General features: G+C 69.1%; 48 protein-coding genes and 1 pseudogene (2 of these 49 only partly in view). 32 read left to right on the forward strand and 17 right to left on the reverse strand.

Annotation, left to right across the window (positions count from 1 at the left end; genetic code table 11):
* The 3 genes and pseudogenes from AB0333_RS02735 to AB0333_RS02745 all read right to left on the reverse strand — a co-directional run.
* A protein-coding gene (locus AB0333_RS02735) for a hypothetical protein (protein ID WP_366217237.1) crosses the window boundary here: on the reverse strand, positions 1-112 show its 5' end (the start). It extends 377 nt beyond the left edge of the window; the window shows 112 of its 489 coding nt (coding positions 1-112); its start codon is at positions 110-112; the stop codon falls past the left edge of the window.
* A complete protein-coding gene (locus AB0333_RS02740; RefSeq protein WP_366217238.1) occupies positions 109-897 on the reverse strand; it encodes an alpha/beta fold hydrolase in 789 nt (262 codons plus the stop codon). Before AB0333_RS02740 ends, AB0333_RS02735 begins: the two co-directional genes overlap by 4 nt.
* A 41-nt stretch (positions 898-938) precedes the next feature.
* Positions 939-2,260, reverse strand: a pseudogene (locus AB0333_RS02745) (IS701 family transposase).
* 123 nt (positions 2,261-2,383) lie between these two features.
* Between AB0333_RS02745 and AB0333_RS02750 the strand changes: the two are divergent.
* Positions 2,384-3,082 carry a lysophospholipid acyltransferase family protein gene (locus AB0333_RS02750; RefSeq protein WP_366217239.1) on the forward strand — a complete coding sequence of 233 codons (699 nt, stop codon included), beginning with the start codon at positions 2,384-2,386 and terminating at the stop codon, positions 3,080-3,082.
* 44 nt (positions 3,083-3,126) lie between these two features.
* Entirely contained in the window at positions 3,127-4,530 is a 1,404-nt protein-coding gene (locus tag AB0333_RS02755) for a class II 3-deoxy-7-phosphoheptulonate synthase (RefSeq protein ID WP_366217240.1), read from the forward strand.
* Between the two features lie 351 nt (positions 4,531-4,881).
* On the opposite strand, the gene AB0333_RS02760 is transcribed toward AB0333_RS02755, so the two are convergent.
* The 3 genes from AB0333_RS02760 to AB0333_RS02770 form a co-directional block, all read right to left on the reverse strand.
* Positions 4,882-6,024 (reverse strand): IS110 family transposase, encoded by a 1,143-nt coding sequence (locus AB0333_RS02760; protein WP_366217241.1) that lies wholly within the window; start codon positions 6,022-6,024, stop codon positions 4,882-4,884.
* 136 nt (positions 6,025-6,160) lie between these two features.
* Positions 6,161-8,455 carry a PASTA domain-containing protein gene (locus AB0333_RS02765; RefSeq protein WP_366217242.1) on the reverse strand — a complete coding sequence of 765 codons (2,295 nt, stop codon included), beginning with the start codon at positions 8,453-8,455 and terminating at the stop codon, positions 6,161-6,163.
* Positions 8,456-8,501: 46 nt separating this feature from the next.
* Positions 8,502-10,217 carry a LysM peptidoglycan-binding domain-containing protein gene (locus AB0333_RS02770; RefSeq protein ID WP_366217243.1) on the reverse strand — a complete coding sequence of 572 codons (1,716 nt, stop codon included), beginning with the start codon at positions 10,215-10,217 and terminating at the stop codon, positions 8,502-8,504.
* A gap of 250 nt (positions 10,218-10,467) precedes the next feature.
* On the opposite strand from AB0333_RS02770, the gene AB0333_RS02775 reads away from it, so the two are divergent.
* A complete protein-coding gene (locus tag AB0333_RS02775; protein ID WP_229672587.1) occupies positions 10,468-10,857 on the forward strand; it encodes an Rv2175c family DNA-binding protein in 390 nt (129 codons plus the stop codon).
* 22 nt (positions 10,858-10,879) lie between these two features.
* Here the strand turns inward: AB0333_RS02775 and AB0333_RS02780 are convergent, their stop codons facing one another.
* On the reverse strand, positions 10,880-11,989 hold the full coding sequence (locus tag AB0333_RS02780; protein WP_366217244.1) for a polyprenyl synthetase family protein: 1,110 nt from the start codon (positions 11,987-11,989) through the stop codon (positions 10,880-10,882).
* A 76-nt stretch (positions 11,990-12,065) separates the two neighbouring features.
* Between AB0333_RS02780 and dinB the strand changes: the two genes are divergently transcribed.
* The 24 genes from dinB to nrdR all read left to right on the forward strand — a co-directional run bounded on the left by dinB (position 12,066) and on the right by nrdR (position 40,598).
* The gene (dinB, locus tag AB0333_RS02785) at positions 12,066-13,334 is read left to right on the forward strand and encodes a DNA polymerase IV (protein ID WP_366217245.1); all 1,269 of its coding nucleotides are present in this window, start codon (positions 12,066-12,068) and stop codon (positions 13,332-13,334) included.
* A 114-nt stretch (positions 13,335-13,448) separates the two neighbouring features.
* Positions 13,449-13,817 carry a DUF3040 domain-containing protein gene (locus AB0333_RS02790; protein ID WP_366217246.1) on the forward strand — a complete coding sequence of 123 codons (369 nt, stop codon included), beginning with the start codon at positions 13,449-13,451 and terminating at the stop codon, positions 13,815-13,817.
* 550 nt (positions 13,818-14,367) lie between these two features.
* Positions 14,368-14,799 carry a division/cell wall cluster transcriptional repressor MraZ gene (gene mraZ / locus AB0333_RS02795; protein WP_115931494.1) on the forward strand — a complete coding sequence of 144 codons (432 nt, stop codon included), beginning with the start codon at positions 14,368-14,370 and terminating at the stop codon, positions 14,797-14,799.
* Positions 14,800-14,986: 187 nt separating this feature from the next.
* Entirely contained in the window at positions 14,987-15,982 is a 996-nt protein-coding gene (gene rsmH / locus AB0333_RS02800) for a 16S rRNA (cytosine(1402)-N(4))-methyltransferase RsmH (protein WP_366217247.1), read from the forward strand.
* Positions 15,979-16,764, forward strand: a complete 786-nt coding sequence (locus AB0333_RS02805) for a hypothetical protein (protein ID WP_366217248.1) — start codon at positions 15,979-15,981, stop codon at positions 16,762-16,764. Before rsmH ends, AB0333_RS02805 begins: the two co-directional genes overlap by 4 nt.
* A 76-nt stretch (positions 16,765-16,840) precedes the next feature.
* Positions 16,841-18,640, forward strand: a complete 1,800-nt coding sequence (locus tag AB0333_RS02810) for a penicillin-binding protein 2 (protein ID WP_366217249.1) — start codon at positions 16,841-16,843, stop codon at positions 18,638-18,640.
* Positions 18,641-18,657: 17 nt separating this feature from the next.
* Entirely contained in the window at positions 18,658-20,400 is a 1,743-nt protein-coding gene (locus AB0333_RS02815; RefSeq protein ID WP_366217250.1) for a UDP-N-acetylmuramoyl-L-alanyl-D-glutamate--2,6-diaminopimelate ligase, read from the forward strand.
* A complete protein-coding gene (gene murF / locus AB0333_RS02820; protein WP_366217251.1) occupies positions 20,397-21,923 on the forward strand; it encodes a UDP-N-acetylmuramoyl-tripeptide--D-alanyl-D-alanine ligase in 1,527 nt (508 codons plus the stop codon). Before AB0333_RS02815 ends, murF begins: the two co-directional genes overlap by 4 nt.
* Positions 21,920-23,023, forward strand: a complete 1,104-nt coding sequence (mraY, locus tag AB0333_RS02825) for a phospho-N-acetylmuramoyl-pentapeptide-transferase (protein ID WP_366217252.1) — start codon at positions 21,920-21,922, stop codon at positions 23,021-23,023. The genes murF and mraY overlap by 4 nt, the downstream gene beginning before the upstream one ends.
* Before the next feature lie 5 nt (positions 23,024-23,028).
* Entirely contained in the window at positions 23,029-24,564 is a 1,536-nt protein-coding gene (murD, locus tag AB0333_RS02830) for a UDP-N-acetylmuramoyl-L-alanine--D-glutamate ligase (protein ID WP_366217253.1), read from the forward strand.
* Between the two features lie 11 nt (positions 24,565-24,575).
* A complete protein-coding gene (gene ftsW, locus AB0333_RS02835; protein WP_366217254.1) occupies positions 24,576-25,835 on the forward strand; it encodes a putative lipid II flippase FtsW in 1,260 nt (419 codons plus the stop codon).
* Entirely contained in the window at positions 25,832-27,025 is a 1,194-nt protein-coding gene (gene murG, locus AB0333_RS02840; RefSeq protein WP_366217255.1) for an undecaprenyldiphospho-muramoylpentapeptide beta-N-acetylglucosaminyltransferase, read from the forward strand. The genes ftsW and murG overlap by 4 nt, the downstream gene beginning before the upstream one ends.
* Positions 27,026-27,045: 20 nt before the next feature.
* Positions 27,046-28,512, forward strand: a complete 1,467-nt coding sequence (gene murC / locus AB0333_RS02845) for a UDP-N-acetylmuramate--L-alanine ligase (RefSeq protein ID WP_366217553.1) — start codon at positions 27,046-27,048, stop codon at positions 28,510-28,512.
* The gene (locus tag AB0333_RS02850; RefSeq protein WP_366217256.1) at positions 28,509-29,351 is read left to right on the forward strand and encodes a cell division protein FtsQ/DivIB; all 843 of its coding nucleotides are present in this window, start codon (positions 28,509-28,511) and stop codon (positions 29,349-29,351) included. The genes murC and AB0333_RS02850 overlap by 4 nt, the downstream gene beginning before the upstream one ends.
* A 267-nt stretch (positions 29,352-29,618) precedes the next feature.
* Positions 29,619-30,833 carry a cell division protein FtsZ gene (ftsZ, locus tag AB0333_RS02855; protein ID WP_366217257.1) on the forward strand — a complete coding sequence of 405 codons (1,215 nt, stop codon included), beginning with the start codon at positions 29,619-29,621 and terminating at the stop codon, positions 30,831-30,833.
* A gap of 30 nt (positions 30,834-30,863) precedes the next feature.
* The gene (locus tag AB0333_RS02860) at positions 30,864-31,880 is read left to right on the forward strand and encodes a polyphenol oxidase family protein (RefSeq protein WP_366217258.1); all 1,017 of its coding nucleotides are present in this window, start codon (positions 30,864-30,866) and stop codon (positions 31,878-31,880) included.
* Between the two features lie 10 nt (positions 31,881-31,890).
* On the forward strand, positions 31,891-32,673 hold the full coding sequence (locus AB0333_RS02865) for a YggS family pyridoxal phosphate-dependent enzyme (protein WP_366217259.1): 783 nt from the start codon (positions 31,891-31,893) through the stop codon (positions 32,671-32,673).
* Positions 32,674-32,753: 80 nt separating this feature from the next.
* Positions 32,754-33,320 carry a cell division protein SepF gene (gene sepF / locus AB0333_RS02870; protein WP_366217260.1) on the forward strand — a complete coding sequence of 189 codons (567 nt, stop codon included), beginning with the start codon at positions 32,754-32,756 and terminating at the stop codon, positions 33,318-33,320.
* A 55-nt stretch (positions 33,321-33,375) separates the two neighbouring features.
* Positions 33,376-33,678, forward strand: a complete 303-nt coding sequence (locus tag AB0333_RS02875; protein ID WP_115931479.1) for a YggT family protein — start codon at positions 33,376-33,378, stop codon at positions 33,676-33,678.
* Between the two features lie 107 nt (positions 33,679-33,785).
* Positions 33,786-34,547 (forward strand): DivIVA domain-containing protein, encoded by a 762-nt coding sequence (locus AB0333_RS02880; RefSeq protein ID WP_366217261.1) that lies wholly within the window; start codon positions 33,786-33,788, stop codon positions 34,545-34,547.
* 158 nt (positions 34,548-34,705) lie between these two features.
* The gene (gene lspA, locus AB0333_RS02885; RefSeq protein WP_366217262.1) at positions 34,706-35,320 is read left to right on the forward strand and encodes a signal peptidase II; all 615 of its coding nucleotides are present in this window, start codon (positions 34,706-34,708) and stop codon (positions 35,318-35,320) included.
* On the forward strand, positions 35,304-36,266 hold the full coding sequence (locus AB0333_RS02890; RefSeq protein WP_366217263.1) for an RluA family pseudouridine synthase: 963 nt from the start codon (positions 35,304-35,306) through the stop codon (positions 36,264-36,266). The genes lspA and AB0333_RS02890 overlap by 17 nt, the downstream gene beginning before the upstream one ends.
* 99 nt (positions 36,267-36,365) lie before the next feature.
* A complete protein-coding gene (gene dnaE / locus AB0333_RS02895; RefSeq protein WP_366217264.1) occupies positions 36,366-39,968 on the forward strand; it encodes a DNA polymerase III subunit alpha in 3,603 nt (1,200 codons plus the stop codon).
* 132 nt (positions 39,969-40,100) lie between these two features.
* Positions 40,101-40,598 (forward strand): transcriptional regulator NrdR, encoded by a 498-nt coding sequence (nrdR, locus tag AB0333_RS02900; protein ID WP_366217265.1) that lies wholly within the window; start codon positions 40,101-40,103, stop codon positions 40,596-40,598.
* Positions 40,599-40,673: 75 nt separating this feature from the next.
* On the opposite strand, the gene ppgK is transcribed toward nrdR, so the two are convergent.
* Together ppgK and map are read right to left on the reverse strand one after the other, a co-directional pair.
* Positions 40,674-41,495 carry a polyphosphate--glucose phosphotransferase gene (gene ppgK / locus AB0333_RS02905; protein ID WP_366217266.1) on the reverse strand — a complete coding sequence of 274 codons (822 nt, stop codon included), beginning with the start codon at positions 41,493-41,495 and terminating at the stop codon, positions 40,674-40,676.
* A 59-nt stretch (positions 41,496-41,554) separates the two neighbouring features.
* Complete coding sequence (map, locus tag AB0333_RS02910; protein ID WP_366217267.1) at positions 41,555-42,535, reverse strand: type I methionyl aminopeptidase; 981 nt, start codon at positions 42,533-42,535, stop codon at positions 41,555-41,557.
* Between the two features lie 125 nt (positions 42,536-42,660).
* Here map and AB0333_RS02915 point away from each other — a divergent pair, with 125 nt between their 5' ends.
* Positions 42,661-42,831, forward strand: coding sequence for an SPOR domain-containing protein (locus AB0333_RS02915; protein WP_366217268.1), 171 nt, complete (start codon positions 42,661-42,663; stop codon positions 42,829-42,831).
* Positions 42,832-42,841: 10 nt separating this feature from the next.
* On the opposite strand, the gene panB is transcribed toward AB0333_RS02915, so the two are convergent.
* A complete protein-coding gene (panB, locus tag AB0333_RS02920) occupies positions 42,842-43,684 on the reverse strand; it encodes a 3-methyl-2-oxobutanoate hydroxymethyltransferase (protein WP_366217269.1) in 843 nt (280 codons plus the stop codon).
* Positions 43,685-43,778: 94 nt separating this feature from the next.
* Between panB and glnA (AB0333_RS02925) the strand changes: the two genes are divergently transcribed.
* Together glnA (AB0333_RS02925) and AB0333_RS02930 are read left to right on the forward strand one after the other, a co-directional pair.
* Complete coding sequence (gene glnA / locus AB0333_RS02925; protein WP_366217270.1) at positions 43,779-45,119, forward strand: type I glutamate--ammonia ligase; 1,341 nt, start codon at positions 43,779-43,781, stop codon at positions 45,117-45,119.
* Positions 45,120-45,125: 6 nt separating this feature from the next.
* Positions 45,126-48,383, forward strand: a complete 3,258-nt coding sequence (locus AB0333_RS02930; protein ID WP_366217271.1) for a bifunctional [glutamine synthetase] adenylyltransferase/[glutamine synthetase]-adenylyl-L-tyrosine phosphorylase — start codon at positions 45,126-45,128, stop codon at positions 48,381-48,383.
* On the opposite strand, the gene AB0333_RS02935 is transcribed toward AB0333_RS02930, so the two are convergent.
* Together AB0333_RS02935 and glnA (AB0333_RS02940) are read right to left on the reverse strand one after the other, a co-directional pair.
* Positions 48,380-49,363, reverse strand: a complete 984-nt coding sequence (locus AB0333_RS02935) for an LLM class flavin-dependent oxidoreductase (RefSeq protein WP_366217272.1) — start codon at positions 49,361-49,363, stop codon at positions 48,380-48,382. The two genes, AB0333_RS02930 and AB0333_RS02935, sit on opposite strands and share 4 nt — an antisense overlap.
* A gap of 186 nt (positions 49,364-49,549) precedes the next feature.
* On the reverse strand, positions 49,550-50,974 hold the full coding sequence (glnA, locus tag AB0333_RS02940) for a type I glutamate--ammonia ligase (protein ID WP_366217273.1): 1,425 nt from the start codon (positions 50,972-50,974) through the stop codon (positions 49,550-49,552).
* 198 nt (positions 50,975-51,172) lie between these two features.
* Between glnA (AB0333_RS02940) and AB0333_RS02945 the strand changes: the two genes are divergently transcribed.
* Positions 51,173-51,706: an RDD family protein gene (locus AB0333_RS02945; RefSeq protein WP_366217274.1), complete on the forward strand. Its 534-nt coding sequence runs from the start codon at positions 51,173-51,175 to the stop codon at positions 51,704-51,706.
* A gap of 62 nt (positions 51,707-51,768) precedes the next feature.
* Here AB0333_RS02945 and AB0333_RS02950 read toward each other — a convergent pair whose 3' ends face one another.
* From AB0333_RS02950 to lipB, 3 genes are read right to left on the reverse strand one after another with little or no spacing between them, the layout of a single operon-like run.
* Positions 51,769-52,593 (reverse strand): DUF4191 domain-containing protein, encoded by an 825-nt coding sequence (locus tag AB0333_RS02950; protein ID WP_366217275.1) that lies wholly within the window; start codon positions 52,591-52,593, stop codon positions 51,769-51,771.
* A gap of 12 nt (positions 52,594-52,605) precedes the next feature.
* Positions 52,606-53,610: a lipoyl synthase gene (lipA, locus tag AB0333_RS02955; RefSeq protein ID WP_366217276.1), complete on the reverse strand. Its 1,005-nt coding sequence runs from the start codon at positions 53,608-53,610 to the stop codon at positions 52,606-52,608.
* Positions 53,607-54,359 carry a lipoyl(octanoyl) transferase LipB gene (gene lipB / locus AB0333_RS02960; RefSeq protein WP_366217277.1) on the reverse strand — a complete coding sequence of 251 codons (753 nt, stop codon included), beginning with the start codon at positions 54,357-54,359 and terminating at the stop codon, positions 53,607-53,609. Before lipB ends, lipA begins: the two co-directional genes overlap by 4 nt.
* 131 nt (positions 54,360-54,490) lie before the next feature.
* Here lipB and AB0333_RS02965 point away from each other — a divergent pair, with 131 nt between their 5' ends.
* Complete coding sequence (locus tag AB0333_RS02965; protein WP_366217278.1) at positions 54,491-56,089, forward strand: serine/threonine-protein kinase; 1,599 nt, start codon at positions 54,491-54,493, stop codon at positions 56,087-56,089.
* 100 nt (positions 56,090-56,189) lie between these two features.
* Here AB0333_RS02965 and AB0333_RS02970 read toward each other — a convergent pair whose 3' ends face one another.
* Both AB0333_RS02970 and sucB read right to left on the reverse strand, forming a co-directional pair.
* The gene (locus tag AB0333_RS02970; RefSeq protein ID WP_366217279.1) at positions 56,190-56,540 is read right to left on the reverse strand and encodes a hypothetical protein; all 351 of its coding nucleotides are present in this window, start codon (positions 56,538-56,540) and stop codon (positions 56,190-56,192) included.
* Positions 56,541-56,552: 12 nt separating this feature from the next.
* Positions 56,553-57,671, reverse strand: the 3' portion of a protein-coding gene (gene sucB / locus AB0333_RS02975; protein ID WP_366217280.1) for a 2-oxoglutarate dehydrogenase, E2 component, dihydrolipoamide succinyltransferase. 753 nt of this gene lie beyond the right edge of the window; only the last 1,119 of its 1,872 coding nucleotides appear in the window; the start codon falls outside the window, past its right edge; its stop codon occupies positions 56,553-56,555.

Raw genomic sequence — 57,671 nt, forward strand, 5'->3', positions numbered from 1 at the left:
AGCCCTCGACGATCTGTTGCCACTGGCGGTCGATCTCGGCCTGGTCCTCGTGCTCGCGGTCTCCTTCGCCGTCGTGCTCGTGACCGTGAGATCCATCCCGGCGTTCCGTCATGACAGTCCTTCCCGGAGCCGGGAATCCACGGTGGCGGACATGAAGGCGATCGACTCGTCGTGGATGAGGCCGGCGTCCCAGTCCAGGGTGGCCACGTGATAGCTGTTGTACAGCGGGCGGACCGTCAGCAGGCCTGGCTCCAGCCCGCGCCCCAGGGTGGTCATCGAGGAAGGCGCAACCACGTGGTCGGTGGTGGAGCGGAACGCCAGCACCGGTGAATCGATGTCCGGCAGGGCGCGACGGGCCGCCGCCTGCACCGCGCCGATCTGGCGTACGCCGGCCAGCGGGGTGCGGGGATAGGCTCGTTCGTCCGCATCGGGGCGCACGGTGTCATTGGCAATGGGGGCGGCGGTGCGGACGGCGAGACGGAGCAGCCCGGCCAGGGGTGCGGCCGCGGAGGCGAACCGCAGGGCCGGGTTCACGACCACGGCCCCCGCGACCGGCCGGTGGGCGGCGGCGTCGAGGGCGAGGGCGCCGCCCATGGACAGTCCTGCCACGAACACGTGCTCGTGGGTGGCGAGCAGGTCATCGACGGTCTGACGGGCGGTGGCACGCCAGTCCGCGGCGGTGACACGTTCCAGGTCCTCCCACCGGGTGCCATGGCCGGGCAGCAAGGGTACCTCGACATCGGCCCCGGCCTGTGCGAGGGCCTTGGCCCACGGGGCCACCGAGAACGGGCCCGAGGTGAAGCCATGGAACAGCGCAACGGCGGTGGAGCCGTGACCGCGGGCCAGAACGCCGTCCGGGGCGCCGCCCAGGGACATCGGCCTCTGCAGGGGATCCATCACGCCAGCCTAGCCGCCATGGTGGCTCCATACTCCTAGTACTACAGTCGCGTTTGTAGAGGATGTCCGCGGGCCTGGTAGTGATGGTATTGGGCGCGTTGTTGGTGTCGTCGGCGCCACAGTGATCGCTGTAGGGTGTGGTCCGGTCGAGGCGGGGGAACCCAGAGGAGGGTCGTGATCAGATGCCTGATCTCCGGCAGCGTCAAGGCGATCAGCTCCCCGTCACCGGGCCCCCTTTTTTGGACCGGATCACGGTCAGGAAGGCGTGGGCGAGCATGGACAGCGTGATGTGCCGGTACCAGCCTGTGTACTGACGCACCTGATAGTGGTCCAGTCCGGCTTCGCCCTTGGCCGTCTGGAAGGTCTCCTCGATGGCCCAGCGAGCCCCGGCCACCCGCACCATCTGATCAAGCGACACCCGCTTGGGCGTGTGGCAGAGGTAGTAGGCGATGTCTTCCGGGTCGGCCAGGGAGCGCCGGGCCAGTAGCCAGTGCTCGGCGTTCTCGTCGTTGGGCCCTTTAATCCGGACCCTCGCCCACCCGTAGCGGCGCTGGCCCTTGGAGCCCTCCCCGGCCGAACGGGTCCGCCAGGACCGGCCGGACAGCGCGGTGACGAGCTCATCGGCGCGGACCTTGGCACCGAGCCGGCCGGTGGCGGCGATGACGCGCTGGTTCGACGGAACGGCCAGCACGTAGTGCACCCCCCGGTCCTCCAGGCCTGCCCGCAGCCCGGCGTGCTGGCCGTAGACCGCGTCCCCGGTCACCCACTTCGCCGGGACCCCGGCGTGAAGGGCCCGGTCGATCATGGTGGCAGCCAGTTCCGGCTTCGTCGCGAAGGCCCGATCGGCGGGGATCCCGGCGGCCGCGCACCGGTCGGCGTCCTCGGTCCAGGCCTTGGGCAGGTAGAGCTCGCGGTCCAGGAATGTGCGTCCGGCCGGTGCGGTGTAGGTCAGGAACACACCGATCTGGGCGTTCTCGATCCGCCCGGCGGTGCCGGAGTACTGGCGGGCAACCCCGGCCGAGCGGAAGCCCTTCTTCAGGAATCCGGTCTCGTCCACGACCAGGATCCCCTCGTCGTCGCCCAGGTGCCTGGCCACGTAGGAGGCCAGGTCGTCGCGGACCCCATCGGGATCCCAGTCCGTGGTCGACAGCAGCCGCTGCATGGCATCCGGGGTTCCCTGCCCGGCCCGTTCGGAAAGGGTCCAGGAGTTCTTGCGCTCGGCCTGCGAGAGCAGGCCCTGCAGGTAGTCCACGGCGTTGGCCCGCGGCTCGGACCGGGCGAACCGGGGCGCGATAAGCTCCCGGACCTCCTCCAGCCCCTCTGCCCATTCCCTTACCTCGGCCACACAGATATCCTCGTCCATGGCCAATGATTAACACGACCCGGACCGAGAACCCGGTTAAAACGCCGACAAGGCAGGAAATAAGCGCGACTGTAGTACTAGACTGGTGCCGGTCCGCACCGTCTGAGGAGAGGTTCACCTTCCGTGTTCTATTGGTTCGCCAAGACCTTCGTGGTGGCACCCGTGACGAACCTCCTGTTCCGCCCCTGGGTCAAGGGGCTGAACAATGTGCCCGAGGAGGGGGCGGCCATCCTGGCCAGCAACCATCTCTCGGTGTCCGACTCCATCTTCATGCCGGCCCAGTTGGATCGGCAGGTGCACTTCCTGGCCAAGAAGGAGTACTTCTCGGGCAAGGGACCCAAGGGGTGGATCACCCGCAAGTTCTTCGAGGCCACCAACCAACTGCCCATGGACCGCGCCGGGGGCAAGGCCTCGCTCGACTCGCTCCGGTCCGGCCTCGAGGTGCTGCAGGACGGCAAGCTCCTCGGGATCTATCCGGAGGGCACCCGCAGCCCGGACGGACGGTTGTACCGGGGCAAGCTGGGCGTGGCCAAGCTCGCCCTGAACGCCCGGGTTCCCGTGGTGCCGATTGCGATGATCGGCACGGACAAGGTTCAGCCCATCGGCCGCACCATCCCCAGCATCCGCCGCGTGGGCATGATCTTCGGCCAGCCCCTGGACTTCTCGGAGTACTACGACCGCGCGGGCGACCGCTTCGTGGAGCGGCAGGTCACCGACCAGATCGTGGAGGCCATCCGGCGGCTCTCCGGCCAGGAATACGTGGACGTCTATGCCGCCACCGTGAAGAGCCAGCCTGCCGCGGACGCACCGGACGCGCAGTAGGTCACAAGCACGCATCCACGGCCCGGGTTCCGTACCCTGTAACCATGATTTCGGATCCCACCACAGACTTCCCGGCCTTCGGCTCAGCCCAATCCAATGGCGCGGCCGACTATCCCGGCCTGGATGACTGGCGGTCGAAGCCGGTGTCCCAGCAACCCACCTGGGAGGATCCGGCCGAGTTCGAGTCCGCCATGGCGGAGCTGTCCTCCGCCCCGCCGCTGGTGTTCGCCGGTGAGGTGGATGTGCTCCGCACCCAGTTGGCCGCAGCCGCCCAGGGCGAGGCCTTCCTGCTCCAGGGTGGTGACTGCGCCGAGACCTTCGCCGGCGCCACGGCCAACAAGATCAGTGCCCGGGTCAAGACCATTCTCCAGATGGCCGTGGTCCTGACATACGGTGCCTCGCTGCCGGTGGTGAAGATGGGCCGGATGGCCGGCCAGTTCGCCAAGCCCCGGTCCTCGGACACCGAGACCCGGGACGGCGTCACCCTGCCGTCCTTCCGCGGCGAGATCGTCAACGGATTCGACTTCACCCCGGAGTCCCGGCGTCACAATCCGCAGCGCATGGTCCAGGCCTACAACACCTCCGCCGCCACGCTGAACCTGGTCCGCGCCTTCACCCAGGGTGGATTCGCCGACCTGCGGTCCGTGCATGCCTGGAACCAGGGTTTCATGAAGAATCCCGCCTACTCCCGCTACGAGGAGCTCGCGGGCGAGATCGATCGTGCGGTGCGGTTCATGGACGCCGCGGGTGTGGACTTCAGTGCCCTGCGTCGCACGGACTTCTTCACGGCCCACGAGGCGCTGCTGCTGGACTACGAACGGGCCCTGACCCGTATCGACTCCCGCTCCGGCCTGCCGTACTCGACCTCCGGGCACTTCCTGTGGATCGGCGAGCGGACCCGTGACCTGGACGGCGCCCATGTCGAGTTCCTCTCCAAGGTCCGGAACCCGATCGGCGTGAAGCTCGGGCCCACCACGAGACCCGAGGACGCTCTGGCGCTCATCGACAAGCTCGATCCCGAACGCGAGCCGGGCCGGCTGACCTTCATCACCAGGATGGGTGCCGGCAGGATCCGGGAGAACCTGCCCGCCCTGGTGGAAGCGGTCCGGGATTCCGGAGCCCAGCCGCTGTGGGTCACCGACCCGATGCACGGAAACACGGTCACCGCCGCCAACGGGTACAAGACACGCCGGTTCGACGACGTCATGGACGAGGTGCGTGGCTTCTTCGAGGTCCACCGAGCCGCCGGGACGTACCCGGGAGGTCTGCATGTGGAGATGACCGGTGACGATGTGGCGGAGTGCCTGGGCGGTTCTGACCCGATCGATGAGTCGGCCTTCGCCGACCGCTACGAGACGCTGGTGGACCCGCGGCTGAACCATCAGCAGTCCCTCGAGATGGCGTTCCTGGTCACCGAGGCGCTGTCCCACCCCGACCGCTCGGTCTAGAGCAGGCGGACGTCCGCGTGGGACGGACGACCTGCCGACGGACCACCGGATGACTGATATGTAGCTTCGTTTGTCAAGTGGCAGAGAAGAACGGCTCCGGACCAGTCGGTGTCCGGGGCCGTTCTTCATGTACCGCTGCGGTGGTGGGGCGTAGGCGCGTCTTGTCGACGACAGGGTCAGACTGATATTCGCGGGTTGGGTACCGCATGACGATTGTTCGGCAGGAGCATTCCGAGGTCTAGAGTCGGGCGTCGCCGGGACCGGGGTCTCGGTTGTCCATAGTCAGGTCTCGGGTTGGCTCCACGTGCTGCCTCATCGCCCCACGCGGTCCGCAGGGTACGTTCAGGGGGTTCAGGCCGCGTTCATCGCGGCTCCTTCCGGCACCGGCCAGGCCTTGTCCTGGACGGCTTGTTGTAGCGGTGCGGCGACCGACCAGCACCAGCCGGCCAGTTCCCGGGCGATGGCGGTGTTGGCCTTGGTGCGCAGCTTGTCTCGGGCGTTGAACCGCTCCCAGGCCCGGTGCAGACGCCGGTTGCCCTCCAGCGCCCGGATCCGGGTTGCCGAGTCCACGAGCTGGAGCTGGCGCAGCAGCCTGGTCCCGGGGCGTCTGAACGGCCGGTCGTGTTGCCAGGCGGCTTCCACGAGCAGGCGCCGGGCGTAGGTGTTGCCGGCCTTGGTGATCGGGCCCTGGGCCCGAGAGGCCCCGGAAGAGTGCTCGGAGGGCACCAGCCCCAGGTAGGCGCCGATGGACGATCCGGTGAAGCGGGTCCAGTCGCCGATCTCCACGGCGAGCCCGTAGGCGGTGGTGATGTCGATCCCCCGGAAGCACATCAGCGCGTTGATCACCTGCGCATACTCGGAGTTCTTGGCCTGTTCGGTGATCTCGGCCTCGAGCCGCTTCAGATGCTGCATCAGCAGCACCTGCTGCTCGAGGTAGGACTCGAGGGTCGATGCCGTGGCCGTCGAGTCGAAGCGTTGCCGGCCCAGCCAGGCAAGGTGTGGGCTGGTCCACCGGCTCTTCTCCGGGTAGTGGAGTCCGTGGCGCAGCAGCAGCGAGTTGATCCGCTGCCGGCAGTGGGCCAGGTCCTTCGCCGCGGCCATCCGGGCTCGGGAGAGGTCCCGCAGCCCTTCCTGGCCCAGGGTGGGAACCCGCACCTGGGTGATCTGGCCCAGCGAGAGGATCCTGGCCAGGCCCATCGCGTCGCGCTTGTCCGTCTTAACCCGGTCGCCGGGGGCGCGCAGCAGTTTGGACGGGGCCGCGACCACACAGTCGATGCCGTGTAGGCGCAGGTGCCGGGCCAGCCCGAAGCCGGTAGGTCCGGCCTCGTAGACCACTTGCAGATGCTCGGGGTCGAAGCGTTCCAGCCAGGCGGTCACGGCCACCGGGTCGCAGGCCATCTTGTCCCGGACGATCTCGCCGGTGGCCGTGTCCAGGGCACAGGCGACGACGTTCTGAGCATGCACATCCAGCCCCACATAAGTACGATCGAACATGTCGGGACCTCCCAAAGATTCAACTGTGGCACTACCAGTCAATCCCCGTCACCGGGCGACCGGGAAGGGAAGCACGGCCGGCAACCCACGCAATGTTGAACAGTGCAGGTCCCGACCTCCCTTCACCTCATAGCGTCTAGAGGATGAGGATCCGCACCGTGGATCCCTCGGCCGCCTCGGCTCCGGACTCCGGTGACTGGTTCCGGACCCGGCCCTCTCGGCTGCCGAAGAAATCACCGAGGATCTCGGTCTCCTCCACCTCGAAGCCGGCCTCCTCGAGCTGACGGCGCGCCTCACCCTGGGACTGGCCGGTGACATCTGGGACCGCCATCATTTTTGGCCCCAGTGATGGGACCGCCGTGACCGTTGATCCGGGCAGGACGTCGCCCTCGGCCGGGTCCTGGGTGATGATGCGGCCCGCCTCGACGGAGGCGGAATGTTCGCTGCCGCGGACCTCCAGTTGCAGGCCGACCGCCTCCAGCTCGGACGCGGCCTCCTCCACCGTCATCCCGGACAGGTCCGGGACGGCGACCGGCTGAGGCCCCTCCGAGACGACGACGGAGACCGCGTGGTTGCGGCGCAGCTCGTGCGCGGCGGCGGGGGACTGGCTGAGGACGGAGCCCTGCTCCACGGTGTCAGAGTATTCGTGGGTCACGGTGCCCAAGGCCAGTTCGGCGTCCTGGAGGGTGGCTTCGGCCTCGTCCTGCTCCAGGCCGGTCAGATCGGGCACCTCGAAGAGTTCAGGTCCCAAGGACACCGTGACCAGCACCGTGTTGAACCGCCTCACCTCGGTTCCCCCCTGGGGATCGGTGGCGATCACGCTGTCCTCGGCCACCACGTCATGGTGCACGCTGGCCAGGGCATAGCCCACTCCCGTCTGCCGGAGCGCATCCACCGCCGATACCTTGCTGCGGCCCTCCACCTCCGGGACAGTGACCACGCCCCCGGGGCCGGCACCGAAGAACCAGCCCGCCAGTACCAGGATGGCCGTGATGATGAGCACGACGGCGGCCCAGATCCACATGCGCCTGCCGCTGCGGTGACCGAGGACCTCCGTGGGAATCTTCGCCTGGCGGGCTGCCTGGCGCCGCTCCTGGCGCGCAGAGGCGGAACGGCCTGGTGCCCTGACGGTCCGCCCGGTCCGGCTCGGTCTGCCGGTCGTGCCCGCCCTGCCAGTCTGGTCCGTCGTCGGTGCGTCGAGGACGGGTGCTCCGGACGAGCCCGACGAGTCGGACCGGTCGGTGGGCTCGGCGGGTGGCGCACCGGGCCCGTCCGGCTGGAGCGTGGGCAGCACCGAGGTGCGGTGGTGTCCGGCCGGCGGCAAGAACGTCGTCGCCCCGGGGTCCAGGACGTCGGTGGAATCGTTGTGGTCCACGGACCCGATGACGTCCGTGGCGTCATGGTCCCAGGACTCGCCGTCGTCCCCAACATCGTCGCCGTCGTCGGCATCCTGGGGGTCACGGAGTTCGGCTTCGTGGTGGTACCCCTGAGAGCCCAGCACCTCGGTGCCGGCCGGGCCGGCGGCGGCCGCTGTAGCCCCGGCAGCCGCGGGTGCCTCGACATCAAGGTCCTCATCCGGGAGGGACGAGCGGAGACTGCGGATCTCGGCCAGGAGGACGGCGGCGTCCGCCGGGCGATCGCGTGCGTTCGGGGCCGTCGACCACTGCACCAGCCGGTCCAGCTCGGCGGCCAGTCCCGGGACCACCTCGGACGGGGCGGGCACCTCGTTGTTGATGTGCTGGTAGGCCACCTGGATGGGGGAGGACCCGGTGAAGGGCTGGCGGCCGGCCAGCATCTCGTACGCCATGATGCCGACGGCATAGACGTCACTGCGTTCATCCGCGGGGGAGCCGCTGACCAGTTCCGGAGAGATGTAGGCGACGGTGCCGACCAGGGCAGCGCCCGTCCCGGTGAAATTGGTGGTGGCGCGGGCCAGGCCGAAGTCGGCGACCTTGATGCGACCGTCCCGGGACACCAGCACGTTCTCCGGCTTCATGTCCCGGTGGACGAGGCCGGCCCGGTGGGCCGCCGCCAGCCCGTCGACGATGGCCTCCAGGTAGGCCAACGCCACACGGGGGGTCATGGAGTTGCGCCGTTCCAGGACCGTGCGCAATGTGTAGCCCGGCACGTACTCCATGACGAGATAGGCGAGGTTTCCGTCCGGATGCTCGTCCACGCCCTGGTCCAGCACGTTGACCACGTGCGGGTGGGAGAGCCGGGCCGCGGTCTTGGCCTCCTGCTCGAACCGTTCAACCAGGTCGGGGTTCTCGGCGAGGTGGGGGTAGAGGACCTTGAGCGCGACCTCGCGGTCCAGGCGCTGGTCCACCGCCAGGTACACCGTGGACATGCCGCCCCGGGCCAGCCGGGTTCGGACCTCGTACCGTCCCTCGATGACGGTCCCGTTCATGGGGTCGGCGCGGTATTCCTTCACCACTACAGGGTAGACCGGCCCAGCGTCCGGTCCGGGGACCAGAGGGTCAGAAGCGCTTCATGTAGTTCTTGACCTTGGCCACATAATCCTTGGTGTCCGACTTCATGCCGTTGCGCTGCACACCGCCCAGTCCTTGGTAGTAGGCCGCTACGCCGATGTCGAAGGACCCGGCAGTGCGCTGCAGCTGGCGGATGATCGCGACGCCGGCCGTCGCGTTGTCGTGCGGGTCCAGCAGGTTGAGCTTGCGTCCCACCAGGTCTGAGGCCCAGTCGCCCGAGCTCGGGATGACCTGCATGGCGCCGATCGCATTGGCCGGGGAGACCGAGGCGTGGTTGAAGCTGGACTCGGTGAAGGCGTGGGCCAAGGCCAGGGACGGATCGACGCCCATCTGACGGGCGGTGTCCGCGATGATCGCCTGCATCTGGGAACGGGACGGCACTCCGGCATTGAGCAGGGCCCGCTTGTTCTCGTTGGCGTCGCGGACGATGTGGTCCGGGTAGGTGTAGTGCAGGAAGGTGTTCGGGACCAGGTCGTCCTCGGCCGGGGCGGCGGATGACCCGGACCCGGAGAGCTTGAGCTTCTGTCCCGGGTGGATGGTGGCCGTCTCACTGAAGCCGTTCGCCTTCAGCAGGGCGGAGAGGCTGATGCCGTTCCGTGATGCGATGCCGTAGAGGGTGTCACCGGACTTGACGGTGTACGACTGCACGGTGCTGCCTGCCGAGGTGCCGGAGGTGGCAGGGGCAACCGTGGTGTTGCCGGAGAGCTTGAGCTTCTGTCCCGGGTGGATGGTGGCCGTCGAGGACAGGCCATTGGCCTTCAGCAGGGCGGAGAGGCTGATGCCGTTCCGTGATGCGATGCCGGAGAGGGTGTCGCCCGACTTCACCGTGTAGGACGAGGCCGCAGCGTTCCCGGCCGGGGAGCCGGCCGGCGGGGAGGCAGGGGTGCTGCCGCTGCCGGAGAGCTTGAGCTTCTGGCCCGGGTAGATGGTGGAGGAGGCGGCGATTCCATTGGCCTTGAGGAGGGTGGACAGGCTGACGCCGTGGCGGGAGGAGATGCCATAAAGGGTGTCTCCCGAGACGACCGTGTAGGTCTTGGCGGTGGTCGAAGCTCCGGTGGTCGAGGCGCCGGCGGTGGAACCGCCGGACGAGGCCGGAGCCACCGTGGCGCCGCCGGAGAGCTTGAGCTTCTGGCCCGGGTAGATGATCGACGAAGCCGAGAGGCCGTTCGCCGTCAGCAGGGACGAAAGGGCGAGGTCATGGCGCACGGCGACGTGGGACAGGGTGTCCCCGGCCTTGACGGTGTAGGTCTGGGCGGTGGTGCCGCTGGATGCGGTCTGGCCGGACGTGGAGGACGACGGTGCGGAGCCCGGGAGCGTGATCTTCTGGCCCGGGTGGATGATCGTGGACGCCGAGAGGCCGTTGGCCTTCAGCAGTGCCGACAGCGAGAGGTCGTGGCGTACGGCGATGTGGGACAGGGTGTCCCCGGCCTTGACCGTGTAGCTGGAGGCAGCCTTGGCGGTCTTGACGGCACCGGTGCCGGAGAAGGAGGCGGGAACGCTGGAGGCCAGTGATGCGGAGGAGAGGCGCACCTGTGCCGTCTCGATGTTCACGGGCGAGGCGGACCGGGGGGTGAGCGCCTGACGGGGGGCGTCGGCCACCGCCGGCGTGGCCAGGGCGGCTGAGCCCAGCACCATGAGCGGCAGGGTCGACGTGGCCAGGGCGGACTTCAACAGGCGTGGCGTGCCGGAAGGGCGATCAGTCATGTGGGTTTCCTCTGAAGGTGCTGCACCACCGAGGCTGCTCCTGTCACGGGTGTGAACAGAATGACAAACCGCGTCTGATGATGCCTGTAATGAAAATGTGACAGATGTAAACGTACCTGAAGGTAGTTACGGAAGGGAATCTAGACGGTAACGATTCGGCAACGTGGCCGCGTTGCGCGTGGACAGTCCCGGCAGCCGCCCATGGGGACGGGGTGTCCCAGGCCGCCGCGTCAGTCGTTAGGCTGGACGGGTGAATACCGCCGCAGGCAACAACGCCGCATCGCAGGAGCCGACGCTCGAAGACCTGGTGCAGGACTGGGAGTTCTTTCCCGACCTGGCCGAGAAATGGGACATCCCGGTCACTCGGGTCCACAACATGGTCAGTGACGGACGGTTGCTGACCGCCAAGGTCGGTGAACGTCACGCCCGCGCCATTCCGGCGCTCTTCCTGGTGGAGGACGGGCCCCTGGAGCCACTGAAGGGGACCATCTCGGTCCTCAGGGACGCCAGGTTCTCGGATGACGAGGCCATTCGCTGGCTCTACACGCCGGACGAGTCCCTCCCAGGCCGCCCGATCGACGCCTTGCGGGAAGGTCGCAAGACGGAGATACGCCGGAGGGCGCAGGCGCTGGCCTGGTAGCCCTCAGCCCGCCGGCCGGAGACTAGTGCTTCCGGTCCAGGATCTGCCGGGCCAAGCGCTCCAGCCCCACCTTGGCGCCCTGGTCCATGGGCGCTTCGACCAGGGCGGCCAGAGAAGCATCACCGAGGTCGAGGACCTCGCGCTCCACCCGGGCGCGGGCGCCTCCTGATTCCAGCAGTATCTGGATCCGAGACACGGCCTCGGGGGTCAGTTCCGGATCGCCCAGCGCTGCCTCCACTTCTGCCACCTGGCTGGGGGTGAGTAGGTCCAGGGCGTGTGCCACCAGCTCGGTGCGCTTCCCCTCGCGCAGATCGTCCCCGGCCGGCTTCCCGGTCACCGCGGGGTCCCCGAAGACCCCGAGCAGATCGTCCTGCAGCTGGAACGCCTCACCCAGGGGCGCGGAGATCCGGCCATAGTGCTTCAGGAGGTCCCCGTCCGCGCCGGACAGGATCCCACCCAGGCCCAGCGGGTGGACCACGGAGTACCGGGCGGACTTGAACCGCAGGACCGTGCGAGCGCGCTGGAGGGCTTCGGCCGGGTCCTGGCCCGGCACCTCGACCTCGTCCAGGATGTCCAGGTACTGGCCGGCCATGACCTCGAACCGCATCTCGTTGAACAGGCCTCGCGCGCCCGCCGGGTTCGTGGAGGCATCGGCGGCGGAGGCGAACACCTCCTCGCTCAGGGACAGGCACAGGTCGCCCGTCAGGATGGCGGCGGATACCCCGAAATGACCCGGGTCCTGCCGCCAACCCGCCTGCTGGTGCCGGGCTTCGAAGGCACGGTGGATGCTGGGGGCTCCCCGGCGGGTGTCGGACCGATCGAGGATGTCGTCGTGGATCAGGGCTGCGGCCTGGAACAACTCGAGTGCCACGGCCGCATCCAGGATGAGCGGATCATCGGGGTGGCCGCCGGCGCCCTGCCATCCCCACCAGGACAACACGGCCCGCATCCTCTTCCCGCCGCGGACGAGTCCGGCGATCGACTCCACCAAAGGGGTGGCGGAGTCGGAGATCGCCGCAGCGCGGGCACGGTACCCGTCCAACAGCTCGACCATGCGGACCCCCACGGCCTGGACGAAGGCCGACTCGCGGTCGACATCGGTGGTCTGGGGGACGGAAGGGGGGACGGGCACGGTGCTCCTTGGGCTCCTGGGGGTGGTTCGGCGGCGTGCTCAGACTACCGGTGGCCGCGGGCCCTAAGCTGGTCCCATGACAGAGCGCAGGACCCTGGCGTCCGCCGAGACCGGCGGATCGGATGGTTCCTGGGACGCGGTGATCCTGCACGTGGACATGGACGCCTTCTTCCTGTCGGTGGAGTTGCTCGACCACCCGGAATTAGCGGGAATCCCGTCGCTCGTCGCACACCGCGGCGGCAGATCGGTGGTCCTGTCCGCCTCCTACGAGGCACGCGCCTTCGGAGTCCGCTCGGCCATGCCCCTGGCGCACGCCCAGGCGCTGTGCCCAGGCGTCGCCGTGGTGGAGCCCCGGCACGAACGCTATGCCGCGGCCTCCTCGGACGTGATGCGGATCCTGGAGTCTTTCACTCCGGTCCTGGAGCAGCTCAGCATCGACGAGGCCTTCCTGGACGTCTCCGGGGCACGACGCCGGCTCGGTTCACCCGCGCGCATCGGCGCCCTGATCCGGGAGCAGGTCCGTGAACGGACGGGGCTGCCCTGCACCGTGGGTGCGGCGTCCACCAAGTCCGTGGCCAAGATCGCCTCCACGCGGGCCAAGCCCGACGGACTGGTGGTGGTCCCACCGGAACAGACCCGCACCTACCTGGACCCACTACCGGTCTCCGCCCTCTGGGGCGTCGGGCCAGTCCTGGGTGAGCGACTGGTGGCGGCCGGCCTCACCACGGTGGGCGACCTGGCCGCCCAGGCCCCGCAGCGAATGAAACGGTGGCTAGGCGTCCAGGGCCCGGTACTCCTGCAGTTGGCCCGGGGGATCGACCCCCGCCCCGTCACACCCGAACGGGAGACCAAGAGCCTGGGGGTGGAGAAGACTTTCGAGCAGGATGTCCGCGACCCGGCCGACCTCCATCGGCACCTGGTGGCGCTGGCCCATGAGGGTGCCATCCGGCTACGCCGCGCCGGCTTTCGTGCGGGGGCGGTCAGCGTCAAGGTGAAGGCGCCGGACCTGTCCGTCCAGACCCGCACCATGACGCTGCCGGCGCCCGTGGACTCCGCCGGGCCCCTCGCCGAGGCCGCTGAAGCACTCCTGGCCGGTCTCCTGGACGGTCGGCCCCTCCCGGTCCGCCTGCTGGGGATCCGCGCGGAGCGGTTGGCCGGTGCCGACAAGGTGCTGCAGGAGGCGCTGCTGTGGGAGGACGAGAGCCCTCCGGCAGACTGGTCCGAGGCGGATCGGGTGGCCGATGACATCCGCCGCAAATTCCCCCACGCCGCGTTGAAGCCCGCCACGCTGGTGGACCGGAACGCGCCGGAAACGGGGCTGACGCAGCGCAAGGATATTCGCTGATCGCGGAACTGTTCGTATCAAGACGGTCAAGAGGCGTCACCGATATGGCGTGGGGGCCCGGGCGAGCCCTATGCTAGACGGACGGGAAGGCCCGGGCCGGAAGAGGAGGCAGCGATGCCGTTGTCTGAGCGGGAGCAGAAGCTCCTTGAGCAGCTGGAACAACAGCTGAATGCAGAGGACCCGCACTTTGCCACGAGCATGAGTGAAGCGGGTACCTCTCGTTTTTCGACCACCCGATTGGTGGCCGGCGCGGTGACCGCGGCGGTGGGACTCGGGGCCCTCCTATGGGGCGTCTCCCAACAGTTCATCTGGTTGGGCATCATCGGGTTCATTGTCATGGCGGCCGGGGTCTACGTGGCCACGAGCCGATCACGGCAATCCACGCGTGGGCGGGGCCATGACTCCGCCACCGCCAAGAAGAACTCCCCCTTCATGGCGAATCTGGAGCAGCGGTGGGAGGACCGCCGCAACCAAGAACCCTGATCGTGCGCTGAACAGTCGTGAATCATCCCGGAACGCCACGGCGTGCCCGGCACCGCAACCCCGTCGCTCAGCGGCGGGGTTTCGTCGTTAAACCGGTTAGCCAGGCCGTGTCGAGAGTCCGCGTCCTCGACGATGGGCCTTCCACGGCGCTCTCCATGTCCCTCCCCGCAGCATTCCCCACTTTCCTCCCCACGTCGTTCCCCGGCGCGCTCAGGCGGCCCACTCCACCCCATGCGGGGGAGTGGGCCGCCGTGACGGCCGTGGGCAGGTGTCGAAGCCGCAGAATCCCCTCCACGTCCTCCACCTTCCTCCCCGGCTGAGCGTGAGGGGGAGTGATGCGCCATCTCCTGGCCGTGGATCCGCGTGATGACAAGGGAGGGTGTCCGGGTCGCAACGTCACGGTAGCCGTGCGTGACACCACGCCACACCGTGCCTCCCACCCCGTTTTGGCTTGACCGTGGGGAGTTGTGGGGTAAAGTGGAGGACATCAGAGGATGGTGGTGAAGAAGGAGGGTCACGCGCACCTCTCAGACGGCAAAGGCGGTGGGTCGTGTTCCTCGGGACCTATACGCCGCGCCTGGATGAGAAGGCGAGGCTGATCCTTCCGGCCAAGTTCCGCGAGGAGCTGGCCGAGGGCTTGGTCCTCACTCGAGGGCAGGAGCGCTGCATCTACGTCTTCAGTGCCCGTGAGTTCGAAAAGGTTCACGAGCAGATGAGGTCGGCACCACTGTCCTCACGTCAGGCCAGGGACTACATCCGTGTGTTCCTGTCCGGTGCCTCGGACGAGACGCCGGACAAGCAGGGGCGCATCACCATCCCGGCCCCGTTGCGCAGCTATGCGGGACTGGACCGGGAGCTCGCCGTGATCGGTGCCGGCAGCCGGGCCGAGATCTGGGATGCCGGGTCCTGGTCCTCCTACCTGGAGGAGCAGGAGAACGCGTTCTCCGAAACTGACGAGGAAGTACTGCCCGGGATCTTCTAGGAGACCCGGGAGCATAACCACACAGCGCGGATTCTTGAATGAGACCTCCAGCCGCCCTCGGCCGGACCTGACCCGACTTCCCCCGGGCCAGGCACGGAACCGGTGAGCGGATGGGGATCTGATCCAAGGGTCCGCCTGTCACTTAAGGGACCGGAACATCCATCAGCGAGGGAAGGGGCGGCAACGCGTGGCCACCGAACCGACTCCGGCACAGGACCGGCACGTACCCGTGATGCAGGACCGTGTCCTGGACCTGATGTCGCCGGGCCTCGAAGCCGCCCGCCGGGCCGGACGCACGCCGGTCTACCTCGATGGAACCCTGGGCATGGGCGGCCACGCCGAGGCGATCCTGCAGGGTCACCCGGATGCCGTCGTCGTGGGCATCGACCGTGACACCGAGGCCCTCCGCCTCGCCACCGAGCGCCTGGCCTGGGCCGGAGACCGCCTGCACACCTGGCACGGCACCTATGACGAGGTAGGCGACGCGCTGGCCGCCGGCGGCTTCCACGAGGCTGACGCCATGCTCTACGACCTGGGAGTCTCCTCCTACCAGCTGGACGAACGAGGCCGGGGCTTCGCCTATTCGTACGACGCGCCGTTGGACATGCGCATGGACACCACGGGCGGCATCACGGCCGCGGACGTGGTCAATGACTATGACGAGGATCGGCTGCGGCGGATCATCCGAGCCTGGGGCGAGGAGAGGTTCGCCGGGCGGATCGCCTCCGCCATCGTCAAAGCCCGGGCCGAGTCGCCCTTCACCTCCACCGGTCCCCTCGTCGAGGTCATTCGCGGGGCAGTCCCCGTGGCGGCCGGAAAGACCGGTGGTCATCCGGCCAAACGGACGTTCCAAGCCCTGCGGATCGAGGTGAACGAGGAGCTCGACGTCCTCGAGGACGCGCTCCCGGCGGCGCTGCGGCACCTGGCCGTCGGTGGCCGACTGGTCGTCATGAGCTACCACTCTCTCGAGGACCGGATCACCAAGCGGGCGATCATGGCCGATGCCACCTCGACGGCGCCCCCCGGTTTCCCGATCGAACTCGAGGAGCACGCTCCCGTGGTCAAGGTCGTCACCCGGGGCGTGGACAAACCCACCGAGAAAGAAATTGAACAAAACCCTCGCGCCTCCTCAGCAAAAGTGCGAGCAGTTGAGAAGATCAGAGCATCAAGGAGCAAAGCATGACCGCAACGCAGCAGCGACTCGCCATGCAGCAGCCCGTCCAGACCCGCGAGAGCACCGCTCCGCAGATCGGACAGGCTGCTCCTTGGCAACCCGTCATCCGGCCCGCACGGCAGCCCGGCGGTGATGCCGGCCAGGACGCCTCGCCGCGCCGGCGCACCCCGTTGGCGCTCGTCCCCGCTCCCATCCGCAAGTCCGGCCGCGGGTTCGCCGGGCTCTGCATCGCCGTCCTGGTCGCTGCCCTGATGGCCGTCCTCGTCACCAACATCACGGTGTCCAACCGCCAGTACGAGATGGTCTCGCTCAAGAACGAGCAGCTGGACCTGAGCCAGTCCAACGAGCTGCTCCGGCAGCAGGTCGAACACCTGGAAGCGCCCCAGAACCTGGCGGCCGAGGCCACGAAGCTGGGCATGGTCAATCCCGGAGACGTCGCGTCGATCGACCTGTCCAACGGTGCGGTCACCGGAACTGCCACCGCGGCCGACGCCGAGGACAAGCCCAGCGGCCATGTGGCCGCCCCCGCCAGCCCCTCCGAGAAGCAGGCCGCAGCCGCCGCTGCCAGTTCGGCCTCGACCGAGGCGGAGGCTGAACCGTCCGAGGCGGTGGAGGCCCCCGTCGGCGCCGGCGCCTTCGCTGATCTGCCCGCCCCGTCAGGAGCGGACGCCACCGGCAACGGTCCGGCGGACGCGGCCGACAGCCCCGCGCAGGAGAGCGCGGACGGAGGATCGGACAGCCTCAACGGCGGCACGATCCCTGCTCCGGAGTTCTCCGCCAGCGGCAATTGACCTGACACGCCCTGACCGACCACCCGTAAGACCCCTCGAGCACCGCACCCGACACCGGGCAGGAAGGACACCGTAGATGGCCAGGACTCCCGGAGCCGGAACCGGCGCCACCGTGGACGCCAGCGGGCGTCGGTTGCGGCTCGGCATCCTCATCGCCTTGGCCCTGCTCGTGGTGCTGGCACTGCGGTTGGTGGTGATCCAGGGTGTCGATGCATCGGGCCATGCCTCCGAGGCGATGAAGGAGCGGCTGCGCTCGGTCTCGATCACGCCGGAGCGCGGCTCCATCCTCGACTCCCAGGGCCGTGTGCTCGCCGCCTCGGTGGACCGCTACGACCTGGTGGCGGACCAGCGGCTCGTCAAGGACTACCGCACCTGGAACGACGACACCAACGCCATGGAGGACGTGGCCCTGGAGGACTCCCTGCAGGAGCTCTCCGGCATCCTCAATGTGGACGCCGCAGAACTGCGTGAGCGGATGGTAGGTGACCGTCCCTACAAGGTCGTCATGAAGGGCATCACGCCGCAGGTCAAGGAACAGGCCATGGAGATCGGGATCCCCGGCCTGCTGGCCGAACCGGTGTCCGAACGCTCCTATCCGAACGGCTCGGTGGCGGGATCCATCCTCGGCTTCCTCGGGGGAGACGGCATCCCCTTGGAAGGCCTCGAGCTGAGCCAGGACGAACACCTCTCGGGCACCGAGGGCAAGCGGACCTACGAGATCGCGGCGGACGGCGTGCGCATCCCCAACGCGGAGTTCTCCGAGACCCCCGCCGAGGACGGCCAGGACCTGCGGTTGACGATCGACCAGGACGTGCAGTGGTTCGCCCAGGAGGCGATCTCCCGCAAGACGGAGTCCTACAACGCCGACTGGGGCAACATCACCGTGATGAACGCCAAGACCGGCGAGATCGTGGCCATGGCCGACTCCACCACCGTGGACCCCTCGGACCCCTCGGCCACGGACAGCCTGTTCTGGCGGCCGACATCCCTGACACAGTCCTACGAGCCGGGCTCCACCGGCAAGATCTCCACCTTCGCCACGGCGCTCGAGCGGGGCGGCATTTCACCGACGGACACCTGGACGGTCCCGAACAAGCAGGAGTTCGACGGCCAGGTCATCAACGACTCCATGCCCCACGACACCTACGACATGACCACGGCGGGCATCTTCACCCGGTCCTACAACACGGGTACCGTACAGGTCGCCCAGACCGTCGAGGATGAGGTCCGCTACGACTACCTCAAGCAGCTCGGTGTCGGCGAGCACATCGACGTCGGCCTGCCCGGCAGCAACAAGGGCATCCTGGTGGAACCCTCCCAGTGGGACGGCCGCCAGCGGTTCACCACCATGTTCGGCCAGGGCTACACCCAGACCACCCTGCACCTCGCGCAGATCCTGCAGACGGTCGCCAACGGCGGGGTGGAGAAGCAGGCCCAGCTGATCGACGCCTACATCGACGCCGACGGCTCGGAGAACGTCCTCCCCGAAGACGAGGGCACCCGGATCTACTCCGAGGAGACCTCCGAGGAGATGCTCCGCCTGATGGAGGGCGTCGTCGAACTGGGCACCGCCGGGCCCGCCCAGATCCCCGGATACCGGGTGGGCGGCAAGACCGGCACCGGCGAGGCCGCCGGCGTGGGCGGCTACAACGGCTACACCACCTCCTTCGCCGGGGTGGCCCCCCTCGACGATCCACAGTTCGTCGTGGCGATCTCCGTGCACCGGCCGCAGGGCGACTGGAAGACCTGGCAGGTGGAGGACACCGCCGCCGAGGTACTGTCCTACCTGCTGACCAAATACAACGTGCCGCCGAGCGACCAGGAACCGCAGAACTACGACGTCTTCCCCGAAGACCCGCAGAAGCGTCCCTGGTAAGAGGGAACTGCCACACCATGACCTCAACCCTGAGTCCTGCCGAGCAGGATGCTGCCTTCCGACCAAACCACACGGACCCGCTGGACTGGAACGACCTCATCGAAGCGCTCAACCGCTCCGGCCTGTCCGTCGAGCTCTCCGGCGTGGACAGCGGGCTGCCCGGGCAGCCCGGACCCGCCGGGATCGCGATGGACTCCCGCGCGGTGCGGACCGGCGACCTCTACGTCGGTGTGCCCGGTGCCAACCGTCACGGCGCCGAGTTCGCCGCCGCCGTCGTCGCCGCCGGAGCCGCCGGACTACTCACGGACCGGGAGGGGGCGGAACTGGCCGGTGACCTGCCCACGGGCACCCCGGTGCTGGTGGTGCGGAACGTGCGCGACGCCGTCGGGCCGGCTGCCGCGGCCATCTACCGGAATGCGGAGGCGGGTCCGCGGATGTACGGGATCACCGGTACGAACGGCAAGACGACCACGAGTTACTTCCTCACCTCGCTGCTGGAGGCATGGGGGGAGACCACGGGCCTGATCGGCACCATCGAGATCCGCGCCGGACGCCGCACCGTCCCGAGCACCCTGACCACGCCCGAATCCACCCAGCTGCACGCGCTGATGGCGTTGATGCGCCAGGAACAGGTCAGTTCGGCCGCCATGGAGGTCTCCTCGCACGCCATCAGCTACCGGCGGGTCGCGGGCCTGCATTTCGCGGTCGCCGGGTTCACCAACCTCACCCAGGACCACCTGGACCTGCACGGCTCCATGGAGGAGTACTTCGCCGCGAAGGCTGGACTCTTCGACGCCGAACGGACCGGCCGTGCCGTCATCACCCTGGACGGCGGCCCTGATGCCCCGGACCGTGACGGCGCCACCTGGGGGACCAGGATGGCTGCCGCCTCCGGCTGCCCCACCGCAACCCTGTCCCTGGGGCCCGCGGCCGATCACGGGGGCCCGCCGCTGACGGGCGCGGACTGGACCGTCACGTCCCTCGAGGCTATCCGCCTCGGGTACCGGTTCACCCTGCTCCATGCGGCCAGCGGCCGCAGCGTCACCGCTTCCACCGGGCTGCCCGGCCGGTTCAACGTGGCCAATGCCGCGCTGGCCGCAGTCATGGTCTTCGAATCGCTCCCCGGCACCGAGTGGGACGCCGTGGCCCGCGTGCTGGACGTGCCGGTGGGCCAGGGGCCCTTCGCTACGGCCGTCCCCGGGCGCATGGAGGTCGTCGGCCAGTCCCCGGACGGGATCGTCGACTTCGCCCACAACCCGGACGGGATGGTGCGTGCCCTGGAGTCCGTCCGGGACGCCCGTCAGGCGGCCGGCAACATCACCGGCCGCACCATCCTCGTCTTCGGCGCCACCGGCGACCGGGACCGGGCCAAGCGCCCGGTGATGGGCCGCATCGCGGCCGAGTGGGCCGACGTCGTGATCGTCACCGATGACGAAGCGCACACCGAGGAGCCCGCGGGCATCCGGTCTGAGGTGCTCACCGGCGTACGGGAAGCGGCCCGTCAGGCCGCCGGCACCGGCCGCGAGGTCGAGGTTCACGAGGCCGCGCCGCGCCAGGACGCCATCGACCTGGCCGTGTCCTTGGCCACACCGGCCGACACGGTGCTGCTGGCCGGTCGCGGCCATGAAACCGTCCAGGACATGGACGGTGTAGACGTGGCCCTGGACGACCGGGTGGAACTGCGGGCCGCCTTGGCACGGCACGGCTTCGGCCCCTCATCGGATTCTCATGGGCGCGGACGTAAAGTTGTCGGGTCATGATCGAACTCACCGCAACCGCCGTCGCCGAGGCCACGGGAGGCACCCTGACTGCCTCCGTGCCGTCCGGTGCCACGGTCGACTCCGCCACCACCGATTCCCGGGAGGCCGCTGCCGGGACCCTGTTCATCGCCAAACCCGGTGAGCATGCCGACGGGCATGACTTCATCCCCGCGGCCCGCGCCGCGGGGGCCACGCTCATCCTGGCGGAGCGTCAGACCACGGACGCCGAGGGAGGGCCAGACCCGGCCGTCCTCGTGGACGACGTGGTCCTGGCCATGGGCCGCCTGGCCACGTACATCGTGCAACGGATCCGTGAGCATTCGCCGACTACGGTCATCGGGATCACCGGCTCGGCCGGGAAGACCACCACCAAGGACCTGCTGGCCACCATCCTGACGACCGCGGGTCCCACGGTGGCGCCACAGAACTCCTACAACGGTGAAGTCGGCGTGCCGCTGACCGTGTTCCGGGCCGCCCTGGACACGCGATACCTCGTGATCGAGATGGGTGCTGACGAGGTCGGGAACATCGAATACCTCTCCTCCATGGTCCAGCCGGACATCGGGGTCGTCCTGATGGTCGGTTCCGCTCACGCCGGCAAGTTCGGCGGGATCGAGAACATCGCCCGGACCAAGGGCGAACTGGTCGAGTCCCTGCCGTCGGACGGTTTCGCCGTGCTCAATCGGGATGATGCCCGCGTGGCCGCGATGGCCGCCCGCACCCCAGGACGCGTGGTCTGGTTCTCTGTGGAGGAGGGCTCCTTCCCGCTGGTGGACGCGGACCTCGAGGCGGGTACTGCCACGTTCTCCGCCCTGGCCGACTCCCTCACGACGAACGCCGACGAGCGGCCCGAGTTCGACCTGCGGCTCGGTGCGGGCACCGCCGCCGAACCCCACCCCGTGGCCTCCGGCCTCATCGGGCGGCACCACGCCTCCAACATCGCCGCGGCCGCCGCGGCGGCGGCGGCCGCCGGCCTGTCCGTGGCGACGATCGCCACGGCGCTCAACGGTGCCGGGCCCACGAGCCGCCGGCGCATGGAGCGCACCGACCGCCCGGACGGCATCACCATCATCAACGATGCCTACAACGCGAACCCGGAGTCCATGCGGGCGGCCCTGCAGACCCTCGCCATGATGGGCCGGTCCACGGGGCGGCGCACCTGGGCGGTGCTGGGGGAGATGCTCGAGCTGGGCGACGCCCGCATCAGAGAGCACACCGCGATCGGCACCGCTGTCGTCCGGCTGAACATCAATCAGCTCCTGGTCGTCGGCCGCGGCGCCCGTCCGCTCTACACCTCCGCCGTGAACGAGGGATCGTGGGGCGACGAAGTCGACTTCGCTGAAGACCTCGACGCCGCCGCCGAGCTGCTCCGGGGCAAGCTCGCTCCCGGTGACATTGTCTTGTTCAAGTCCTCGAACGGCGTCGGCCTGGGCGAGCTGGGCGATCGGCTCGCACACGGTCCGGCCGGTCCGGGCCCCATGGATGTCCCGACCACCGGGGACCGGAAGGAGCAGAGCCAGTGATAGGCCTGTTAATCGGTGCCCTCCTCGGGCTCGTGCTGACACTCATCGGCACGCCGTTGTTCATCAAATTCCTCGTCCGCCGAGGGTACGGCCAGTTCATCCGTGATGACGGCCCCACCTCACACGCGACGAAGCGCGGCACGCCGACCATGGGTGGAGCGGTCTTCGTGGTCGCCACCGTGCTCGCGTACTTCCTGACGCACTGGATCATGTCCGGTCTGCAGCTGGAGAACGCGGGGATCACGGCCTCGGTCATGATCCTGTTGCTGCTCATGGTCGGGATGGGCTTCGTGGGCTTCCTGGACGACTTCACCAAGATCTCCAACCAGCGCTCACTCGGCCTGACGCCCTGGGCCAAGATCGTGCTCCAGGCCGTCGTCGGCATCACGTTCGCCGTGCTGGCCCTGAACTTCCCCAACGACCGCGGGCTGACCCCCGCCTCGACCGCCATCTCCTTCGTCCGGGATCTGCCGATCGACCTGGCCTTCGCCGGGCCGGTCCTCGGCGTGATCCTCTTCGTGGTCTGGTCCAACCTCATCACCACGGCCACCACCAACGCCGTCAACCTGACGGACGGCCTGGACGGGCTGGCCACCGGCGCCACCGCCATGATCACCGCCGCCTACATGCTGATCACCCTGTTCCAGGCGAACCAGTCGTGCGGGGTCACCGGCGAGGGACCCGGCTGCTACGAGGTGCGCGACTCCATGGACCTGGCGGTGCTGGCCTCCATCCTCACCGGCGCCCTGATCGGGTTTTTGTGGTGGAACACCGCGCCGGCCAAGATCTTCATGGGGGACACCGGCTCGCTCGCCCTCGGCGGCGCCCTCGCCGGCTTCGCCATCATGTCCCGGACCGAACTCCTCGTGGTCATCCTGGCCGGACTCATGGTCCTCATCACCCTCTCGGTCATCATCCAGGTCGGCTACTTCAAGCTCTCCGGCGGCAAGCGCGTGTTCCTGATGGCACCGCTGCAACACCACTTCGAGCTCAAGGGCTGGGCCGAGGTCACCGTGGTCATCCGGTTCTGGATCATCGGTCTGCTCTGCGTGGCCGTCGGCATCGCCCTGTTCTACGGCGAATGGGTGCTGTCCCAGTGAGCTCCTTGACCTCTGAGCCCCGCACCGACCCCGCCGACCGCCTCGCGGCACTCACCAGCTGGGACGCCGAGTGGACCGGCCTGCGCGTCGTCGTCACCGGCCTGGGCCTGTCCGGCTTCGCCGCGGCGGACACCCTGGCCGAGCTCGGCGCCCACGTGGTGGTCGTCGACGGCCAGGAGAGCCCGGACCACCGGGCCAAGGCAGACACCCTGAAGATCGTCGGCGTCCAGGACGTGCTGCTGGGGGACCGGCACACCGCCGCGCTGCCCGACGTCGGCGGCCTGGCTCCCGAGCTCGTCGTCACCTCCCCGGGGTGGCGGCCCGACCAGCCACTCCTGGCGGCCGCCGCCGCGGCCGGCATCCCCATCTGGGGAGAGGTCGAGTTGGCCTGGCGGGTCCGCGAACGGGCCGGGCGCAAGACCGCGGACTGGATCGTGGTCACCGGCACCAACGGGAAGACCACCACGGTGGGCATGGTCGAATCCATGCTGCTGGCCGCCGGGCAGCGGGCCATCGCGTGCGGCAACGTCGGCACGCCCATCCTCGACGCGATCCGTGATCCCGAGGGCTGGGACACCCTTGCCGTGGAACTCTCCAGCTTCCAGCTGCACTGGACCCACCACATCGAGCCCGCCGCCTCGGCCGTGCTCAACCTCGCCGAGGACCACGTCGACTGGCACGGCTCCTTCGAGGCCTACTGCGCGGACAAGGCAAAGATCTACGAGCACACCCGGCTGGCCTGTCTCTTCAACGAGGACCAGCCGCTGACCATGCGCATGGTCGAGCAGGCGGACGTCCAGGAGGGCTGCCGGGCCGTGTCCTTCACCACCGACGCCCCGGGACGGTCCATGCTCGGCGTGGTGGACGGCCTCCTCGTGGACCGCGCCTTCCTGGAGGACCGCGCCAACCAGGCCCTGGAACTGGGCGAGGTGCAGGACCTCGGTCCGATCGCTCCCCAGCACCAGGTCGCCAACGCCCTGGCGGCCGCCGGACTGGTCCGCGCCATCGGGGTGCCGCCGGAGGCGGTCCGCGACGGGCTGCGTGCCTACCGGCCCGGCGACCACCGGATCCAGCTGGTGGCCCAGGCCGACGACGTGCTGTGGATCAACGACTCCAAGGCCACCAACCCCCATGCTGCCGATGCGTCACTGGCGGCGTTCACCGATGTCGTGTGGATCGCCGGCGGCCTGCCCAAGGGCGTCAGCTACGACGAGCTCGTCACCCGCCATGTCGGCCGGCTTCGCGCCGTCGTGCTCATCGGCGCCGACCCCGGCGAACTCGCCGGGGCGTTGGGGCGACACGCGCCGGACATCCCGGTTCTCTCCACCGCCGTGCGGGACACTGGAACAGACCCCTCGGACGGCCATCAGGCCATGGCCGCAGCGGTCCGTGAAGCCAATGCGGTGGCCCGGCCCGGGGACGTCGTCTTGATGGCGCCGGCAGCGGCGTCCATGGACCAGTTCGACTCCTACGCAGACCGAGGAAACGCCTTTATCGACGCCGTCGCCCGCCTCATGGAAGCCAAGGGGCTGGGCAGCTAAGGAGCCCTTGCATGGTGACCACACCCCACCGGCCCGTGTGGCGTCGGGCCTGGGGATTCCTCGAAGGCCAGGGCTCCAGCCGCACCTCGTACTTCCTGATCCTGGGGTGCGCCGCGGCCTTGACCGTCATCGGTCTGGTGATGGTGCTCTCGTCCTCCTCGGTCGAGAACATCGGGGAGTTCTCCGGGTCGTACGACCTGTTCATCCGGCAGACGGTGTTCGCCGTCATCGGCTTCGCGGTCCTCTTCGTCCTCTCCCGGTTGAGCAGCGACCGCCTGCGGTCTCTCGCCTGGCCGGCCATCCTCCTGGCGGTCTTCCTGCTGGCCCTGGTGCTCACACCGCTCGGCCACGAGGTCAACGGCAACCAGAACTGGCTGAAGATCGGTTCGTTCACCGCCCAGCCCTCGGAGGCGGCCAAGCTGGCCCTGGCCCTGTGGGCCGCCGCGGTCCTCGAGCGCAAGGCGAAGCTGGTCGGCCAGCTCAAGCATTCCATCGTCCCCGTGCTGTTCCCGGTGGGTGCCATCCTGCTGGGGCTGATCATGTACGGGCGGGACCTCGGCACCGCCATGGTGATCATGATGATCATGGCCGCCGTCCTGTTCCTGGCCGGCACCAAGCTGCGCTACTTCCTCATCGCCGGGGGCCTCGGCGCCGTCGCGGCCGTGGTCATGGCCCTGACCTCGGCCAACCGCACCGTCCGCATCCAGGCCTGGCTGGGCAACTGCGAGTTTCCCACGGAACCCTGCTACCAGCCGGACCACGGCATGTTCGCGCTGGCCTCGGGTGGCTGGTGGGGGGTCGGACTGGGCCAATCCCGCCAGAAGTGGAGCTACATCCCGGAGGCGGAGAACGACTTCATCTTCACCATCCTCGGGGAGGAGCTCGGACTGGCCGGGACCCTGCTCGTGATCGGGCTGTTCGCCGGTCTGGCCATCGGCCTGTTCCGGGTGGCGCGCCGCTCGGACTCCCTCTTCGTCCGCATCTGCACCGGCGGCATCCTCATCTGGATCATCGGCCAGGCCTTCATCAACATCGCCATGGTCACCGGTCTGCTGCCGGTGATCGGTGTCCCGCTGCCGTTCATCTCCTACGGTGGTTCGGCGTTGACCTTCGTCCTGGCCGGCGTCGGCGTGGTCCTCGCCTTCGCCCGCGAGCAGCGCCACGAGGAGGAGGCCGCAGCAGAGGCCGCTGTCGCCTCCGCCTCTGCTCCCTCCGGATCACCCACACCCCCTGTCGGCGCCGCCCGCGCCTGGAAGAAGGCCCGTTCATGACCGAACCGCTCCGCGTCGTCCTGGCGGGTGGTGGGACCGCCGGGCACGTCAGCCCCATGCTCGCGATCGCCCGAGCCCTCGAGGCCGTGCACACCTCCCGTGCAGACGCCACCTCGGCCGGTGATGCTGGGAGTCCCGGGGTGCACTGCACCATGGTCGGGACCACCTCTGGCCTGGAGACCCGGCTGGTCCCGGGTGCCGGCTACGAGCTGGACACCATCGACCGGGTGCCGTTGCCCCGCCGTCCCACCATGGACCTCGTGCGGTTGCCCCTGCGACTGCGCCGGGCCGTCACCCAGGCCGGAGAGATCCTGGACCGCCGCCAGGCGGACGTGGTGGTCGGGGTCGGTGGATACGTCTCCACCCCCGTCTATCTGGCCGCCCTCCGCCGCGGCCTGCCGCTGGTCATCCACGAGGCCAACGTCCGGGCCGGACTGGCGAACAAGGTGGGTGCCCGCAAGGCCGCCGTCGTCGCCACGGCCTTCCCGGAGACCGTCCTGCCCCGGGCCCGCTGCGTCGGCATGCCGATGCGCCGGGAGATCTCCACGCTGGACCGGGACGCGTCCCGGCCGCAGGCGAGGCGGGCACTCGGCCTGGACCCCGGCCTCACCACGGTGGTGGTGACCGGGGGATCCTCCGGTGCCCTCAACGTCAACCGGACGATCGCCGCCGCGTTGCCTGACCTCTCCGCCGCCGGCCTGCAGGTGCTTCACCTGACCGGTCGGGACAAGCAGGTCCTGGACGAGGACGGCGCCCCGGTCACCGCTGCGGGCTACCACCAGCGCGAATACCTCGACGGGATGGAACAGGCTTACGCGGCCGCGGACCTCATCGTCGCGCGGGCCGGTTCGGGCACCGTGCACGAACTCGCCGCCGTGGGCCTGCCCGCGGTCCTCGTCCCCCTGCCCATCGGCAACGGGGAGCAGGCCCTCAACGCCCGCGGGCTCGTGGCAGCCGGCGGGGCCCTGATGGTCCGGGACGAGGCGTTCACCGCCGACTGGGTCCGGAGGGAGCTCCTGCCGCTGGCCCAGGACCCCGCGCGGCTGGCGGCCATGTCCGCCGCCGCCCAGTCCCTGGGAATCCGGGACGCTGACAGCACCATGGCCAGGCTCGTCCTGCAGGCCGCCGGCCGGGCCCCTTCGGCTCCCTCTTCCTCCTCGTCCAGCAACCTTCCGGGAGACGTCTCGTGAATCCCCCGTCAGCACCATCGATGCCCCCGGCCCTGGCCGGCCTGGGGCGGGTCCACTTCCTCGGCCTCGGCGGGGTCGGTGTCTCCGGCATCGCCAGGATCATGCAGCAGCTCGGCGTCAAGATCTCGGGAACGGACGCCAAGGACCTGCCGGTGATGCGGGAACTGGAAACGGCCGGAGCCACGGTCTTCGTGGGCTATGACGCCGCGCACCTTGACCGCCTCGCCCAGGACGGCGGGGGAGCGGTGGGCACGGTCATCGCCTCCTCGATCGCCGGCCCGGGCAACCCGGAGTACGACGCCGCCGTGGGGCGCGGGATCCCCGTGCTGCACCGCTCCGAGGGCCTGGCCGCCGCCATGTCCGGTCATCGGGTCCTCGCCGTGGCCGGCACCCACGGCAAGACCACCACGTCCTCCATGGCCGCCATGGCCTTCTCCGACGCCGGCGCCGACCCCACCTTCGCGGTGGGGGCAGCCGTGGCCGGGCTGGGGACCAACGCCACCGCCGGCGGGGGTGAGTGGTTCATCGCCGAGGCCGACGAATCGGACGGCACCCTGCTGAACTACCGCCCGGAGATCGCCATCCTGACCAACGTGGAGGCCGACCACCTCGACTTCTACGGCTCAGTGGAGGCCGTCACCGCGGTGTTCCGGGATTTCATCCGGCTCCTGCCACCCACAGGCGTCCTGGTGGCCTGTGCCGACGACGCCGGCGCTCGTGAGGCTGCGGAATGGGCACGCACCGAAGCCGTCGACGGCCGTCCGGCGCCCAGGGTGGCCACCTATGGATCGGATCCGACACGGGCCGATGACCTGGTGCTGGTGAGCAGCGAGCTGGCCGAGCTGTCCGGTGGCACCGGACAGCGGCTCACCTACCGGTGGGCGGAGGGCACGACGACGACACTGACCCTGGCCGTACCCGGTCGGCACAACGCGCTCAACGCGGCAGCGGTACTGCTGTCCGCCCGTCACGCCGGCCTCGACATCGGTGCCGCGGCACGGGGGATCGAGGCCTTCCGGGGCACGGCACGCCGCTTCGAGTTCCGGGGCGAGGCCGCCGGAGTCCGGGTCTTCGACGACTATGCCCACCATCCGACCGAGGTGGCCGCCGCCATCGCCGCCGGACGGACCGTGGCCGGGGAGAACCGGGTCCACGTGCTCTTCCAGCCCCACCTGTTCTCGCGCACCCGTGACTTCGCGGACGGCTTCGCCGCGGCGCTCTCGGCGGCGGACGGGGTTCGGGTGCTGCCGGTCTATCCTGCACGGGAGGAGCCCATCGAGGGGGTCGACTCGTCGCTGATCGCCCGCCGGGTCCGCACGGAACTGCCCGGGTCGACGAGCGTGCCCGCGGACGCGCCCGCCGCCGTCGCCGCCCTGGTGTCCGCCGCACAACCCGGTGACGTCATCCTCACCATGGGGGCCGGTGACGTCACGGCCCAGAGCAGTGCGGTGCTGGCGGCCCTGACCGAGCAGGCGGGACGGCCGTGACGGACGAGCGAACCCCCAGCAGCGGATCGGCGGAGTCGGCCACGGCGGGCGCGCATGCTGGTGCGACGTCCACGGTGGCAGAGGACTCCGGCCGGCCTGCGGACAACGTGGTCGAGTTCCCGGAGACGCAGAGTCAGGCCCGCCGGCGGCACCGCCGGGTGTGGTGGATCAGCGGGGCCGGTGTGCTGGTGCTGTTGGGCATCCTCGGGGCGGTGCTGTACTTCTCCCCGGTGCTGGCCATCCAGCAGATCAAGGTCACGGGGACGGACCTGCTGGAGCAGGGCCGGGCGGAAGACCTCCTGGAGCCGGTGATCGGAGAGCCGCTGCCGCAGGTCGGCCAGCGGACCGTCGAGGACTTCCTGGCCGGAGAACCGGCCGTGGACACGGTCCGGGTCCATGCCGAGCCGCCCAACTCGTTGTCGGTGGAGATCGTGGAGCACCAACCGGTGGCCATGGTCCCGGAGGGCGAGGGCCATGTCCTCTACTCGGCGCGCGGGGAAGCCCTGGCCACCCTGACGGGGGAGCGAGCCTCCACCTATCAGCTGCCCAGCGTGTCCAGCGCGGAGGATGTCAGCGATCCCGAGGTCTTCGACGTGATCACCTCCGTCCTGGGCACGCTGCCGGAGCCGATCCGCACGCGCATGGACTCCGCCTCCGCGGAGACCGTGGACTCGGTCACGCTCCGGCTGACGGACGGCAGGACGGTCCTCTGGGGCAACGCGGACAAAGGGGCCCGGAAGGCCCAGGTCCTCGAGGCGCTTTTGAACGTTCCCGCGGACGAGGAGGCACCGATCCAGGAATTCGACGTCTCCACGCCGGACCGACCGGTCACCCGTTGACGGCCGATGGAGAGGACCGGCACCGTCGCCAGGACGGCTGCCACGGTCCGGATTCGGCTCCGGCGGGGGACGCCACGGCGACACACCGGAGGCGGGTCTTTGCACGAACGCCGCCAGCACCATAACGTTTCAACCAGAAGACAGGTTGACATAACAATAACCTTCAACCTGAACGTTAAGCCAACCTGAGTGGCCGGGACGGGCGCTGGGCGTCACCGTCACCACCGGGTACCAAGACAGACAGACATCGAGCAAGGGACAAATACCGTGGCAGCACCGCAGAACTACCTGGCCGTCATCAAGGTCGTCGGCATCGGCGGCGCCGGCGTGAACGCCGTCAACCGCATGATCGACGTGGGACTCCGCGGCGTGGAGTTCATCGCCATCAACACGGACGCCCAGGCGCTGCTCATGAGTGATGCCGACGTGAAGCTGGACGTGGGCCGCGAGCTCACCCGCGGGCTCGGTGCCGGCGCCAACCCCGAGGTCGGCCGCCAGGCCGCCGAGGACCACGCCGAGGAGATCGAAGAGGTCCTGCGCGGCGCGGACATGGTGTTCGTGACCGCAGGCGAGGGCGGCGGCACCGGCACCGGCGGCGCCCCCGTCGTGGCCCGCATCGCCCGCTCGCTCGGAGCCCTGACCATCGGTGTCGTCACCCGGCCCTTCACCTTCGAGGGCCGCCGCCGCGCCACCTCGGCCGAAAGCGGCATCGACGCCCTGCGGGACGAGGTCGACACCCTCATCGTCATCCCGAACGACCGGTTGCTGTCCATCTCGGACCGCAACGTCTCCGTGCTGGACGCCTTCAAGTCCGCGGACCAGGTCCTGCTGTCCGGTGTCCAGGGCATCACCGATCTGATCACCACTCCGGGGCTGATCAACCTCGACTTCGCGGATGTGAAGTCCGTCATGCAGGGCGCCGGCTCCGCCCTCATGGGCATCGGTTCGGCGCAGGGCGAGGACCGCGCCGTCAAGGCCGCCGAGCTGGCCATCGCCTCCCCGCTGCTGGAGGCCTCGATCGACGGCGCTCACGGCGTGCTGCTGTCCATCCAGGGCGGTTCCGACCTGGGCTTGTTCGAGATCAACGAAGCGGCCCGCCTGGTCCAGGAGGTCGCCCACCCCGAGGCGAACATCATCTTCGGCGCCGTCATCGACGACGCGCTGGGTGACGAGGCCCGCATCACGGTCATCGCCGCCGGCTTCGACCAGGTCGACGCCACCTCGGCGCCGTCCGGCGGCTTCAACACGGGCACCAAGCCGCAGGGCCAGCAGTCCGGGCTGGCGGCTCAGAACGGTGCCACGCAGGTGCCGCACCAGCCCGTGCCGCACCAGGCTGTCCCGGCCGCCCCGGAGGCCGCCCCCAAGGCCGAGACCTCCGGCTACAAGGCCGAGCCTGCCCAGCAGGACCTGCCGACCGTCGTCGAGCCGGATCTGTCCGGTGCCGGCCGTGACGATCTCGATGTCCCCGACTTCCTGAAGTAGTCGGCGGGCGACGACCGTGCCGGAGGCATCGTGATCGACATCCGGCGACCGGCCGGGGCCCAAGCGGCCCCGGCCGGTCCGTTTCTGTTCCGGGCCCATCCCGGTTCCGGGCTCGAGGTGGCCTTCACCGGTGTCGACGCCGGCAATCTCGCCTTCCATGTCAGCGGTGCCCCTGCTGCGGGCGCCCAGGACAACAGCGACAGCACGGGTGACGGCAACACCGCTGGAGGCGACGACGGCGCGGGGGACCACGGCGAACGGGTCCGGGCGTCCCGCCGCGGAGTCGAGGCGGCTCTGGGCGTCCCGGCCGGACGCACCGAATATCTCACACAGGTGCACTCGGCGCGGGTGGTGCCGGCCGCCGGCCGCGGCTGGGATGAATCGCCCGTTGCGGCGGAGGCTGACGCCCTGGTGAGCCCGACAGGCCGGGATCCGCTGGCCATCATGGTGGCGGACTGCCTGCCCGTGGTGTTCGTGTCCCGCCGCTCGGGAGAGTCGCCTGCGGCGATGGCCGTGGGCAGGGGCGGCCGGGCCGCGGCGTCCGTGCCGGGAGCGGGTGACGCGGGCCCCCTGACCGGCCCGACGGCGGTCGCGCATGCCGGCCGGCGGGGCCTGCTCGACGGCATCCTGCAGAACACGGTGGAGCGGATGCGGCGCGAGGGCTCCGGTCATGAACCGGGAGACATCCAGGCCTGGATCGGGCCGGCCATCTGCGGCCGGTGCTACGAGGTGCCCGGGCAGATGCGCCTGGACGGTGCCGCGCGGATCCCCGCCACCCACTCCACGACCACGTGGGGGACTCCGGCGCTGGACCTGCCGGCAGGAGCCCAGTCCGTGCTGGAATCGCTCGGCGTCACGGTGCACCGCAGCCCGGTTTGCACCCGGGAGGATCCGCGTCTCTTCTCGCATCGGCGTGATCCCGGCCGGGGACGCTTCATCGGGCTGGTGTGGCGGCATGAGGAGGGGCAGGGCACCCGTCGGCGGGACGGCTGCGCCGGTAGTGAAGGTCATGACGGCAATGACGGCAATGACGGTAATGGAGGATGAGGACACCGGTATGACGGACACGGATGACCCGCAGGATGAGCGCACGGCGGACCTGGGGCGACGCCTGGCTGAGGTGCGCCGTCGGATCGCCGCGGCGGTCGATGCGGCGGGGCGACAGGACACCCCGGACCTGGTGGTCGTCACCAAGTTCCATCCGGCGGCCGACGTGCGCCGACTGTACTCCTGCGGGGTGCGCCACGTCGGCGAGAACCGTGACCAGGAGGCCCGGGGCAAGGCCGCCGAGGTCGCCGAGCTGGCCGAGGCCGGACTCGAATGGCACTTCATCGGCCAATTGCAGTCGAACAAAGCCAAATACGTGGTGAGATACGCCTCGGCAGTGCATTCGGTGGACCGTGTCTCCCTCGTGGAGGCCCTCTCCTCGGCAATGGCCCGGGAGCAGGGGCGACGCGGTGAGGCGGGGGAGCCGATGCGACCGCCGATGGACTGCCTGATCCAGGTGGACCTGGATGACCGGGCCGCCGCGGACCGCCCCCCGGGGATCGGGTCGCGGGGTGGCGCCCCTCCCGAGGAGGTGCCGGCGTTGGCGGACGCTATCTCCCGGGCGGAGGGCCTGAGGCTCCGGGGTGTCATGGCGGTGGCACCGGTGGGGCTTGACCCCGCGCCGGCCTTCCACCTCCTCCGGCAGATCTCTTCAGGGATATCGGCAGTACATCCGGAGGCCACCTGGATCTCGGCGGGTATGAGCCAGGACCTGGAGCAGGCCGTGGCGGCCGGAGCGACACACCTTCGGATCGGCACTGATGTCCTCGGGCCGCGCCCCGACGTGGGTTAACCTCGAAGATGTCTGCTTCGACGGCGGACGACGCAGGGCCCGGAGCAGGCCGGGCGGATTCCACACGGTGAGGATGTTCGATGGCTGGTGCATTGAAGAAGACCATGATCTACCTCGGGCTCGCCGATGGCGAGGAGCAGTACGAGGAAGAGCAGCGGGCGGCCGAACAGCCCCGCCGGCAGGAGCGGGCCGAGCGTCACGCCGCCGTCGAGACCGCTGAGCCGGCCGACGACTGGGAGGACGAGGCCCGGGAGGACCGCCCCCAGCCGATGCGTGCGGCGCACTCCCAGCCGGCCGAGCGCGAGTACCGCGCACCCGTCACCCCCATCAAGCGGGCCACCCAGTCCCGGGAAGAAGCCTCTGCCGTGCGACAGATCACCACCGTGCACCCGCGTTCCTACAACGACGCCAAGCTCATCGGCGAGTCCTTCCGCGGGGGTATCCCGGTCATCATGAACGTGACGGACATGAGCGAGGCCGATGCCAAGCGTCTGGTGGACTTCTCCGCCGGCCTGGTGTTCGGCCTGCACGGTTCCATCGAGCGCGTCACCAACAAGGTGTTCCTGCTGACGCCGTCCACCGTTCAGGTCCTGGGCGAGGACTCCTCGGAGACCGAAGACCAGGCCCACTTCTTCAACCAGAGCTGACACCGCACCGGCAGGGCTTCCCTGCCGGGACCATGACGGTGTGGAATAGGCTGCCGTGACCCTGATCTTCTCCCTTCTCTACCTTGTCCTGGCGCTGGTTCAGTTCCTGCTGCTGATCCGGATCGTCTTCGACGTGGTGCAGTCCTTCGCGCGCTCCTGGCGGCCGAAGGGCATCCTGCTGATGGTGGCGTCCACCGTGTACACCGTCACCGACCCGCCCCTGCGCTGGCTCCGGTCCAAGATTCCGCCGGTGAATCTCGGCGGAATCGGCATCGATGTGGCGTTCTTGATCCTCTTCGTCGTCGTCGTCCTGCTGAAGTCCATCGTCGCCGCCCTTGCCGTGGGCACGTTGGGCTGATGGTAGCCTGAAGAATAGTGTGGCCCCGGCATGCGGAACAGCATGCGGTGACCACAAGAAGACCGTTGCCCCTCGAGGGCAGACCAAATACGTATTGGGGTGACCACATGGCTCTGACGCCGGAAGATGTTGTCAACAAGCGGTTCCAGCCGACGAAATTTCGGGAAGGCTACGACCAGGACGAGGTTGACGACTTCCTGGACGAGATCGTGGTCGAACTGCGTCGCCTGAACCAGGAGAACGACGAGCTGCGCCGCAAGGTCTCGGACCTGCAGTCCGGCGGGAGCGGGGAGTCCGCCGTTCCGGCTCCGGTGTCGGCGGAGGCCGCCGAGGACCAGGACGCCCAGGTCAAGGCCGGCTCTGCCCCGGAGACCGTGGACTCCACGGACACCACCGAGTCCGCCCAGGTCGAGGACGCTCCGGCGGTTGCCCCGGCCACCGCGGCGCCGGCCGCTGGTGCTGCCGTCCCGGCCGCCGCCGCCGAGCCGATCGTCTCCGAGCCCGCCCCGGCCGCCGCCGCCACGCCTGTTGGCGGCGCGCCGGAGTCCACGGCCACGTCCGCCGCTGGCGTGCTGGCCATGGCCCAGAAGCTCCATGACGATTACGTGGCCGAGGGCCAGACCAAGCGCGAGGAGATCATCCTGGAGGCCCAGACCGAGGCCAACGGGCTGGTCAATGACGCGCAGGAGAAGTCCCGGAAGACGCTGGCCGACCTCGAGGAGAAGAAGTCGGTGCTGGAGCGCAAGGTGGAGCAGCTCAAGGGCTTCGAGCGCGACTACCGCGCCCGCCTGAAGGCCTACATCGAGGGCCAGCTTCGCGACCTGCAGAACCAGGGGCCGATCCAGGACGAGGCCACCGCCTCGAACTGACCCCGCGACCCGGCCTCCCGGGCCGGACGCGCGTCGTCCCCACTGACACAGATCCGGGCCGGCCATGGTGGACCACCATGGCCGGCCCGCTTCTGTTCCCGACCACCATCCCAGTCCATCACCGGACCACCCCGGACAGCAGCGAAGGACGCCACCGCGTGACCGACATCGAGCCCAGCCGCCCCGCCGGTCCAGAGGACACCACCGCTGGGGTCCCGAAGCGTCACCGTGCGTGGATCGCCGTCCTAGTGTTCGCCGTGGGGTACGTCCTCGATCAGCTCACCAAGCGCTGGGTCGAGACCACCATGACCGAGGGGCAGGTCACCGACGTCCTGGCTCCAGTGCTCCGGTGGCACTTCATCCGCAATCCGGGTGCCGCGTTCTCCATCGGCGAGGAACACACCTGGATCTTCACCATCATCCAGTCTGCGGTGGCCATCGTCGTGGTGGTCCTGCTGTTCCGGGTCCGCTCGACCCTGTGGGCCGTGGCCCTGGGGGGGCTGCTGGGCGGAGTCCTGGGGAACCTGACCGACCGCCTGTTCAGGCCGCCGGGCTTCGGCGTGGGGCACGTGGTCGACTTCATCGCCCTGCCGAATTTCGCCATCTTCAACATCGCGGACTCGTTGATCGTCTGCTCGATGATCGGCATCGTCCTGCTGATGTTCAGGGGACTGCAGCTCGACGGTACCCGCGAGATCGCCGAGAAGAGCGGCGGCGCGGGGACAGCCGAGACCGGGAACACCGCCGGGCAGGGCCGTGACGCAGACTCCTGAACCCGGTGAGGCCGTCGTCGTGCCCCAGGAACACGAGGTGGGCCGGAGGGTTGACGCGGTCCTGGCCGCGGCCCTCGGGATCTCGCGCACGAAGGCGGCGGCCTGGTGTGCGTCCGGTCTCGTGGCCGAACGGGCCGCCGGGACGGCGGGGCGGGCACGGGCCGTACAGAAATCCGCCAAGGTCGCTGCGGGCACCGAGCTCGTGGTGGACATCCCGGAGGAACCGAACCCGCTCGAAGTGAAGGTGGAGATCGTGGAGGACCTGAGAATCCTGGCGGACGATCCGGACTACGTGGTGGTGGACAAGCCGGTCGGCGTGGCCGCCCACCCATCCCCGGGCTGGGTGGGTCCCACCGTCGTCGGGGGACTGGCCGGGGCCGGTTACCGCATCTCGACGTCCGGTGCGCCGGAACGCCAGGGGATCGTGCACCGGCTGGACGTGGGAACGTCCGGGATCATGGTGGTGGCCAAGTCCGAGCGCGCCTACACCGTGCTCAAGGACGCCTTCCGTGACCGCACCCCGGAGAAGACGTACCACGCGGTGGTGCAGGGGTTGCCGGATCCCCTGAACGGGACCATCGACGCCCCGATCGGGCGCCACCCCGGGCACGACTGGAAGTTCGCCGTGCTCGAGGGCGGCCGAGACTCCGTCACCCGGTACCAGACCCTCGAGGCCTTCGGCCGGGCGACCCTGGTGGAGGTGAAGCTCGAGACCGGGCGGACGCATCAGATCCGCGTGCACTTCTCGGCACTGCGCCACCCCTGTGCGGGGGACCTGACCTACGGTGCCGATCCACGGCTGGCCACGGAATTGGGGCTGACACGGCAGTGGCTGCACGCCCACCGGCTCGGGTTCTCCCATCCCGTGACCGGGGAGTGGGTGGACTACGAGAGCCCCTACCCGCAGGACCTCCTCTATGCCTTGGGCGTGTTGCGCGGGGAGTAACTAATCTGGATGATCGACGCGATCGGCATGAACTCAGCGACGCGCGGTCAGGACGAACAGCAGCAGGGTAGCAAGCAGGGCAGTAGGGAAGTGCGGAGCATGACGGCCACCACGGATTTGGCACAGGAAGCAGCTGCGACGAAGAAGGACGGCGGGTTCGCCCACCTCCACGTCCACACCGAGTACTCGATGCTGGATGGCGCGGCCAAACTCAGCGAGCTCTTCGACGAGACGAAGCGGCTGGGCATGGACTCCATCGCCATCACCGACCACGGCTACCTCTTCGGGGCCTTCGACTTCTGGAAGAAGGCCACCGATGCCGGCGTCAAGCCGATCATCGGGCTCGAGGCCTACCTGACCCCCGGGCAGCTGCACCGCTCGGACAAGACGAAGGTCCGATGGGGCGAGCAGCACCAGCGCGGGGACGACGTCTCCGGCGGTGGCGCCATCACGCACATGACCCTGCTGTCCAAGAACAACAAGGGCATGCACAACCTGTTCCGGGCCGGCTCGATCGCCTCCCTGGACTCGGTCTACGCGAAATGGCCCCGCATCGACCGGGAGCTGCTCTCCACCTACTCCGAAGGCCTGATCGGCACCACCGGCTGCCCCTCGGGCGAGATCCAGACGCGGCTGCGGCTGGGCCAGTACAACGAGGCCCGCGAGGCCGCCGCCGAGTTCCAGGACATCTTCGGCCGCGAGAACTTCTACTGCGAGCTGATGATGCACGGCCTGGACATCGAGAAGCGGGTCATTAAGGACCTGCTCAAGCTGTCCAAGGACCTGAACATCCCGCTCGTGGCGTCCAATGACCTGCACTACACCCACGAGCACGACTCCAAGCCCCACGAGGCGCTGCTGGCCATCCAGTCCGGGTCCAACCTGCTCGAGCCCACCTACGACCAGGGCGGTTCCCGCTTCGCCCTGTCCGGCACCGAGTACTACGTGAAGTCCCCGCGGCAGATGCGGGACCTGTTCTCCGAGTTCCCGCAGGCCTGTGACAACACGCTGCTGATCGCCGAGCAGTGCGAGGTCTCCTTCGACACCCAGGCGAACTACATGCCGAAGTTCCCCTGCCCGCCGGGGGAGGACGAGACCACGTGGCTGACGAAGGAGGTCGCCACCGGGTTGCAGTTCCGGTACCCCAACGGCGTTCCGTCCCACGTGCGCAAGCAGGCCGACTACGAGCTGGACGTCATCCTCTCGATGGGCTTCCCGGGCTACTTCCTCGTGGTGGCCGACTTCATCAACTGGGCCAAGAACAACGGCATCCGCGTGGGCCCGGGACGTGGCTCGGGTGCCGGCTCCATGGTCGCCTACGCGCTGAAGATCACCGAGCTAGACCCGCTGGAGCACGGACTGATCTTCGAGCGCTTCCTCAACCCGGACCGCGTCTCCATGCCCGACTTCGACGTGGACTTCGATGATCGCCGCCGCTCCGAGGTGATCGACTACGTCACCGAGAAATACGGTGACGAGCGGGTCTCCATGATCGTCACCTACGGCACCATCAAGACGAAGCAGGCCCTCAAGGACTCGGCGCGCGTGATGGGCTTCCCCTTCTCCATGGGTGAGTCCCTGACCAAGGCGCTGCCGCCGGCCGTCATGGCCAAGGACATCCCGCTCAAGGACATCGAGGACAAGAAGGCGCAGCGGTACGGCGAGGCCGGTGAGTTCCGCGAGCTCGTCGCGACCGATCCGGACGCGGCCAAGGTCTTCGAGACGGCCAAGGGCGTCGAGGGTCTGAAGCGGCAGTGGGGCGTGCACGCCGCGGGCGTGATCATGTCCTCGGAGCCGATCATCGACGTCATCCCGATCATGCGCCGCCTGCAGGACGGCCAGGTGATCACCCAGTTCGACTACCCCACCGCGGAGGGCCTGGGGTTGATCAAGATGGACTTCCTCGGCCTGAGGAACCTGACGATCATCTCGGACGCGATCGAGAACATCCAGATGAACCAGGACTTCACCCTGGATCTGGAATCCCTGACGTTCGACGACCAGGCGTCCTATGAGCTGCTGGCCCGGGGCGACACCCTGGGCGTGTTCCAGCTCGACGGCGGCCCCATGCGATCGCTGCTGAAGATGATGAAGCCGGACAACTTCGAGGACATCTCCGCCACCATCGCGCTGTACCGCCCGGGGCCCATGGGCGCGAATTCGCACACCAACTACGCCCTGCGCAAGAACGGCCAGCAGGAGATCACCCCGATCCATCCGGAGCTCGAGGAACCCCTCGCGGAGATCCTGGGCACGACCTACGGCTTGATCGTGTATCAGGAGCAGGTCATGGCCATCGCCCAGAAGGTGGCCGGCTTCTCTCTGGGGCAGGCGGACATCCTGCGCCGCGCGATGGGCAAGAAGAAGAAGTCCGAGCTGGACAAGCAGTACGTGGGCTTCCACCAGGGCATGGTGGACCACGGGTACTCGGAGGCCGCCGTCAAGGCCCTCTGGGACATCCTGCTGCCGTTCTCGGACTACGCCTTCAACAAGGCGCACTCGGCCGCCTACGGCCTGGTGTCCTACTGGACCGCGTACCTCAAGGCGCACTATCCGGCCGAGTACATGGCCGCCCTGCTCACCTCCGTGGGGGATGACAAGGACAAGATGGCGATGTACCTCAACGAGTGCCGCCACATGGGCATCTCGGTGCTGCCGCCGGACGTGAACGAGTCCTCGCTATACTTCACCTCGGTGGGCAAGGACATCCGCTTCGGCATGGGCGCGGTGCGCAACGTGGGATCCAACGCCGTGGCCGGGATAGTCTCCGCCCGGGAGGAGAAGGGGAAGTTCTCCTCGTTCCAGGACTTCTTCAAGAAGGTCCCGGCCGTCGTGTGCAACAAGCGCACCATCGAGTCCCTCATCAAGGCGGGCGGCTTCGACTCGCTCGGCTACGCCCGCCGGGCCCTGCTGGCCGTGCACGAGGAGGCCACGGACGGGGCCGTGGCGCAGAAGCGCCAGGAGGCCAACAACCAGTTCGACTTCTTCTCCCTGCTGGAGGACGAGGGGGGCGACGTCGGCGACGCCGGCTTCGGGATCGAGGTCCCGGACATGCCGGAGTGGGACAAGAACGACAAGCTCACCTTCGAGCGCGAGATGCTCGGTCTCTACGTCTCCGACCACCCCCTGCAGGGGCTGGACGGCGTGCTCGCCCAGCACGCGGACATCTCCATCACCCACATCCTGTCCGACGACGGCCCGTCCGACGGCGCGATGGTCACCATCGCCGGGCTCATCACGAGCCTCGAGCGGCGCATCGCCAAGAGCTCCGGCAACGCCTACGCGCGCACGGAGATCGAGGACCTGGGCGCCTCGATGGACGTCATGTTCTTCGGCAAGGCCTATGCGCCGATCGCCACGATGCTGGCCCAGGACCTCGTGGTGGCCGTCAAGGGCCGCGTCCAGCGGCGCGACGACGGGTCGATCTCCCTGAGTGCGCAGGAGTTGACCATCCCGGACCTCTCGGACGGCCACTCCGGCCCGGTCTCGCTGACCATGCCCGGCTTCAAGGCCAATGAGACGGTGGTCTCCGCCCTGGGGGACGTGCTCAAGACCCACCCGGGGACGACCGAGGTCCGGCTCAAGCTGACGGGGGCGCGGACCATGGAGATCATGCAGCTCGGCGCCGACTTCCGGGTCAGCCCGAATCCGGCCCTCTTCGGGGACCTCAAAGTCCTGCTGGGACCGGCGTGCCTCGAATAGCGAACGCCGAGTCTGGACCTTCCGTAGTGTCGCTCACCGGAGAACACCACTACATCTGGTAATGACACGGTTGTTATTCAGCGGGTCGTCCGACTATGATGGGGTGGTCCACCGTCGGAGGAAGGGGAAGTCGTGCACTGTCCCTTCTGTCGTCATGAGGACTCCCGGGTGGTGGACTCCCGCTCGCTGGATGACGGCTCGGCCATCCGCCGTCGCCGGCAGTGCCAGTCCTGTGGGAAGCGCTTCACCACCATGGAGACCACGGCGCTGACGGTGGTCAAGCGGTCCGGGGTGGCCGAGCCCTTTGACCGCTCCAAGATCATCAACGGCGTCCGCAAGGCCTGCCAGGGCCGTCCGGTCACCGGTGACGACCTGGCCATGCTGGCGCAGGAGGTCGAGGAGACCATCCGGGCCACCGGGAACGCCGAGGTGGACGCCCACGAGGTGGGGCTCGCGATCCTCGAGCCGTTGCGTCGCCTGGACCAGGTCGCCTATCTCCGGTTCGCCTCGGTCTACCAGGCGTTCGACACACTGGACGACTTCGCCGGCGCCATCGAGGACCTGCGGTCCGCCGGCACGGCGTCGGACACCGCGGCCCCGGCCCTGCAGCCGCGGTTGTTCACCCGCTGACGCGGAAGGCCCCACGGGGCGATGAGACTGCCGATGGCGGCTCCGGAGGGGAAGCCGGAGCCGCCATCGGCCACATCAGTCAGAGCCTCCTGGCAGGTTCTCGAGCGCCCACAGCGCGGTCCCCACGATCCCGGCGTTGTTCCTGAGCGTCGCGGGGACGATCGGCGTGCGCAGGGTCAGGCGGGGCAGGTAGTCGTCGGGACGCTTGGAGATGCCGCCGCCCACGATGATGAGGTCCGGGGAGAAGATGCCCTCCACATAGGAGAAGTAGCGCTGGAGCCGTTCGGCGTACTCCGGCCAGTCGATCCCGTCGCGTTCGCGTGCCGCGGCGGAGGCCCGGGTCTCGGCCATGATGCCGTCCAGTTCGATCGTGCCCAGCTCGAGGTTGGGGACGAGCCCGCCGTCGCGGAACAGACCGGACCCGATGCCGGTGCCGAGGGTGATGACCAGCACCGTGCCTTGCACGCCCCGGCCCGCGCCGAACCGGACCTCGGCGAGCCCGGCGGCGTCGGCGTCGTTCAGGGTTCTCACCGGCCGCCCCAGGCGCTTGGAGAAGAGGCCGTCCACATCCGTGCCGATCCAGGAGGGGTCGATGTTCGTGGCCGTGCGGCAGATCCCGTCCTGGATGACCGCCGGGAAATCCACCCCCACGGGGAACCCCGGGGCCGGCGCGCCCTCCCGGGCGTCCAGTTCCGCGGCTATCTGGGCCAAGACGTCGGCGACGGCGTCCGGGCTGGCAGGCTGCGGCGTCGGGATTCGGAAGCGGTCCCCGAGCAGGCGGCCGGACTTCTTGCCGTGGCCGAGCTGGACGATGCCGCCCTTCATGCCGGTCCCGCCGATGTCGATGCCGAGGGCGGTGTGCAGGCCGTGGGAGGGGCCAGTGGACTTCTTCGCCATGCTGCGCTCCAGAAGGATGGGGATCGGGGATCGGGGATCAGGGGGGTGGGGCGGGGTGGTCAGGGAAGCGTCAGGACCTCCGCGCCGTCGTCCGTGACCACGAGGGTGTGCTCGAACTGTGCGGTGCGTTGGCGGTCCCGGGTGACCACCGTCCAGTCATCGTCCCACTGGTCCCAGCGGATGGTGCCGAGGGTGATCATCGGCTCGATGGTGAAGACCATGCCGGGGACCATGACGGTGTTGTGTGCGGGGGCGGCATCGAAGTGGGGGATGACGAGCCCGGAGTGGAACTCACGGCCCACGCCGTGGCCGATGAAGTCCCGGACCACCCCGTAGCCGAATCGTTTGGCGTAGGACTCGATGGCGCGGCCGATGACATTGATCTCGCGGCCGGGCCGGACGGCCTTGATGCCGCGCATCATGGCCTCGTGGGTGCGCTCCACCAGCAGCCGGGACTCCTCGTCCACGGTGCCGACCAGGTAGGTCATGTTGTGGTCCCCGTGGTGCCCGTCCAGGTAGGCGGTGATGTCGAGGTTGATGATGTCTCCGTCCTCCAGGACGGTGTCATCCGGGATGCCGTGGCAGATCACCTCGTTCAGGGAGGTGCAGATGGCCTTGGGGAATCCCTTGTAGCCCAGGCAGGACGGGTAGGCACCGTGATCGCAGATGAACTCGTGGGCGATCCGGTCCAGTTCTGCCGTGGTGACGCCCGGGGCGATGTGCCGGGCGGCCTCCTCCATCGCCTGGGCGGCGATGCGGCCGGCAGCGCGGATCTTCGCGATCCCCTCGGCGTCGTAGACGTCGGAGCCGTTGCCCTCGTCCGCCGTCGTTCGCCCCACGTACTCCGGCCGCTCGATGTGCGCTGGAACGGGAAGGGCGGGGCCGACGACGCCCGGCGTCAGGGTGCCCACCGGTGCCTTGGACCCCGATTCGCCTCGCAGCGGGCCCTCCGGGGCCGGGCCGTTGTGGCTGGTCGAGGGCGCCGAGGGAGCCGGGGCGGTCGGGGCGGGACGGGTGTTCGTCTGAGGGCTGTGGGACATGACTCGATCCTATCGCCGCCGGGGCCACCGGGTGGGCCGGCCGGGGCCCCCGGTCCTGGCGCCGACGTGATCCGAGGGCCGGCCAGTGCCGGAGGTGTAGCGCGGATCGCCGCTAGGGTGGGCCTATGAGTGAATACTGGTACAACGTCGTCACGAAGCAGGTCGAGGAAGGCCCGCAGTCCGACTGGTCGAAGCTGCTGGGGCCCTACCAGTCCCGAGCGGAGGCCGAGGGCGCCATCGCCCAGGTGCAGGCGAACAACGAGCGCTGGGATGACGCGGAGGACGAGGAGGGCTAGGCCGGCCCGGTCAGGACTCGAAGCCGTGCTCGGCGGCCGGGAACGTGCCCTCCAGGACGTCCCGGCGGTAGTCGGTGACCGCTGCTGAGACCACCGAGTGCAGGTCCGCGTATTGCTTCACGAAACGCGGCATCTTCCCGGTCCGCAGGCCGAGCATGTCCTGCCACACCAGCACCTGGCCGGTGGTGGAGGGTCCGGCCCCGATGCCGACGGTGGGCACGCGCAGCGCCTCGTCCACCTGGCGGGCGATGTCCGAGGGGACCATCTCCATCAGCACGGCGAAGGCACCGGCGTCCTGCAGTACCGTCGCCTCCCGCACCATGGCCTCGGCCGCGCCCTCGGTGCGGCCCTGCACCCGGTATCCACCCAGGACGTTCTCGGCCTGCGGGGTGAAGCCGATGTGGGCCATCACCGGGACCCCGGCGTCCGTCATCATGCGCACGTGCTCGGCGTAACGGACGCCGCCCTCCATCTTCACGGCGTGGATTCCCGCCTCCTTGACGAGCCGGATGGCGCTCTCGGTCGCCTGCTGTGGGGACAGCTCGTAGGAGCCGAAGGGCAGGTCGCACAGCACCATGGCGTGCCGGGTGCCGCGGACCACGGAGCCGGCGTAGACGATCATCTCGTCGAGCGTGATCGGCAGGGTGGTGGCATGACCCATCATGGTGTTGGCCGCCGAGTCTCCCACGAGGATCGTCTCGATGCCGGCGTCGTCGAAGACCCGGGCCATCTGGAAGTCGTACGCCGTGAGCATCGCGAAGCGCCGGCCCTCATCCTTGGCCTTCTGCAGGTGGACGGTGCGGTAGCGGGCGGGAGCCGGTGCGGCGTAGGGCGCGGTTTCATTCTCAGCCATGGCCGCAGTCTAGCGGCCCGTCTTTCGGCGCTGACCGGGCCCGGCACACTACAGTGGGACCATTCGCCCGATCCGACAGGAGGCCGCCAGAGACATGGATCGCCAACAGGAGTTTGTCCTCAGGACCATAGAGGACCGGGACGTGCGCTTCGTGCGACTGTGGTTCACCGACGTGACGGGCACGCTGAAGTCGGTTGCCTTGGCCCCGGCCGAGGTCGAGGGGGCCTTCGCCGAGGGGCTCGGCTTCGACGGGTCCTCGATCGACGGCTACACCCGGATCTTCGAGTCGGACATGCTGCTGCAGCCGGACCCCTCGACGTTCCAGATCCTGCCGTGGCGCGGAGAGGACGAGCCCACCTCACGGATGTTCTGTGATGTGCTCACCCCGGACGGAGAGCCCTCCGCGGCCGATCCCCGCCAGGTGCTGCGACGTCAGCTGTCCCGCGCCGCTGACATGGGCTTCACGTTCTACACGCACCCCGAGATCGAGTTCTACCTCCTCCAGTCCAAGGAACCCGGACCGGACGGCCAGCCCATCCCGGTGGACCAGGCCGGGTATTTCGACCATGAGCCCGGCGGCGTCGCCACGGACTTCCGCCGCCACGCGGTCAATATGCTCGAGGCGATCGGCATCTCCGTGGAGTTCAGCCACCACGAGTCCGGTCCCGGCCAGAATGAGATCGACCTGCGCTACGCGGATGCGCTGCAGACGGCCGACAACATCATGACGTTCCGCACCGTGATCAAGGAGGTCGCCCAGCTCCAGGGCAACTACGCGACCTTCATGCCGAAGCCGTTCGGCCAGCACGCCGGCTCCGGGATGCACACCCACTTCTCCCTCTTCGAGGGCGATTCGAATGCCTTCTTCGAGCCCAGTGCGGAGTTCCACCTCTCCACCACGGGGCGCCGGTTCATCGCGGGGCTGCTGCACCACAGCATGGAGATCACGGCCATCACCAACCAGTTCGTGAACTCGTACAAGCGCCTCTGGGGTGGCGGGGAGGCCCCGTCCTTCGTGTCCTGGGGCCACAACAACCGGTCCGCCCTGGTCCGCGTCCCCCTGTACAAGCCGGACAAGGCCGGCTCGGCCCGGGTCGAGTACCGCGGCATCGACGCCTCGGCCAATCCGTACCTGACCTATGCGGTCCTCCTGGCCGCCGGCCTGAAGGGCATCGAGGAGGAGTACGAGCTGCCGGAGGCGGCAGCCGAGGACATCAGCGCGCTCACCTCCACAGAGCGCCGGGCCCTGGGCCACCACTCGCTGCCCGGCACCCTGCATGACGCCCTGCGGATCATGGAGGACTCCGAGTTCGTGGCCGAGGTGCTCGGGGAGACGGTCTTTGAGAACTTCCTGCGGAACAAGCGCCAGGAATGGGACGAGTACCGGGTCGAGGTCACGCCGTTCGAACTGCAGCGCAACCTCGGCATCCTCTGATCCGGCATGATCGTTCCGGCATCGGAGCCTAGCGGGCCCGGACGGAAGTCCCTGGTCAGTGCCGGGTTCTCCGACTGGGCCCGGGCCCGGGACCTGCTGGCGTCCGCGGATCTGGGATCCTTGGACCAGCGCGAGATCGTACGCATCCTCGCGGACGCCCCGGACCCGGATCAGGCCCTGATCCTGCTCATCCGCCTGCTGGAGCGGGCCCCGTCCCTCGCCGGGGTGCTGGCGGACCCGGAGCGCGCTCGGGCGGTGGCGCGGCTGCTGGGCGCCTCGGAGGCGCTGGGGGAGTTCCTCATCCGCCGGCCGGACCACATCGACCTGCTCGTGGACCCGGCCGGTGCGGCGCGCACCGCTCCCGTCCTGGGTCCCGAGGGCCTCGCGGCGGATCCGGCCCCCGTGCGGACTCTGCTCCTGGAGGCTGTCGGGGCGGATGCCACCGCGGCTCATCCGGTGGCCACGCTCCGCGGCAAGGAGGCGGCCGCGGCCCTGCGGGTCGCCTATCGCCGGCAACTCACGGCCCTGGCCATCCAGGACCTGACTGACCGGGACCCACGGGCGGCGGAGCCCGCGGTCTCCGCGTGGCTGGCGGATCTGGCCGGCGCCGCGATCGAGGCCGGACTCGCCGCCTCTCGGGCGGACGCCGTCGAGCAATTCGGTCCGGACGCCGACCGGGTCGACCTGGCCGTCATCGGGATGGGCAAGTGCGGTGCCCGGGAACTGAATTACATCTCGGACGTGGACGTCATCTTCGTCCACGCCTCGTCCCTGGAGGACGACCACCACGCGGCGGCCATCGCCACGGCCCTGGCCTCCGGGATCTCGAAGTACGCCACGGCGGCGGCCCCCGAGCAGGGACTGTGGGAGATCGACGCGAACCTGCGCCCCGAGGGCAAGGACGGGGTGCTGTCCCGCACGGTGGAATCCCATGGGGAGTACTACCGCCGCTGGGCGCACACCTGGGAGTTCCAGGCCCTGCTCAAGGCCCGGCCCATCGCCGGTGACCCGGAGCTGGGCCGGGAGTACATCGACGCGATCTGGCCGCTGGTCTGGACCAGCTCGGAGCGGGACGGCTTCGTCTCCTCCGTCCAGCGGATGCGGCGCCGTGTCCTGGACAACATCGCCCATCAGAACCGGGACCGGGAGATCAAGCTGGGGGCCGGCGGCCTGCGGGACGTGGAGTTCACTGTCCAGCTGCTCCAGCTCGTCCACGGCAAGACCGAGGAGTCCGTCCGCGTCAGGAACACCCTGGACGCCATCGACGCCCTGGAGAACAGCTCCTACATCGGGCGCTCGGATGCCGAGTCCTTCGCCGGCGCCTACCGGTACCTGAGGCTGCTCGAACACCGGATCCAGCTCGTCCACCTGCGCCGGACCCACCTCATGCCGGACAAGTCGCACGCTCTGTGGGTGCTGGCCCGGGCGGCCCGGGGCCCCGGCGAAGCCGGCCCCTCCGATGCCGCGGCCCTCACCTCACTGTGGAAGCGGACCCGCAAGAAGGTGCGTTCCCTGCACGAGAAGATCTTCTACCGGCCGCTGCTGTCCACCACGGCGGCGCTGTCCGCCGACGAGGCCAAGCTCACCCCGGAGGCGGTGCGCCAGCGCCTCGCCGCCCTCGGCTACCTGGATCCCGCCGGCGCGGTGAAGCACATCGAGGCCCTCAGCACCGGGGTGTCCCGCCGCGCGGCGCTGCAGCGCCAACTGCTGCCGGTGATGCTCGGCTGGCTGGCCAACGGCCCCAATCCCGACGGCGGCCTGCTGGGATTCCGCCGGCTCTCGGAATCGCTGGGCTCCTCCCCGTGGTTCCTGGGCATGCTGCGGGACTCCTCGGCGGCTGCCGAGCGGCTGTGCCAGATCCTCTCGCTCTCCTCCTATATCTCGGACATGCTGGAGCACCTGCCGGAGGCCGCCGCCTGGCTGGGACGGGACCGCGAGCTGGTCCCCATGCCGTTCGAGACGCAGTGGCAGGAGATCCAGGCCAAGATGTCCCGGCACCCCGATCCGGACGAGGCGATCCGCCAGATCCGGCTCATCCGTCAGCGCGAGATCCTGCGGACCGCGATCGCCGATGCCTCCGGACTGCTGGACCAGGACACCGTGGGCCGTGCCCTCTCCGACGCGGACCGCGCGGCCGTGCTGGGTGCCCTGCACGTCGCGGAGAACTCCCTCTTCGGCCACCCCGGACAGCGGACGGGACGCTCGGGCGGTCAGGTGGACCCCGGGGCCGTCTCCGACAGCACGGGCAGCACGTACCACCGTGACACCTCGGAGAGCACGCAGAGCACGGTCAGCACGAACAGCACGGTCAGCACGGACAGCACGGACAGCACCACCGCGAACGGGACCACCTCGACGAAGGGCCCGGCCGCGGTCCCGAACGTCGAGCTCACGGACCTGCTGGTCGTGGCCATGGGACGCCAGGGGGGCCGGGAGATCGCCTACGGCTCTGACCTGGATGTCCTGTTCGTCCACCGACCCCATGACGGTGCCGATCCGGACGGGGCCCAACGCCAGGCCGTGGAGCTGTCCAAGCTGGTCATGTCTCTGCTGACCCGGCCGTGCAGACCGCCGGTGCTCGGGGAGCGACCGCTGGTGATGGACGCGGCCCTGCGGCCGGAGGGCAACCAGGGGCCGTTGGCCCGGTCCCTGGACTCCTTCCGCGAGTACTACCGCCGCTGGGCCGAGATCTGGGAGGTGCAGGCCCTGCTGAAGGCCCGGCCGGTCGCCGGCAGTGCGGAGCTGGCCGAGGAGTTCACCACCTGGGCGGACTCCGTGCGCTATGCCGGTGATCCGGGACCGGCGGCCATCCGCGAGATCCGCCGGATCAAGGCCCGCGTGGAGGCGGAACGGCTGCCGCGGGGGGCCGACCCCGCACGGCATCTCAAGCTCGGCCGTGGCGGGCTGTCCGACGTGGAGTGGCTGGTGCAGACGCTCCAGCTGCAACACGCGGCAGACCACCCCGCCCTGCGCACCACCGGGACCATACCGGCCCTGGAGGCCCTCGTCCGTGAGGGGATCCTCCCGGCGGAGGACGGTGCGGTCCTGGACCGCGCCTGGCACCTGGCCACCCGGGTGCGCGCCGGCAACATCGTGTGGTCCGGCAAGTCCTCAGACGTGCTCTCGGTCAAGCGCCAGGACCTCGAGGCGATCGCCCGGTGGTGCGGGTGCGAACTGGGCCAGGCCGCTGAACTCGAGGAGGACTACCTCCGGTCCACCCGCCAGGCCCGGCAGGTCTTCGAGAAGCACTTCTACGGTTCCTAGCCTCCGATGACGTGCTCGCCCAGCAACTCGAGGGTGCGGTGCCGGGCCGCCAGGTCCGGGGCGGCGTTGGTGATGATCAGCTCGTCGGCCTGGACGCGCTCACGGAACTCATCCAGGTAGGCCTTCACGGTCTCGATAGTGCCCACCGCGGTGTACTTCATCATGGAGAGCACCTGCTCGCCGCCGGCGGAGTGCAGGAGCATGGTGACCTCGTCCTCGCTCAGGTCACGGCCGCGACCGAGCATCTGGCGGATGCGATGGCGGTGGGTGATCTCCAGCTGGGCGTGCGCCTCGGCCTCGGTGTCCGCTGCGATGACGTTGAGCGCCGCGATGAAGTGCGGTTCGGGGAGGCTCTCGGACGGCTCGAACCGGTCGCGGTAGATCGTGGCCGCGTGTTCCAGCATCTGCGGGGCGAAGTGCGAGGCGAAGGAATAGCCCAGCCCCAGGGCCGCCGCGAGTTGCGCACCGTACTGCGAGGATCCCAGGATGTAGAGCGGGACATTGGTCCCGTGCCCCGGGAAGGCGTCCACGCCGGGGATGAGGGACTCGCCCCGCAGGTAGCCCTGCAGTTCCTTGATGTCCCGGGGAAAGGTGTCAGCCGCCGAGGGATCGCGGCGCAGGGCCATCATGGTGCGCTGGTCCGTGCCCGGGGCGCGCCCCAGCCCGAGGTCGATCCGGCCGGGGTGGATCTCCGCCAGGGTGCCGAATTGTTCGGCGATCACCAGGGGAGAGTGGTTCGGCAGCATGATGCCGCCCGAGCCGAGCCGGATCCTGTCCGTGTGGGCCGCCACGTGGGCCAGGAGCACCGAGGTGGCCGACGAGGCGATGGAGGGAAAGTTGTGGTGCTCGGCGAACCAGATCCGGTGGAAGCCCTGCTCCTCGGCCTGCTGCGCCAATTCGACGCTGGCGGCCACGGCCTCTGCGACGGGCTGCCCGGGCAGGACGGTGGACAGGTCGAGGATGGACAGCGGATAGCTCACAGGGCACCTTTCACGGGGATCTTCCTCCAGGCACAGCGGTGCTGTCGGTGGTTCTATTCCCGTCGGCCGGCGCAGGCCGGCCCCCCACGACGACGGCGCCCGGGTGACCGTGGCAGGTCACCCGGGCGCCGTCGTCGGGCACGCCAGGGGGAGGCGCGTGGTCACCGGCGCGGGGGCCGGGACCGGTCACACGCCGTAGTAGAGCTCGAACTCGTAGGGGTTCGGGCGGATGGAGAGCGGGAGGATCTCGTTCTCACGCTTGTACTCGACCCAGGCCTGGATGAGGTCCTCGGTGAAGACGTCGCCGGCCAGCAGGAACTCATGGTCCTCCTCGAGCGCGCGCAGGGCCTCTTCCAGGGAGGCGGGGGCCTTCTGGATGGTGGCGGCCTCCTCCGCGGGCAGCTCGTAGAGGTCCTTGTCGATCGGCTCGGCCGGCTCGATCCGGTTGCGGATGCCGTCCAGGCCCGCCATCAGCTGCGCGGCGAAGGCCAGGTAGGGGTTGCCGGAGGGGTCCGGGGCGCGGAACTCCAGGCGCTTGGCCTTGGGGTTGGAGCCGGTGATCGGGATGCGGATGGCGGCGGAGCGGTTGCCCTGCGAGTACACCATGTTGATGGGGGCCTCGAAGCCCTTCACCAGACGGCGGTAGGAGTTCACCGTGGGGTTGGTGAAGGCCAGGATCGCGGAGGCGTGCTTGAGCAGTCCGCCGATGTACCAGCGGGCGGTGTCCGAGAGGTTGGCGTAGCCCTTCTCGTCGTAGAACAGCGGCTCGCCGGCGTTCCACAGCGACTGGTGGCAGTGCATGCCCGAGCCGTTGTCACCGAAGACCGGCTTCGGCATGAACGTGGCAGTCTTGCCGAAGGCGTCCGCGGTGTTCTTCACCACGTACTTGAACTTCATCAGGTCGTCGGCGGCGTGAGTCAGTGTGTTGAACTTGTAGTTGATCTCCGCCTGGCCGGCGGCGCCGACCTCATGGTGGGAACGCTCGACCTCGAGGCCGACCTCGTCCAGGGCCACACAGATGGCGTCCCGCAGGTCGGCTTGCTTGTCCACGGGGGAGACGGGGAAGTAGCCGCCCTTGACCGGGGTCTTGTGGCCGAGGTTGCCGCCCTCCTCCTGACGACCCGAGTTCCACCAGGCCTCGTCCGAATCGACGGAGTAGAAGCTGTGGTTGGGCGTCGAGGAGTAGCGGACGTCCTCGAAGATGAAGAACTCGGCCTCGGAGGCGAAGTTGGCGGTGTCCGCGATGCCGGTGGAGGCCAGGTACTCCTCGGCCTTCTGGGCGACGCCGCGGGGATCACGGTGGTAGGGCTCGCCGGTCCGCGGGTTGACGATCGAGAAGCTCATCACGAGCGTCTTCTCCACCCGGAAGGGGTCGAGGTACGCGGTGGCCACGTCGGGGATCAACTGCATGTCCGACTCGGCGATGCCCTGGAAGCCGCGGATCGAGGAGCCGTCAAACAGCTGGCCGTTCACGAAGAAGTCCTCGTCCACCGCCTTCGCGGGCAGGTTGAAGTGCTGCTGAACGCCTGGCAGGTCCGTGAAACGGACGTCCACGAAGACGACGTCCTCGTCTTGGATGTACTGCAGGACTTCCTGGGCGGTGCTGAACATCTGGTGTGCTCCTCGGGGTTCGGCTAGTGCCTCTACCTTATCGGGATGCCGTAACCCGATCGTGTCGGATGTGTTTCCGGCGTGTAACGCGGAGCCCGTCCAGGCCTCTGCGGAGCGCTGGGACGGCAGAGGCCTGGGTGAGGCTTCCGGTGGGTACGCCGGAACGCCGATGACCTCACGGATCGGTAGAGTGGAGCCGTGGCACGAACCCCCCAGACACCCCCTCCCTCCGGCGACGATCCTGCGGCCGGATCGCGGCGACGCGACTCCGGACGGCATCCTGACGAACCCCTGGTGACCCGGCGGGACATGGCCGGCTGGGTGGGCGGCACGGCACGCCCGAACGCCCAGGGCCGCTGGCCCGGTGAACGGCTGGGCCTGACCCAGGACGGTCCCACGTCGATGGCCGGATGGGGCCGGCGCATCCTGGCCCTCCTCATCGACTGGTTCATCGCCATGATCATCTCCGGCGTGTGGTTTGAGGGGAATCCGCTGGTGACGCTCGGGATCTTCGCCCTGATGCACGTGCTCTTGCTGAGTCTGTTCGGCACCACGATCGGCAAGCGCGTGGCCCGGATCCAGGTGGTCCGCCTGGGTGGCGCCATGGCCAAGCCGTGGCGAGTGGTCCTGCGCACCGTGCTGCTGTGCCTGGTGGTGCCGCCCGCCCGGACCGACACTGACGGACGCGGGCTCCACGATCGGCTGGCCGGCACCGTCGAGATCCGGATGTAGGCCTCGGTCGCCGCGGACCACGCCACCGCACTCGCCGCCGACCTTTCAGTGGCGAAGGCCGGCTACCGGCCCCGCATGGCCTTGCGGTCCGGGCGGGCGCGGTAGGGATCGATCCCCTTCGGGATCGGCATCTTGGTGGAGCCCAGGGAGTTCAGCCGCTTGTCGACGGCCTGGACCTCCTGCTTGGTCAGCGTCTTCTTCATCCGCTTGAGCGTCTTGGACAGATCGTGCAGTTCCACCTGGTCGGCACCGTGCCCGGTGGCGAGCACCTGGATCGGGACGTTCGGCAGGAAGCGCTGCATGTTCTTGCGTTCCTTCTCCACCAGCGGGCGGACGCGGGTGGTCGGCCCCTCGGTGATGAGGACGACGCCGGGCCGGCCGACGGCACGGAAGACCGCATCCTGGGTCTTCGGGCTGACCGCCACCGGCTGCTCCGGGACGATCCAGCCGCGGCGCAGAGTCGACAGGGCTGCACCGGCCGCTCCGGGGCGTCCGTCGATCCGGGCGAAGGCCGCACGCTCGGCCATCCGGTTCATGATGATCACGGCGGCCAGTAGACCGAACGGGATCGCGATGAGTAGCCAGGTGATCCAGTTGTTCAGCAGCAGACCGACGACCAGGCCGACGACCAGGGCGCCGACGAAGGCGAGTGCCATCCACAGCACGACCTTGGGGTCGTGCGCCCGGGTCATGGAGAAGACCTCGCCGAGCTGCTTGAAGACGCCCGGCTTCTTCGTGGACTTCTTGCGTGCCTTGGTCTCGGCCTTGTTCCCCTTGGCCCGGATCTTCTCCTGTTGGCGACGTTCCTTCTGGGCGGTCTTGACCGCCCTCAGGCTCTCGCGGGTCGAGGGGGAGGAGGATGCTGCGGAATCTGTGCTCTTGGCCATAGTGGCCTCAGTCTACCGGCCCGCGAGCAGCGACGCTGCCTCTTGGCGCGTCGTACCCGACTCCTCAATGTGGGACAGGTTCGACGGCATCTCACGGCCCAGCTTGCGCATGGCCGTGGCGTACAGGCGGCCGGCGCGGTAGGAGGACCGGACCAGCGGACCGGCCATGACGCCGGCGAAACCGATCTCCTCGGCGCGTTCGGACCAGTGCACGAACTCCTCGGGCTTGACCCACCGGTCGATCGGATGGTGCAGCTTCGAGGGCCGGACGTATTGGGTCACCGTGATGATGTCGCAGCCGGCCTCATGCAGGTCCACGAGGGCCTGGTCGATCTCCTCGTCCTCCTCGCCCATGCCGAGGATCAGGTTGGACTTGGTGACGAGGCCATCGGCCTTGGCCATGGACAGCACCCGCAGGGACTTCTCATAGGTGAAGGCTGGACGGATGGCCTTGAAGATCCGTGGCACGGTCTCCAGGTTGTGGGCGAAGACCTCAGGGCGGGCGTCGAAGACCACCTGGACGAGATCCGGGTCGGCCCCGAAGTCCGGGGGCAGGATCTCGATGCCGGTGTTGGGGTTCAGTTCGTGGACCTTGCGGATGGTCTCCGCGTACAGCCACGCGGCTCCGTCCTTCTGGTCGTCCCGTGCCACCCCGGTGACGGTGGTGTAGCGCAGGTTCATCTCACGGATGTTCTCGGCCACGCGGCGCGGCTCATCCAGGTCCAGCGCGGTGGGGCGGCCCGTGGCGATGTCGCAGAAGCCGCAGCGCCGGGTGCAGGTGTCACCGCCGATCAGGAACGTCGCCTCGCGGTCCTCCCAGCATTCGAAGATGTTGGGGCAGCCGGCCTCCTCGCACACGGTGTGCAGCCCGGAGGACTTCACCTTGTTCTTCAGGTCGATGTACTCGGGGCCGATCTCGACCTTGGCCTTGATCCAATCCGGCTTGCGTTCCACGGGGACTTCGGCGTTGCGTGCTTCCACGCGCAGGAGGCGGCGGCCGTCGGGGGATGCGCTCACAGAGGTGATCCTTCCACAAGGGTTTTCGTCGTGGTGTTGCCGTCCGCGGTTCTGGCCGGCACGTCTAGGGGCACCGGGGCGATGTGGCCGGGTGCCAGCGCGGCAAAGTGCCCCTGGACCGTCTCCAGCACGTCCGCCGGGGTGATGGCCCGGCCGGTCTCGGCCGAGATGGTGGTGGAGCCGGCATCGGAGATGCCACACGCGATGATGTGCTCATAGGGCTCCAGGGAGTTGCTGCAGTTCAGTGCGAACCCGTGCATGGAGACGCCGTGGTTGACCCGTAGGCCGACGGCGGCGATCTTGCGGTCCGGCCTGGGCCCGCCGTCCCCGTCGGTATCGCCGAGGATCCACACGCCGGAGCGGCCGTCGACCCGCTCACCCGTCAGGCCATGGTCGGCCAGGGTACGGATGATGGCCTCCTCGAGGAACCAGACGTAGTCCTTGACCGCGGCCGGGTCGGCCAGGCGCACCACCGGATAGCAGACCAATTGCCCCGGGCCGTGCCAGGTCAGTTTGCCGCCGCGGTCCACGTTCACCACCGGTGAGCCGTCGTCAGGGAGGTCATGGGGCTCGGTGCGCTTGCCGGCGGTGTAGACGGCGGTGTGCTCCAGGAACAGGACGGAGCCACTCGAGGATCCGGCGACCACCTCGGCGTGCAGCTGCTGCTGGAGGTCCCACGCCGAGAGATAGTCGACGGTGTCCGGGGAGAGTCCCAGGACGCGGAACGGTGGCATGGTCGACACGGGCATGCCACCACTCTAGCCCCGGCCCCGCTGGCTGTGGATAACGGCTGCAGAGGTGACGGGGGACCGGCAGGATGGACGACAGAGCTGCACAGAGCTGAACAGAGCAGGACGTGCGCTGACCGGAAGGAGACCCGATGGAGCCGTCGACACCGTGGCCGCAGGTGCCCGGTTGGGAGGTCCGGCGTGAACTGGGGCGTGGAGGCAGCTCCACCGTCTGGCTGGTGGCCGACGAAGAAGGGGCCGAGGCGGCGTTGAAGATCCCGGACCACCGGGTTGAGGCGGCGGCTGAACTGCTGGACATCGAGATGACGGCCGTGGGCGAGCTGCACCATGACCACGTGGTGCGTCCCCTGGGCGTGGTGGCCACGGACCGTGGCCCGGGCCTGCTCAGTGAGTATCACCCCGGCGGTTCGCTGGGCACCCTCGTCCGGGCGGCCGGGCCCCTGCCCCTGGGCCAGGTCGTCACCGTGCTGGTGCCGGTCGCCCAGGCACTGCAGGCTCTCCACGAGCACGGCGTGGTCCACGGTGACGTGTCACCGGGCAACATCCTCTTCACGGTCATGGGCCGGCCAGCCGTCTCCGACCTGGGCTCCTCCCGGCTCTTGGGTGGTCCGGGCCGCCGTCTGGGGACGCCGGGGTTCGGCGCCCCCGAACTCGACCGGGACGGGCTTGCTGGACGTCCGGGCGGAGACAGCCCTGGGCTGAACCCCGCGGCCGACGTCTACTCACTGGCCGCCGTGGGGTGGTTCGCGCTCACCGGACGCGCGCCGGCCCCCACGTCCTCCCGGGCTCCTCTGCCCCTGATCGTGCCGGACATCCCCCTGGACGTGGTCGAGCTCCTCGAGGCCGGCCTGGAGGAGGACCCTAGTCGGCGCCCCACCGCCGAACGCTTCGCGATGGCCTGCTACCGATGGACCACCCCGGTCCCCGTGGACCTGTACCCTGCGGCGGGACCGGACGTGGCGATGGAGCTGCCCACCCGGCGACGGGAGGCCGGGTCAGCCGGCAGCGGGCGCCGAAGTCAGGGGCGGCGTGCTCGGCGCGGGCCGCGCGGACAGGGTGAGCGACACGGACGGTGGGGCCGGCGTGGCTGGGTGCTGGGCGGGGGAGCGGCCACCGCCCTCGTCGTGGCGGTGACGGCGGGCCTGTACCTGGCTGCCTCCGAGGCGGTCCCGGGGCCCGACCCGTCAGCCCGGGCCGGCTCCACCGCCGCCGGCACCGCGACTCCCTCGGAGACCAGGGCGGAGGCCGGCGCGGAGACCGAGGCGGAGACCGAGGCGGAGACCAGGGCGGAGGCCGGGGCGGAGACCGAGGCCGGTTCCCCGGAACCGGAAGCGACGACCGGACTCGGGATGGAACACGTCGCCGATGCAGCGGAGGCCCTGGGGCAGGCCCGCACCGAGGCGCTCACGTCCCTGGATCGCCGGCACGTGGCGGTGTACAGCCTTCCGGATTCACCGGCCTTCGCTGAGGATGTCGGCCTGCAGGAGCAGTTGGAGTCGCAGGGCCTGCGCTTCGAGGGCTTACGCCTGGAGACCACCGTCTCCGGTGCGATCGAGCAGGCCGATGCCTCGACGGCCACTGTCCCCGTCGAGCTGACCATCAGTCCCTATCGCACGGTGACGTCCAGCGGGGACACCGTGGCGGAATCCCGCACGTCCACGGTGGAGCGGTTCACCGTCCACCTGCAACGGACCACGGCGGGCTGGAGGGTGCGTGAGATCCTTCCCTGACCGCCGAACGCCCGGGCGCCGAGGCTGCCGGACCTGCAGAGACAGAGACGGCGGCCGACCGGAGAACCGGTCAGCCGCCGTCAGCGGTGTGTGGCGTGGGTCAGGAGAAGTCCTGCCACAGCACGGCGATCAGGATGTTGATCAATCCGAGGCCGCCCGTGGCGTGGGCCAGTCCGGTCGGCACCGGCTCGCCCTGGTTCTCCTTGCGCCGGCCCAGCAGAGCCGTGATGAAGACCGCCAGGCCGACGGCCAGCTTGACGCCGATCTTGGCGTGGTTCACCGGTCCGTCACCCATCTCGGCCAGTCCGGCCAGCAACAGACCGGAGACGATCATGCCCCAGGATCCCCACCACTGCGACTTCGTGATGGTGGGGTTCTTGAAGTGGGCCAGCCACCCGCCGACGATCGCGGCGGCGGAGATGATGTGGATGGCGACGAAGAGAGCGGTCACGACCTCCACAGGCTAGAGCCCCAGCTCGTGGGCGAACTCGCCTGCTTCGAGACGGGCCTTGACGGTCTGCAGGAAGCGTCCGGCGTCGGCACCGTCCACCAGGCGGTGGTCGTACGTCAGGCTCAGGTACATCATGTGGCGGATGGAGATGGTGTCGTTGCCATCCGGATCGGTGATGACCATGGGCCGCTTGACGATGGTGCCCACACCCAGGATCGCCACGTTGGGCTGGTTGATGATCGGGGTGTCGAACAGCGCCCCCACCGAGCCGAAGTTGGTGATGGAGAAGGTCCCGCCACTGAGCTCGTCCGGGGAGATCTTGTTGTTCCGGGTCCGATCGGCCAGATCGGCGATCTTCCCGGCGATCCCGGACAGGTTTAGCGAGCCGGTGTCCTTGATCACGGGGACGAACAGGCCCTTGTCCGTGTCCACAGCGATCGCGATGTCCTCGGAGTCGTGGTACGTGATCTCCGAGGTCTCCACGTTGAACTCGGCATTCAGCTTCGGGTGCTGCTTCAGTGCCTCGGCCGTGGCCTGGGTGATGAAGGGCAGGTAGGTGAGCTTCACGCCGTTCTTCTGCTGGAAACCGACCTTGGCCTTGCCGCGCAGGGCGACGATGCGGGTCATGTCGATCTCGTGGACCTGCGTCAGCTGCGCCGAGACGTCCAGAGATTCCCGCATGCGCTTGGCGATGGTCTGCCGGATGCGCGGGGCCTTCTCGGTGGTGCCGCGCTTGGCCGGGTCCACGGTGCTGGCGGCAGCGGGGGCCGGAGCCGAGGCTGCCGCGGAAGGGGTTGGCTGGGCGGCCGGGGCCGGAGCGGAGCCGGTCTGCTTGGCCTTGGCCGCCTCCGCGGCCACCAGGACATCCTGCTTGCGGATACGGCCACCGACACCGGTGCCTACCACGGTGGACAGGTCGACGTCGTTCTGCTGGGCCAACCGGCGCACGAGCGGCGTCACATACCCCTCACCCGGGGCCGAGGCCGGGGCGGAGGGGGCGGGCGTGGAAGCGGGAGCGGAGGGTGCTGCCTGCTCCTGCTCCTGCTTCTGCTCAGGGGCCGGAGCGGACTCGGCCTGCTGCTGTGCCTGGTCTGCGCTCTCCTTCTCGGACGTTTCCTCAGAGATGTCCTC

It is taken from the genome of Citricoccus sp. NPDC079358 (assembly GCF_040702545.1).
In the GTDB taxonomy this organism is placed as follows: Bacteria; Actinomycetota; Actinomycetes; order Actinomycetales; family Micrococcaceae; genus Citricoccus.

What these genes read in the sequence shown, in the direction of transcription:
- AB0333_RS02770 (WP_366217243.1), bottom strand. Translation starts at nt 10,217, where the DNA reads ATGACTGATCGCCCTTCCGGCACGCCACGCCTGTTGAAGTCCGCCCTG.
- lipB (WP_366217277.1), bottom strand. Translation starts at nt 54,359, where the DNA reads ATGCCCGTGTCGACCATGCCACCGTTCCGCGTCCTGGGACTCTCCCCG.
- dinB (WP_366217245.1), top strand. Translation starts at nt 12,066, where the DNA reads ATGACAGAGCGCAGGACCCTGGCGTCCGCCGAGACCGGCGGATCGGAT.
- AB0333_RS02790 (WP_366217246.1), top strand. Translation starts at nt 13,449, where the DNA reads ATGCCGTTGTCTGAGCGGGAGCAGAAGCTCCTTGAGCAGCTGGAACAA.
- AB0333_RS02755 (WP_366217240.1), top strand. Translation starts at nt 3,127, where the DNA reads ATGATTTCGGATCCCACCACAGACTTCCCGGCCTTCGGCTCAGCCCAA.
- murG (WP_366217255.1), top strand. Translation starts at nt 25,832, where the DNA reads ATGACCGAACCGCTCCGCGTCGTCCTGGCGGGTGGTGGGACCGCCGGG.
- AB0333_RS02815 (WP_366217250.1), top strand. Translation starts at nt 18,658, where the DNA reads ATGACCTCAACCCTGAGTCCTGCCGAGCAGGATGCTGCCTTCCGACCA.
- murC (WP_366217553.1), top strand. Translation starts at nt 27,046, where the DNA reads ATGCCCCCGGCCCTGGCCGGCCTGGGGCGGGTCCACTTCCTCGGCCTC.
- AB0333_RS02930 (WP_366217271.1), top strand. Translation starts at nt 45,126, where the DNA reads ATGATCGTTCCGGCATCGGAGCCTAGCGGGCCCGGACGGAAGTCCCTG.
- murF (WP_366217251.1), top strand. Translation starts at nt 20,397, where the DNA reads ATGATCGAACTCACCGCAACCGCCGTCGCCGAGGCCACGGGAGGCACC.
- AB0333_RS02810 (WP_366217249.1), top strand. Translation starts at nt 16,841, where the DNA reads ATGGCCAGGACTCCCGGAGCCGGAACCGGCGCCACCGTGGACGCCAGC.
- panB (WP_366217269.1), bottom strand. Translation starts at nt 43,684, where the DNA reads ATGGCTGAGAATGAAACCGCGCCCTACGCCGCACCGGCTCCCGCCCGC.
- dnaE (WP_366217264.1), top strand. Translation starts at nt 36,366, where the DNA reads ATGACGGCCACCACGGATTTGGCACAGGAAGCAGCTGCGACGAAGAAG.
- glnA (WP_366217273.1), bottom strand. Translation starts at nt 50,974, where the DNA reads ATGTTCAGCACCGCCCAGGAAGTCCTGCAGTACATCCAAGACGAGGAC.
- AB0333_RS02805 (WP_366217248.1), top strand. Translation starts at nt 15,979, where the DNA reads ATGACCGCAACGCAGCAGCGACTCGCCATGCAGCAGCCCGTCCAGACC.
- AB0333_RS02915 (WP_366217268.1), top strand. Translation starts at nt 42,661, where the DNA reads ATGAGTGAATACTGGTACAACGTCGTCACGAAGCAGGTCGAGGAAGGC.
- AB0333_RS02740 (WP_366217238.1), bottom strand. Translation starts at nt 897, where the DNA reads ATGGATCCCCTGCAGAGGCCGATGTCCCTGGGCGGCGCCCCGGACGGC.
- AB0333_RS02865 (WP_366217259.1), top strand. Translation starts at nt 31,891, where the DNA reads ATGACGGACACGGATGACCCGCAGGATGAGCGCACGGCGGACCTGGGG.
- sepF (WP_366217260.1), top strand. Translation starts at nt 32,754, where the DNA reads ATGGCTGGTGCATTGAAGAAGACCATGATCTACCTCGGGCTCGCCGAT.
- ftsW (WP_366217254.1), top strand. Translation starts at nt 24,576, where the DNA reads ATGGTGACCACACCCCACCGGCCCGTGTGGCGTCGGGCCTGGGGATTC.
- map (WP_366217267.1), bottom strand. Translation starts at nt 42,535, where the DNA reads ATGTCCCACAGCCCTCAGACGAACACCCGTCCCGCCCCGACCGCCCCG.
- ppgK (WP_366217266.1), bottom strand. Translation starts at nt 41,495, where the DNA reads ATGGCGAAGAAGTCCACTGGCCCCTCCCACGGCCTGCACACCGCCCTC.
- AB0333_RS02965 (WP_366217278.1), top strand. Translation starts at nt 54,491, where the DNA reads ATGGAGCCGTCGACACCGTGGCCGCAGGTGCCCGGTTGGGAGGTCCGG.
- AB0333_RS02950 (WP_366217275.1), bottom strand. Translation starts at nt 52,593, where the DNA reads ATGGCCAAGAGCACAGATTCCGCAGCATCCTCCTCCCCCTCGACCCGC.
- AB0333_RS02760 (WP_366217241.1), bottom strand. Translation starts at nt 6,024, where the DNA reads ATGTTCGATCGTACTTATGTGGGGCTGGATGTGCATGCTCAGAACGTC.
- glnA (WP_366217270.1), top strand. Translation starts at nt 43,779, where the DNA reads ATGGATCGCCAACAGGAGTTTGTCCTCAGGACCATAGAGGACCGGGAC.
- AB0333_RS02880 (WP_366217261.1), top strand. Translation starts at nt 33,786, where the DNA reads ATGGCTCTGACGCCGGAAGATGTTGTCAACAAGCGGTTCCAGCCGACG.